General features: G+C 40.7%; 46 protein-coding genes and 1 riboswitch (2 of these 47 cut by a window edge). Of the genes, 19 read left to right on the top strand and 27 right to left on the bottom strand.

Annotated features, from left to right (window positions below; translation table 11 throughout):
• From AN391_RS08280 to AN391_RS08260, 5 genes are all read right to left on the bottom strand, one after another.
• A protein-coding gene (locus tag AN391_RS08280) for an NADH:ubiquinone reductase (Na(+)-transporting) subunit B (RefSeq protein ID WP_055014969.1) crosses the window boundary here: on the bottom strand, nucleotides 1-1,045 show its 5' portion. 158 nt of this gene lie to the left of the window's left edge; the window shows 1,045 of its 1,203 coding nt (coding positions 1-1,045); its start codon is at nucleotides 1,043-1,045; the stop codon falls past the left edge of the window.
• Nucleotides 1,046-1,048: 3 nt separating this feature from the next.
• Nucleotides 1,049-2,392, bottom strand: coding sequence for a Na(+)-translocating NADH-quinone reductase subunit A (locus tag AN391_RS08275; protein WP_055014968.1), 1,344 nt, complete (start codon nucleotides 2,390-2,392; stop codon nucleotides 1,049-1,051).
• A 355-nt stretch (nucleotides 2,393-2,747) separates the two neighbouring features.
• The gene (gene fabV / locus AN391_RS08270) at nucleotides 2,748-3,941 is read right to left on the bottom strand and encodes an enoyl-ACP reductase FabV (RefSeq protein ID WP_055014967.1); all 1,194 of its coding nucleotides are present in this window, start codon (nucleotides 3,939-3,941) and stop codon (nucleotides 2,748-2,750) included.
• Nucleotides 3,942-4,045: 104 nt separating this feature from the next.
• Entirely contained in the window at nucleotides 4,046-4,357 is a 312-nt protein-coding gene (locus AN391_RS08265) for a BolA family transcriptional regulator (protein WP_055014966.1), read from the bottom strand.
• Nucleotides 4,358-4,412: 55 nt separating this feature from the next.
• Nucleotides 4,413-5,024: an alpha-ketoglutarate-dependent dioxygenase AlkB gene (locus AN391_RS08260; RefSeq protein WP_055014965.1), complete on the bottom strand. Its 612-nt coding sequence runs from the start codon at nucleotides 5,022-5,024 to the stop codon at nucleotides 4,413-4,415.
• 42 nt (nucleotides 5,025-5,066) lie between these two features.
• Between AN391_RS08260 and AN391_RS08255 the strand changes: the two genes are divergently transcribed.
• Genes AN391_RS08255 through AN391_RS08240 form a run of 4 tightly spaced genes read left to right on the top strand, consistent with a single transcriptional unit; the run spans nucleotide 5,067 to nucleotide 8,817 of the window.
• Nucleotides 5,067-6,209: a methyltransferase gene (locus tag AN391_RS08255; protein ID WP_055014964.1), complete on the top strand. Its 1,143-nt coding sequence runs from the start codon at nucleotides 5,067-5,069 to the stop codon at nucleotides 6,207-6,209.
• Between the two features lies 1 nt (nucleotide 6,210).
• Nucleotides 6,211-6,771, top strand: coding sequence for a YajG family lipoprotein (locus tag AN391_RS08250; RefSeq protein ID WP_055014963.1), 561 nt, complete (start codon nucleotides 6,211-6,213; stop codon nucleotides 6,769-6,771).
• Between the two features lie 2 nt (nucleotides 6,772-6,773).
• The gene (locus AN391_RS08245; protein WP_055014962.1) at nucleotides 6,774-7,391 is read left to right on the top strand and encodes a peptidylprolyl isomerase; all 618 of its coding nucleotides are present in this window, start codon (nucleotides 6,774-6,776) and stop codon (nucleotides 7,389-7,391) included.
• Between the two features lie 46 nt (nucleotides 7,392-7,437).
• Complete coding sequence (locus AN391_RS08240; RefSeq protein ID WP_055014961.1) at nucleotides 7,438-8,817, top strand: AmpG family muropeptide MFS transporter; 1,380 nt, start codon at nucleotides 7,438-7,440, stop codon at nucleotides 8,815-8,817.
• 71 nt (nucleotides 8,818-8,888) lie between these two features.
• Here the strand turns inward: AN391_RS08240 and AN391_RS08235 are convergent, their stop codons facing one another.
• Complete coding sequence (locus AN391_RS08235; RefSeq protein WP_004587151.1) at nucleotides 8,889-9,128, bottom strand: helix-turn-helix domain-containing protein; 240 nt, start codon at nucleotides 9,126-9,128, stop codon at nucleotides 8,889-8,891.
• A gap of 500 nt (nucleotides 9,129-9,628) precedes the next feature.
• On the opposite strand from AN391_RS08235, the gene AN391_RS08230 reads away from it, so the two are divergent.
• On the top strand, nucleotides 9,629-9,817 hold the full coding sequence (locus tag AN391_RS08230; protein WP_055014960.1) for a hypothetical protein: 189 nt from the start codon (nucleotides 9,629-9,631) through the stop codon (nucleotides 9,815-9,817).
• A 48-nt stretch (nucleotides 9,818-9,865) separates the two neighbouring features.
• On the opposite strand, the gene erpA is transcribed toward AN391_RS08230, so the two are convergent.
• Nucleotides 9,866-10,204, bottom strand: coding sequence for an iron-sulfur cluster insertion protein ErpA (gene erpA / locus AN391_RS08225; protein WP_002958911.1), 339 nt, complete (start codon nucleotides 10,202-10,204; stop codon nucleotides 9,866-9,868).
• A 245-nt stretch (nucleotides 10,205-10,449) separates the two neighbouring features.
• Between erpA and AN391_RS08220 the strand changes: the two genes are divergently transcribed.
• The 5 genes from AN391_RS08220 to AN391_RS08200 all read left to right on the top strand — a co-directional run bounded on the left by AN391_RS08220 (nucleotide 10,450) and on the right by AN391_RS08200 (nucleotide 17,024).
• Nucleotides 10,450-12,132: a chloride channel protein gene (locus tag AN391_RS08220; protein WP_055014959.1), complete on the top strand. Its 1,683-nt coding sequence runs from the start codon at nucleotides 10,450-10,452 to the stop codon at nucleotides 12,130-12,132.
• Nucleotides 12,133-12,139: 7 nt separating this feature from the next.
• On the top strand, nucleotides 12,140-12,574 hold the full coding sequence (locus AN391_RS08215; protein ID WP_024034304.1) for a CopD family protein: 435 nt from the start codon (nucleotides 12,140-12,142) through the stop codon (nucleotides 12,572-12,574).
• A 116-nt stretch (nucleotides 12,575-12,690) separates the two neighbouring features.
• Nucleotides 12,691-13,707 carry an aspartate carbamoyltransferase gene (locus tag AN391_RS08210; protein ID WP_055014958.1) on the top strand — a complete coding sequence of 339 codons (1,017 nt, stop codon included), beginning with the start codon at nucleotides 12,691-12,693 and terminating at the stop codon, nucleotides 13,705-13,707.
• Between the two features lie 35 nt (nucleotides 13,708-13,742).
• Nucleotides 13,743-15,023 carry a glutamate-1-semialdehyde 2,1-aminomutase gene (gene hemL, locus AN391_RS08205; protein WP_055014957.1) on the top strand — a complete coding sequence of 427 codons (1,281 nt, stop codon included), beginning with the start codon at nucleotides 13,743-13,745 and terminating at the stop codon, nucleotides 15,021-15,023.
• Nucleotides 15,024-15,182: 159 nt separating this feature from the next.
• Nucleotides 15,183-17,024, top strand: a complete 1,842-nt coding sequence (locus AN391_RS08200; protein ID WP_055014956.1) for a methyl-accepting chemotaxis protein — start codon at nucleotides 15,183-15,185, stop codon at nucleotides 17,022-17,024.
• 75 nt (nucleotides 17,025-17,099) lie between these two features.
• Here the strand turns inward: AN391_RS08200 and AN391_RS08195 are convergent, their stop codons facing one another.
• The 5 genes from AN391_RS08195 to AN391_RS08175 form a co-directional block, all read right to left on the bottom strand.
• Nucleotides 17,100-20,120 carry a TonB-dependent receptor gene (locus AN391_RS08195; RefSeq protein WP_055014955.1) on the bottom strand — a complete coding sequence of 1,007 codons (3,021 nt, stop codon included), beginning with the start codon at nucleotides 20,118-20,120 and terminating at the stop codon, nucleotides 17,100-17,102.
• Nucleotides 20,121-20,574: 454 nt separating this feature from the next.
• A complete protein-coding gene (gene mrcB / locus AN391_RS08190) occupies nucleotides 20,575-22,917 on the bottom strand; it encodes a penicillin-binding protein 1B (protein ID WP_055014954.1) in 2,343 nt (780 codons plus the stop codon).
• Nucleotides 22,918-23,066: 149 nt separating this feature from the next.
• Nucleotides 23,067-24,296, bottom strand: a complete 1,230-nt coding sequence (locus AN391_RS08185) for an ammonium transporter (RefSeq protein WP_055014953.1) — start codon at nucleotides 24,294-24,296, stop codon at nucleotides 23,067-23,069.
• 12 nt (nucleotides 24,297-24,308) lie between these two features.
• Nucleotides 24,309-24,647, bottom strand: a complete 339-nt coding sequence (locus AN391_RS08180; protein ID WP_004587162.1) for a P-II family nitrogen regulator — start codon at nucleotides 24,645-24,647, stop codon at nucleotides 24,309-24,311.
• 220 nt (nucleotides 24,648-24,867) lie between these two features.
• The gene (locus AN391_RS08175; protein WP_055014952.1) at nucleotides 24,868-26,088 is read right to left on the bottom strand and encodes a response regulator; all 1,221 of its coding nucleotides are present in this window, start codon (nucleotides 26,086-26,088) and stop codon (nucleotides 24,868-24,870) included.
• A 378-nt stretch (nucleotides 26,089-26,466) separates the two neighbouring features.
• On the opposite strand from AN391_RS08175, the gene AN391_RS08170 reads away from it, so the two are divergent.
• Nucleotides 26,467-27,936: a S10 family peptidase gene (locus AN391_RS08170; RefSeq protein ID WP_408003231.1), complete on the top strand. Its 1,470-nt coding sequence runs from the start codon at nucleotides 26,467-26,469 to the stop codon at nucleotides 27,934-27,936.
• A 32-nt stretch (nucleotides 27,937-27,968) separates the two neighbouring features.
• Here AN391_RS08170 and AN391_RS08165 read toward each other — a convergent pair whose 3' ends face one another.
• The 3 genes from AN391_RS08165 to AN391_RS08155 all read right to left on the bottom strand — a co-directional run bounded on the left by AN391_RS08165 (nucleotide 27,969) and on the right by AN391_RS08155 (nucleotide 32,698).
• On the bottom strand, nucleotides 27,969-30,215 hold the full coding sequence (locus tag AN391_RS08165) for an ATP-binding protein (RefSeq protein WP_055014950.1): 2,247 nt from the start codon (nucleotides 30,213-30,215) through the stop codon (nucleotides 27,969-27,971).
• Nucleotides 30,202-30,972 carry a phosphate/phosphite/phosphonate ABC transporter substrate-binding protein gene (locus tag AN391_RS08160; protein WP_268795563.1) on the bottom strand — a complete coding sequence of 257 codons (771 nt, stop codon included), beginning with the start codon at nucleotides 30,970-30,972 and terminating at the stop codon, nucleotides 30,202-30,204. The genes AN391_RS08165 and AN391_RS08160 overlap by 14 nt, the downstream gene beginning before the upstream one ends.
• Before the next feature lie 205 nt (nucleotides 30,973-31,177).
• Nucleotides 31,178-32,698 (bottom strand): CYTH domain-containing protein, encoded by a 1,521-nt coding sequence (locus AN391_RS08155; protein WP_055014948.1) that lies wholly within the window; start codon nucleotides 32,696-32,698, stop codon nucleotides 31,178-31,180.
• A gap of 215 nt (nucleotides 32,699-32,913) precedes the next feature.
• Here AN391_RS08155 and AN391_RS08150 point away from each other — a divergent pair, with 215 nt between their 5' ends.
• On the top strand, nucleotides 32,914-33,519 hold the full coding sequence (locus AN391_RS08150) for a TIGR04211 family SH3 domain-containing protein (protein WP_055014947.1): 606 nt from the start codon (nucleotides 32,914-32,916) through the stop codon (nucleotides 33,517-33,519).
• Between the two features lie 104 nt (nucleotides 33,520-33,623).
• Here AN391_RS08150 and AN391_RS08145 read toward each other — a convergent pair whose 3' ends face one another.
• Nucleotides 33,624-34,106 (bottom strand): winged helix-turn-helix transcriptional regulator, encoded by a 483-nt coding sequence (locus tag AN391_RS08145; protein ID WP_055014946.1) that lies wholly within the window; start codon nucleotides 34,104-34,106, stop codon nucleotides 33,624-33,626.
• 206 nt (nucleotides 34,107-34,312) lie between these two features.
• Between AN391_RS08145 and putA the strand changes: the two genes are divergently transcribed.
• Together putA and AN391_RS08135 are read left to right on the top strand one after the other, a co-directional pair.
• Nucleotides 34,313-38,116 carry a bifunctional proline dehydrogenase/L-glutamate gamma-semialdehyde dehydrogenase PutA gene (gene putA / locus AN391_RS08140; RefSeq protein ID WP_055014945.1) on the top strand — a complete coding sequence of 1,268 codons (3,804 nt, stop codon included), beginning with the start codon at nucleotides 34,313-34,315 and terminating at the stop codon, nucleotides 38,114-38,116.
• 118 nt (nucleotides 38,117-38,234) lie between these two features.
• The gene (locus tag AN391_RS08135) at nucleotides 38,235-39,434 is read left to right on the top strand and encodes an HD-GYP domain-containing protein (RefSeq protein WP_082429313.1); all 1,200 of its coding nucleotides are present in this window, start codon (nucleotides 38,235-38,237) and stop codon (nucleotides 39,432-39,434) included.
• A 36-nt stretch (nucleotides 39,435-39,470) separates the two neighbouring features.
• Here AN391_RS08135 and AN391_RS08130 read toward each other — a convergent pair whose 3' ends face one another.
• The 6 genes from AN391_RS08130 to AN391_RS08105 form a co-directional block, all read right to left on the bottom strand.
• A complete protein-coding gene (locus AN391_RS08130) occupies nucleotides 39,471-40,550 on the bottom strand; it encodes a general secretion pathway protein GspB (protein WP_055014944.1) in 1,080 nt (359 codons plus the stop codon).
• Between the two features lie 11 nt (nucleotides 40,551-40,561).
• Complete coding sequence (locus tag AN391_RS08125) at nucleotides 40,562-41,479, bottom strand: ExeA family protein (protein WP_055014943.1); 918 nt, start codon at nucleotides 41,477-41,479, stop codon at nucleotides 40,562-40,564.
• A gap of 532 nt (nucleotides 41,480-42,011) precedes the next feature.
• The gene (locus AN391_RS08120; protein WP_055014942.1) at nucleotides 42,012-42,530 is read right to left on the bottom strand and encodes a DUF1566 domain-containing protein; all 519 of its coding nucleotides are present in this window, start codon (nucleotides 42,528-42,530) and stop codon (nucleotides 42,012-42,014) included.
• A gap of 9 nt (nucleotides 42,531-42,539) precedes the next feature.
• The gene (locus AN391_RS08115) at nucleotides 42,540-44,195 is read right to left on the bottom strand and encodes a DUF1566 domain-containing protein (protein WP_055014941.1); all 1,656 of its coding nucleotides are present in this window, start codon (nucleotides 44,193-44,195) and stop codon (nucleotides 42,540-42,542) included.
• A gap of 276 nt (nucleotides 44,196-44,471) precedes the next feature.
• On the bottom strand, nucleotides 44,472-44,804 hold the full coding sequence (locus tag AN391_RS08110) for a hypothetical protein (protein ID WP_024034321.1): 333 nt from the start codon (nucleotides 44,802-44,804) through the stop codon (nucleotides 44,472-44,474).
• Between the two features lie 20 nt (nucleotides 44,805-44,824).
• Nucleotides 44,825-45,529: a DUF2982 domain-containing protein gene (locus AN391_RS08105; RefSeq protein ID WP_055014940.1), complete on the bottom strand. Its 705-nt coding sequence runs from the start codon at nucleotides 45,527-45,529 to the stop codon at nucleotides 44,825-44,827.
• A gap of 246 nt (nucleotides 45,530-45,775) precedes the next feature.
• On the opposite strand from AN391_RS08105, the gene AN391_RS08100 reads away from it, so the two are divergent.
• The 3 genes from AN391_RS08100 to msrA all read left to right on the top strand — a co-directional run bounded on the left by AN391_RS08100 (nucleotide 45,776) and on the right by msrA (nucleotide 50,565).
• Nucleotides 45,776-46,828: an efflux RND transporter periplasmic adaptor subunit gene (locus AN391_RS08100; RefSeq protein ID WP_055014939.1), complete on the top strand. Its 1,053-nt coding sequence runs from the start codon at nucleotides 45,776-45,778 to the stop codon at nucleotides 46,826-46,828.
• 3 nt (nucleotides 46,829-46,831) lie between these two features.
• Nucleotides 46,832-49,939, top strand: a complete 3,108-nt coding sequence (locus tag AN391_RS08095; RefSeq protein ID WP_055014938.1) for an efflux RND transporter permease subunit — start codon at nucleotides 46,832-46,834, stop codon at nucleotides 49,937-49,939.
• An 89-nt stretch (nucleotides 49,940-50,028) separates the two neighbouring features.
• Complete coding sequence (gene msrA, locus AN391_RS08090) at nucleotides 50,029-50,565, top strand: peptide-methionine (S)-S-oxide reductase MsrA (protein WP_055014937.1); 537 nt, start codon at nucleotides 50,029-50,031, stop codon at nucleotides 50,563-50,565.
• Between the two features lie 82 nt (nucleotides 50,566-50,647).
• Here the strand turns inward: msrA and AN391_RS08085 are convergent, their stop codons facing one another.
• The 3 genes from AN391_RS08085 to AN391_RS08075 all read right to left on the bottom strand — a co-directional run bounded on the left by AN391_RS08085 (nucleotide 50,648) and on the right by AN391_RS08075 (nucleotide 54,296).
• The gene (locus AN391_RS08085; protein ID WP_055014936.1) at nucleotides 50,648-52,477 is read right to left on the bottom strand and encodes a TonB-dependent receptor domain-containing protein; all 1,830 of its coding nucleotides are present in this window, start codon (nucleotides 52,475-52,477) and stop codon (nucleotides 50,648-50,650) included.
• Between the two features lie 36 nt (nucleotides 52,478-52,513).
• Nucleotides 52,514-52,677: riboswitch (cobalamin riboswitch) on the bottom strand.
• A gap of 86 nt (nucleotides 52,678-52,763) precedes the next feature.
• Nucleotides 52,764-53,546: a hypothetical protein gene (locus AN391_RS08080; RefSeq protein WP_055014935.1), complete on the bottom strand. Its 783-nt coding sequence runs from the start codon at nucleotides 53,544-53,546 to the stop codon at nucleotides 52,764-52,766.
• Nucleotides 53,547-53,813: 267 nt separating this feature from the next.
• Nucleotides 53,814-54,296 carry a YajQ family cyclic di-GMP-binding protein gene (locus AN391_RS08075; RefSeq protein ID WP_055014934.1) on the bottom strand — a complete coding sequence of 161 codons (483 nt, stop codon included), beginning with the start codon at nucleotides 54,294-54,296 and terminating at the stop codon, nucleotides 53,814-53,816.
• A 150-nt stretch (nucleotides 54,297-54,446) separates the two neighbouring features.
• Here AN391_RS08075 and AN391_RS08070 point away from each other — a divergent pair, with 150 nt between their 5' ends.
• The gene (locus AN391_RS08070; protein WP_055014933.1) at nucleotides 54,447-54,800 is read left to right on the top strand and encodes a VanZ family protein; all 354 of its coding nucleotides are present in this window, start codon (nucleotides 54,447-54,449) and stop codon (nucleotides 54,798-54,800) included.
• Nucleotides 54,793-55,695: a ketopantoate reductase family protein gene (locus tag AN391_RS08065; RefSeq protein ID WP_055014932.1), complete on the top strand. Its 903-nt coding sequence runs from the start codon at nucleotides 54,793-54,795 to the stop codon at nucleotides 55,693-55,695. Before AN391_RS08070 ends, AN391_RS08065 begins: the two co-directional genes overlap by 8 nt.
• A gap of 26 nt (nucleotides 55,696-55,721) precedes the next feature.
• Here the strand turns inward: AN391_RS08065 and thiI are convergent, their stop codons facing one another.
• Both thiI and AN391_RS08055 read right to left on the bottom strand, forming a co-directional pair.
• Nucleotides 55,722-57,179, bottom strand: a complete 1,458-nt coding sequence (gene thiI / locus AN391_RS08060) for a tRNA uracil 4-sulfurtransferase ThiI (RefSeq protein WP_055014931.1) — start codon at nucleotides 57,177-57,179, stop codon at nucleotides 55,722-55,724.
• A gap of 97 nt (nucleotides 57,180-57,276) precedes the next feature.
• A protein-coding gene (locus AN391_RS08055; protein ID WP_055014930.1) for a TetR/AcrR family transcriptional regulator crosses the window boundary here: on the bottom strand, nucleotides 57,277-57,671 show its 3' portion. It continues 259 nt past the right edge of the window; 395 of the gene's 654 nt are visible here — the last part of the coding sequence; its start codon lies off the right edge, out of view; it ends in the stop codon at nucleotides 57,277-57,279.

The raw sequence follows: 57,671 nt of genomic DNA, 5'->3' as shown, positions 1-57,671 counted from the left end.
CGCCGTATGCGAACTTACCTTTATCGGTAAATGCAGCTGATACAGGGTCAGTAGCCATAAAGAACATACCAAATGCAAAACCACCCAGTACTAAATGCCAATGCCAAGGCATTGCAAATACAGGGTTGCTCTCAGAGCCAATTGCATTTAATAAGAATGCAGTTGCCACCATACCTAGGAATACACCTAGTACAATGCGCCAAGAAGCGATGCGAACGTAAATTAAGAATAAGCCACCAATAAGCACAGCAAGGGTAGATGTTTCACCTACAGAACCTTGAATGAAACCGTAAAACGCATTCCACCATAGCTCCATGTTGCTGTAATCAAGAGTGCCTACAAACGCTTGACCTAGCATAGTTGCACCAGAGAACGAGTCTACTGCAGTCCATACTGTGTCACCTGAAATTTGTGCAGGGTATGCGAAGAATAAAAACGCACGGCCCGCTAATGCAGGATTTAAGAAGTTACGCCCTGTACCACCAAAGATTTCTTTAGCAATAACCACACCAAACGTAATACCTAACGCCACTTGCCACAAAGGAATTGTCGCAGGCAAAATAAGTGCAAATAATACAGAGGTTACGAAGAAACCTTCGTTAACTTCATGCTTACGCACAGAAGCAAATAGTACTTCCCAAAAACCACCTACTGCAAACGTAACGGCGTATATTGGTAAGAAGAAACATGCTCCGTAGAACATTTTAGCGCCCCAGCCCGACTCAGCAGTTAATTCACCACCAAATAACTGGAACACACCAACCTGCCAAGAGTTTGCTAGTTCAAAACCTTGTGCTAAAGCACCTGCGGCCTGATGACCGATGTTGAACATACCAAAAAACATAGCTGGGAACGTCGCCATCCACACTAAAATCATCATACGTTTTAGGTCGATATTATCGCGAACGTGAGTTGCGCCTTTATTTACATAACCTGGCGTATAAAAAATAGTCGCGGCTGCTTCATACAGGGCGTACCATTTTTCATGTTTACCACCTGGTTCAAAATGCGGCTCAATGTCTTCTAAAAATTTCTTTAAACCCATCTCTTAGCCTTCCTTCTCGATCGTTGTTAAGCAATCGCGTAGGATAGAACCATACTCGTATTTGCCCGGACAAACGAAGGTACATAACGCTAAATCTTCTTCATCAAGTTCAAGCGCGCCTAATGAAATTGCACTGTCTAAATCACGTGCGATTAAGTCACGTAATAATAGTGTTGGCAAAATATCTAACGGCATTACGCGCTCGTAGCTACCAATTGGAACCATGGCACGTTTTGAACCACCTGTAGACGTTGTCATTTTAAATAAACGACTCGGTGCAAGGTGAGAAAGGAATGTACGCGTTACAGAGAATTTATTACTACCTGGTGCAATCCAACCAAACAGCTCTTTTTCGCGACCTTCAAGTAAAACTGACACCTGAACGTGGTAGCGACCCAAGAATGCATGAGGACCTGAAGAAATAGCGCCAGATAAAACAGAACCAGAAATTACACGGTTATCACCGTCTTCTAATTCGCCTGCCACTAAATCATCTAATGAAGCACCTAGTTGTGTTTTCACTAAACGAGGATTTTTAACGCGAGGGCCTGCAAGTGAAATTACACGGTCAGTGTTGATTTCACCAGTAAGGAATAAGTGACCATAGGCGATAACGTCTTGGTAACCAATATGCCAAACTTGTTTATTCGCAGATACTGCGTCAAGGTGATGAATATGAGTACCAACTAAGCCTGCTGGATGCACGCCACCGAACTCATGTACTTCTACTTGAGCGATAGACGAGCTAGGAACTTGACTGCCAGCTTGCTTACATACAAATACTTTTCCATCGGTCAAACGCGAAACAACAGCAAGACCCGCTTCAAATGCAGCTGCATTTTCGGCAATAATTACTGCAGGGTCTGCAGCAAGAGGGTTTGTGTCGATAGCGGTTACAAAGATAGAGCTAGGATTTGCATCCAACGCAGCTACTTTGCTAAATGGGCGAGCACGAAGTGCTGTCCATTGACCTGACTGAACAAGTACTTCTTTGGCTTTTTCACGCGATAAGCTTGCAAGCTCATCTGCATTGAAAGAGTCAAAGGTGATTTGCTCACTGCCGTTTACTTCAATAACAACAGATTGCAGCACACGTTTAGCACCACGATTAATTTCTTTTACTGTACCAGAAGCTGGTGCAGTAAATAGGACGCCTGGGTTCTTTTTGTCTTCAAAAAGTACCTGGCCTTTTTTGACTTGGTCATCCACACGAACATGCATGGTTGGACGCATACCGATAAACTCTTCACCTAGCACAGCTACACGTTTGATGGCAGAACCATCATGAATAACTTGCTGAGGCGCGCCCTCTATGGGTAAATCCAGACCTTTTTTTATGTTGATCATACGCACTTGCATTAATTAACGGAAAGAAACTGAAAAATCGTATCAACCACGTCGCCATTTGAGTTATCCAAGATATATCAAGGTACAAAAGAACAACTTGCTAGGAATATCAAACAAGCAACGCAGTAAAACTCCTCACATATTGCTCCGATTTTAACATCATTATGGACGACTATGCGAGTGTATTTATGAAAATTATACGACAGAAACGCTTATTTAGTTTTGTTAAGTGTTTTAAATAAAAATCAAGGTAGACCAAAGTGGTAGCCGAAGCACCTAAGGGCCACAAAATATTTAAAACACTAAAAGCAAAAAAGCCGCAATAAGCGACTTTTTTATAATTACACAGTATGATTTAGTCAATCATGTTTGCAATTGGCTTCACTGCATCTACATCTTGCTCATAGTCAACAGCGTCAATGCCAAAACCGAATAAACGTAAAAATTCGTTATGATAGCCCACGTAATCAGTTAGCTCATCAATTGAGCTCGTATCTACTTTATCCCAAACAGCTTGCACACGCGCTTGTACATCGTCTTCTAGCTCTTTGTAGTTTTGGAATAAGTGACCGCCCTCGTCAAAGCGTGGGTTTTCACCGTATAAGTTTTCGCTAAATAAAGCATGAATCTGCTCAATAGTGCCCTCATAGGTGCCATCGGCTTTCATTACTTTAAATAAAGCAGAGATATATAGCGGCATAATAGGAATTGCAGAGCTTGCCTGAGTGACAACCGCATTTAAAGACGATACATAGGCTTGACCATTTAAATCCTTTGTTGATTCTTTAATTGCAGCCGTTGCACGGTCTAAATCTTCTTTTGCTTTACCTATTGTTGCGTGTCCGTAGATTGGCCACGTTAACTCTTTACCTATATATGTATACGCAGTGGTTTTAAAGTTATCGGCTAATACATCGGCTTCTTTTAATGCATCAATCCACATTTCCCAATCTTCACCGCCCATCACTTTAATGGTGTTGTCGATGTCATCTTGGCTTGCGGCTTCAACTGTTACTTCGTCAATTACACGCTTTGATGTATTTAAGTTTTTAGTGGTAACGGCATTGCCAATTGGCTTAAGTGTTGATGAATACACTTCACCTGTATTGGGATCAGTACGACGAGGTGATGCTAAGCTGTAAATAATACAGTCTACTTTGCCTAAATCTGCTTTGATTGTCTCAATTGCCTTTTGCTTAATTTCGTTAGAAAACGCATCGCCATTAATATTTTTTGACCAAAGCCCAGCTTCATCTGCAGCGTCTTGAAATGCTGCTGTATTGTACCAACCAGCAGAACCCGTTTTACGCTCTGTACCTTCTTTCTCAAAGAAAATACCCAATGTTTTAGCACCACCACCAAAAGCTGCCGTAATACGAGACGCTAAACCGTAGCCAGTAGATGCACCAATTACGAGTACATTTTTAGGCGCATCTTTTAATTTGCCTTGTTGTTTTACATAGTTAATTTGTTCTTGAACATGCTCTGCACAGCCTACAGGGTGTGCGTTAGTACAAATAAATCCACGAATTTTAGGCTTAATGACCATTGATCATCCTATATCTTTTGCAATAAAAATTAGCGCTAGTTTAAAGGCTAATACTAAAAACACTGATCTGATCAGTTAAACACCGATCAAATACCCTATTTATATTAATGAAGCTTTGAGCCACCTAAACAATCAGGTGAGTCTGGCGCTTCGCCGCCTTGCTCTGTGAATTCATCAGGCGTGTAAGTATGAATAGCTAATGCGTGTATATAATTTGCTAATTCATCTTTTAGTACTTCGTTAATTTGGCGGTGACGCTGCAGTAAACGTTTACCCGCAAACTCTTCGCTCACTACAATCACTTTAAAATGCGACTCAGTGCCAGCGCTGTGCATATGGCTTTCGTTAATTACGTTTAAATGCTTACAGGCAATCGCACTACTAAGCTTGTCTTGGATTTGTTGTTGCATTGACATTAAAACACCATATTTAGTCACTAATTTGTGCAGCTACTATAACAAGTTAATTTAACTAACTAAATTGCTTTTGTTTAATGTGCTCAATAAATCGGTACGTTAAGCTAATGCGTGGGTGCGCAAGGGTTGTTTGTTTAGGTATTGCGTGCTGGTAGTCGCGCTGACTATGCCCGCTCATCACTAAGCAACTGCCACTTTGTAATTTTAAGTCGGTGACTTTATTCGTGGCCTTTTGTTTTAACTTGAGTACGCGCTCAGCACCGAGCGATATACATACTATGGTAGGCTCTGGGCCGAGTTCTATTTCATCATCACTGTGCCAGCCCATAGTATCGTTACCATCACGATAGTAATTGACTAATAGCGAATTAAGCGGCTTGTTTAAATGTCGCTCTAAACGTTTGCGCATCGCTAAAAGTACATCATCCCACGGCTCTACTAATTGTTTACTGTGTGAGTAGCCATATTCAATATTTAAATCACTCATAAAGCATTGCAAGCGTGGTATGGGTCCAGTTCTGCCATACACAGTGACATTAGGCTGCTGCCAGTTAAGGTTTTTTTGTAAATAATAAAACAAATCGAGGCTTTTTTGCGCACTAAGCGCCTTACTTTGATAAGAAAAGCCGTTTGGTAACTGTTGGGGGTTGGCGTTTTGCCGTTGCATGTTAGAATTTACCTACATTAGATTTCTGATCAACAAACCATTATGACGACGCAAGCCCAGCTAGGCGATAAAACATTTACTCTTGAACGTTTCCCTTTGGATCAAAAAAACCGCAGTTTACAAGCATGGGATTCGGCCGATGAGTACCTTATCAATTATGTTAACGAACATCACCCTGATTGTCGCTCATTACTCATTTTAAACGACGCGTTTGGTGCCCTGGCCTGTTATTTTAGTGAATTAACGGTTTGTTCAGTTAACGATTCTTATATTAGCCACCAAGCTGCAGCCTATAATTTAAAAGAAAATAAACTATCAACAGCACAATTTACACAGTTAGATAGCTTATCTGCGCTGCCTGAAGAGGTTGATTTAGTACTAATAAAAGTGCCACGTAACGTAGGGTTCTTACAGTTTCAATTAAGTGAGTTAAGTGAAGTACTTGCCCCTGGCACACCGGTTATTGCCGCAGGTAAAACAAAGGAAATACATAATTCAACTATAAAAGCGTTTGAGCAATTTATTGGCGAGACCAAAACAAGCTTGGCCGTTAAAAAGTCGCGTTTGATATTAAGTACAGCAAAAGGCGGTTATAAAGCGGCTAACTTTCCGGTCAGTTGGCAACTTGAAGGCACTGACTTTAATATAACGAACCATGCCAATGTGTTTTCGCGCGATTCGTTAGATATAGGTGCACGGTTCTTTTTTAATTACTTGCCACAAACCTCAAAGGCAAAAAGCATTATCGACTTAGGCTGTGGTAATGGCGTAGTGGGGTTAATGACGCTATCACGCTGTCCAAATGCGTCGGTAACCTTTGTTGATGAGTCGTACATGGCGGTCGAATCTGCACGTTTAAATGTAGAACTTAACCAAGCAAATAGATTTGATGACTGCCAATTTATAGAAAATGATTGCTTAACCGGCTTTGAAAAAAACAGTGTTGATATGGTGTTGTGTAACCCGCCATTTCACCAAGCCCAAGCCGTTACCGATCACATTGCGTGGCAAATGTTTAAACAAGCTAAAGACACATTAAAAGAAGGTGGCGAGCTACGTATTATTGGTAATCGTCATTTAGATTATCACGATAAATTAAATCGTATGTTTGGTAACTGTAAGCTATTAGGTTCAAACAAAAAGTTTGTAGTGCTCAGCGCAACTAAAAATAGTGGGATGCTATAAAATGAAATTAACTAAATTTATTTTAGCCTGTTGCTCCATGCTGGTGTTTAGCGCATGCAGTAATCAGCCAAACCAAGTGATATTAAACCCAGTTTATAAAAACGGGCAAATTAGTGTTATATCAGCCAGTTTAAGTACCAGCGTCATTGATTTACGGGGCGATAGCGCAACCCTTAAGCTTGTTGAGTCAGATAAGACTAAAACCTTTGCAAGCCAAGATATTGTTACCTCTGTTAAAAGCGTATTAGATAGCGCGCTAAACCGTAACGGAGCAAGTATTTCTAACCTAGCAACAACCCGCTTTGAACTAGACATTCATGCCTTACAAGCACTAGTGACTGAAAAGCTCATGAGCCATACCAGCGAAGCGAACATTGAATTGGGTGTGCGCGTACTTCGCTCTACCAGTAATTTCACTAAGGTGTACCGCGGCAGCGCAAATTTAGAAGGGCCGCTGAGCCACGATCGCGCCAAAATTGAAGGTCAACTCAATAAGTTGACGGAACAAGTTATAACCCGCATTGTATCGGACCCAGAATTAATTGAATTTTTAGAAGGTTAACAATGAAACAATTTTTAATCTGCTTGAGCCTACTATTCAGTGTAAGCACCTTTGCCGCGCAAGAAGGCCGTTTTGTACAAAAAGACAATATTTTCCCGCGTGTAGAAATAGTCACGTCATTGGGCAGCATTGTGGTTGAACTAGACCGCTCAAAAGCCCCTATTACAGTAAATAACTTTTTAACCTACGTAATGGATAAAAGTTACCAAGGCAGTATATTCCACCGTGTAGAACGTGATGTTGAAAACGACCGTGACTTTGTAATACAAGGCGGTGGCTACGATAAAGACCTTGACGGCCTGCACGAAAACGATCCTATATTTAACGAAAGCGGCAACGGTTTAAAAAATGATATGTACAGCATTGCTATGGCGTATCAAGACCGTGAACCGCATTCAGGAACTCGCCAGTTCTTTTTTAATATGGATGATAACGATCATTTAAACCCAGGAAGAGATTGGGGCTTTGCCGTGTTTGGCAATGTAATGGATGGTTACGACACGCTAGATAAAATTATGGCTGTAGAAACCGGCTTTAATGAAAAAATTGGCTATGACTTTGTACCAAAAACGCCCGTTGTTATTTTAAATATTAAAGTACTTGAGCAAACCCCATTATAAATCACTGAGGTGTAACTAAGTTGCACCCAACGCCAATGAAGGCCCTATGAGCAAAACCCTCTCAATAAGCGAATATTTCTCGTATTTTAAAGATAAACGTTTAATCAATATTTTTATATTTGGTATGAGCAGTGGTTTTCCATGGGTGCTGATTGGCTCAGTTATGTCGGCTTGGCTAAAAGATGAAGGCCTAAGCCGCAGTATGATTGGCTTATTTGGTATTGTATTTGGCGCATACAGCATTAACTTTATGTGGTCGCCACTTATTGATAGAACCAAGCTGCCCTTATTGTACAAATGGTTTGGGCAACGTCGCAGCTGGATTATATTTTGTCAAAGCTTTATGTTTATTGGCACCCTGCTTTTAGCAGGCCTTGATTTAAAAGCAAACTTAGCAATTGCCGCCGGCTTGTGTTTACTCATCGCAGTCGCCTCTGCCACACAAGACATCGCAATTGATGCATTTAGAATAGATACGTTAAGCGAAAACGAATCTTACAAAGCCACTGCCGCTGCTGCTATGGCCACATCGGGTTGGTGGACAGGTTATGCATTACTTGGTGCTATTCCTTTTTACATGGCCGATATCCCCTCTTTAGATTGGCCACAAGTGTATTACTTTTTAGCCGCTGTTATGTTACTGCTAATGAGCGGCGTGTTGTTTGCTAAAGAGCCTAAATCAAACCGAGAAGCTGTTCACGCAGAGCTTGAGCGTGTATACCTTGAAAAACTAGCCAGCATTAAACAAACGCCCTTTACTAAAGTGATTGCTTGGCTTGGCGTTACAGTGGTTGACCCCTTTAAAACCTTTTTTGCGAAAAATGGCGTAAAAACAGCCCTTGCCTTATTAGCATTTATTTTCTTATTTAAAATTGGCGAAGCTTTTTTAGGGCGAATGTCGATTGTTTTTTATAAAGAAATAGGCTTTAGTAACAGTGACATAGCTACCTTTTCAAAAGTAGGCACAGCCGTACTTACCATTGCTTTTACCTTTGTGGGCAGCTTATTCAATCAAAAGTACGGCATTGTAAAAGGACTATTTATAAGTGGTGTGGCAATGGCGGGGTCTAACTTAGCATTTTCGGCTATTGCACTGGTTGGCCCTAATTTAGGATTATACGCTTTTGCTATTGTTATTGATGGCTTTACGCAAGCCTGGTCGTTAGTGGCTATGGTGGCGTTTATATCGATGTTATGCGACCGGGCATTTAGTGCAACACATTATGCTTTACTTGCCTCATTAGGGAATTTAGGGCGCACATTGCTTTCAAGTTACAGTGGTGTGGTTATTGATGATTGGCTAATGGGGAATTGGGCATTATTTTTTGTGCTAACGGCGCTAATGGTAATCCCTTCGCTGGTATTTTTATATTTGATTAGGCATAAGCTTTATCAGTTAGAGCAAAATTACCATCAAAATAGGTAATGCATCCCTGCATTAACGTGATTTGCTTAGGCCATTCAAGTGCCCCTTATAACACCCTAAGCAAAACAATATTAATCCGCTTTAATTAAGCCTAGCGCTTCATGCGGATCAACTTCAAGTGCATTACAGTAACGTACAAACTCAATAACATCTAAACGGCGTTCTTGATTTTCAATCTTACCGATAAATGAGTGAGGTGTTCCTAGCACTTGTGCTAGGCTACGCATTGTATGACCCTTTTCATGGCGTTTTGTTTTAAGCCATTTAGTTAGCTTTTCGTTTTCTTCAGAAGAAACAGTTTTGCCCATCATTTTACATCTCCTACTAGATGATATGACATACCCGTCAAAGCAGTAGTCACACAATGATTGGTGGCATATAAGCAGATACCCACTACATTTTTCAATAGCAAGCTATTGCTTAAAATAAGCAAAGGTATTGCTACTTATTCAACCTACCAATCTATTCAGTGCTAACCCGCAAAAATAGGATATAGGTTTGTTTTTATTAAGAGTGAAATTTTGCCCGTCTCACTCTTGGATACATTATATACTATTAACAGTTCGGTTAAATAATTAATTACATAGTTTGCATAAATTTACCCAACCACTAACCTTTACTTATGCTGAATATTTAAGTTAACGTACCAAAAATATTAAGTTTTTTACTAAAAAATTAATTGTAAGATAAAAGCGCTTTGTTACAAATTAACGTGCGAATAACCTTGCTGTATTGATGTTTAAACAACAGTATCAGTTAAAAAGTTCCCATAAATAACGTTTTTCCCTTATTGAGGGACTAAAGAGGAAGTATGTTTAGAGTCTTATTTTTGTTACCAGTTTTACTATGCTTTTTATGGTTTATGTTTTTACGTCATTACGGCGTACCTATTAAACAAGGTAAAAAAGGCTTTTTATACATTCTTGCTTTTTCTGCGTTTGTATTAGGCTTTTTTGTATTAATAATGCAATTTACCCACTACAGCCCGATTGAATTTTAGACATTAAAAAAGCCGCTAATGCGGCTTTAATAACTAAGCGTAAATTGCTTAAACGCTAAAACTTGCACCACACCCGCAGGTGGTCGTTGCATTAGGGTTAGATACAAAAAAGCGTGCGCCTTCTAACCCTTCAGTGTAATCCACCTCGCCATCAACTAAGTACTGAATACTCATTGGATCAATAACCAGCGTTACACCATTTTTAACTATTTCTAAATCACCAGGATTTGCTTTTTCATCAAAAGTAAAACCATATTGAAAACCAGAACAACCGCCGCCAGTTACATAAACACGCAGTTTTAAATCTGGATTTTCTTCTTCGTCGATTAACTGTTTAACACGAACAGCAGCTGCATCGCTGAACTTTATTGGTAATTCTTCAGACATTTTAAAACCCTCAATATCGTAATGGCGTGATTATCTAATACCCGAGTATTTTAATCAAGTATAGTCAAACATCTGTTAGGGTATCTTACTTATTAACCTTTACTTTGGCCGGTACCAAAACAAATAGCATTGAGAGAGACGCTGTAATATTTGTTAATATTAGTAACTAAAATTGCAAATCACAAGGACTTACCTGCGCTCTTTTGCTAAACTGCTCGCTGAAAAAATGTGGCGGAGAATACAGCATGTGGCTTGAGCAACTCAGGCGTCGATTAGCAAAACCAAAAACCTCTGTGCAATTATGCTTATTAGGCGTAAGTGCTGGTTTAATTGCTGCATTTTTTATCATTTTATTTCGCTTAACGATTCTGTTTTTTCAAAGCTTATTTTTAGACACTCCTGATAACTTTACCACCATCCCTACTCTTGAACGGGTTTTAATGCCATTAATTGCAGCGCTATTAATAGCAACCTTTGCCGCATTTACTGGTTTTAAGCACTATCGTTTAGGCATTCCTTTTGTTATTCATCGTATTAAACGCCATTATGGGCAAATGCCTTTGTACAATACTGTAAACCAATTTGTTGGTGGTGCACTGGCATTAATAAGTGGTTTTTCGGTTGGTCGCGAAGGGCCATCTGTTCATATGGGCGCTACTGGCGCAAGTATATTAGCCGACAAACTGCATTTACCGCACAACGCCATGCGCACATTAAGTGGCTGTGGTGTCGCCGCTGGTATTGCAGCCTCGTTTAATACCCCACTGGCTGCGGTTATTTTTGTTATGGAAGTGGTGCTACGTGAGTATAAAGTGCATATTTTTGTACCAATTATGCTTGCTGCGTTAACGGGCGCTTTAGCAACACAGTTTGTGTTTGGTGAAGGCTCGGAGCTGGCACTTATTAGCATTACGCCATTGAGTGGTTGGCATTACCCATATTTAATTTTATGTGGCATGGCCTTAGGGGCAATTGCCTATAGCTTTAATCAAAATTTAATGCTGATCATAAAAACATTTAAACCTTTAAGCATGTTTCCTCGTTTACTCATTGCAGGTTGTATTGCGAGTGTTATTGCCTATGCAGTGCCCCAAGCGATGGGCTCAGGTATGAGCGCAATTACGATTGCGGTTGAATCGCCAGAAAACGCGCAGCTACTTACCACTATTTTAATAGCTAAACTGCTGGCCACCCTGTTTGCAATTGGCTTAGGAATACCAGGCGGGTTAATAGGCCCTGTAATTGGGCTTGGGGTTTTAACCGGTACTTTAATGGCCTTTTTTGCCCAGTTTATAAGCCCAGGTGCTGACATTGCGGGCACATACGGCGTATTAGGCATGGCAGGGTTACTCGCAGCTACATTACATGCGCCGTTAGCTGCATTAACAACGGTGATGGAGCTTACCTCCTCGCCAGAGATTATTGTACCGGCCATGTTAGTGATAACAACCGCTTATGTAACGGCGCTGCAAGTATTTGGTAATCGGTCTATATTTTTGCAACAGCTCGATTTTCAAGGGCTCCCCTATCATGTATCGCCCGCAACGGAGGCGCTACAAAAAGTGGGCATAATGGATGATATGGATGAAAACTTTAAGCTGCTTTATTCTGATGATAAAGAGCAAATAAAAAACACCCTAGATGCCATGGACAGCCAAACCCCTTTAATCGTCTTTGACGAAGAAAACGGCTATCGTTTAGCAGAGTATGACCTTACTCTGATGTCGGGCGAAACCATAAATATAAACTACATTAGTTTACAGGGTATTAGCAGCCAATCGACCTTAGCCGATGCCTTTGATATTTTAAAAGATAAACGCAGCGGTGCCCTGTATGTTTACAACTTGCTAGATGACCAACAAATAATGGGGCTATTACGCTGGGATCAAATAAATAATATTTTAACTATTCGTAACAGCCTACTTTAGGATTCTTATGAGCGCTTTATTAATTTATAAAACACTGCACATTTTTTTTATGATTGCTTGGTTTGCCGGTATTTTTTATTTACCTCGGTTATTTGTATACCACGCGATGAGCGAAGAAAAAGCCTGTAACTCAATGCTTAAAGTGATGGAACGTCGGCTACTCTTTTTTGTTACCCCGTTTGCCATTTTAACGGCCGTTTTTGGTGTGCTCACCATTGTAGAATATGGTCGTGAGTGGTTTAGATACAGCATGTGGCTGCACTACAAACTGGTACTGGTCATCATTTTATATCTATACCACGGCTACTGTTTTAAATTACTAAGCGACTTTAAACACGACAGAAATACCAAAACAGACCGCTTTTATCGTATTTTTAATGAGCTCCCAGTGATTGCGCTGCTTATTATTGTTGCGCTTGCGGTGATAAAACCTAATTTATAAGCATCACAGCGCATGTTAAACTGCGCTGCAATTTACAATACTTGCTATAACACGCGCGATTGCGTGCCCCATTTTTATGGATTATCGCGCCCCTTTGATTGATTAGGAATAACCCCATGTTAAGTTTCCAAGGTGAACATATACTGTCGGTAAATCAACTCGACAGAGACTGCATTGAGCGTATTTTTGCAGTAGCAAAAAAAATGGAGCCTTATGCTAAAAAACAAAAGCAAACAACCGTGCTAGAAGGCGCTATTTTAGCTAATTTGTTTTTTGAACCAAGCACACGAACGCGTGTAAGCTTTGGTACTGCTTTTAATTTACTAGGCGGTGGCGTGCGCGAAACAACCGGTATGCAAAGCTCCGCTCTTGCTAAAGGTGAATCGCTTTACGATACAGCGCGCGTTATCTCGGCATATGCTGATGCCGTTGCTATGCGCCACCCTGATGCAGGCTCGGTAAGCGAATTTTCAGAAGGTTGTACCGTACCTGTTATAAATGGGGGGGACGGCCCTAACGAGCACCCTACTCAGGCATTGCTTGACTTACTAACCATTGAGCGTGAACTAAACCGATTTGAGCAAAGTATTGATGGCATGCATATCGCCCTAGTTGGCGATTTAAAATATGGCCGTACAGTCCATTCACTCTCTAAATTATTGTGCCATTACAAAAATGTGAAGTTTTCGATGGTGGCGCCCGATGGGCTGCAAATGCCAACCAGTATTTTAGATGCTGTCGAAAATGCAGGCCATAAAATACAGCTAGTTAACAAAATGGAAGGTAACTTAGCAGCTGATATTGTGTACCAAACACGCATTCAAGAAGAGCGCTTCCCTTCACAAGAAGAAGCCAACAAATACCGTGGCGGCTTTAGAATCAGCCAATCAATTTATAACGCGCACTGTAAGCCAAATTCAGTGCTTATGCATCCGCTTCCACGTGATAGCCGTTTAGAAGCTAACGAGCTTGATAACGACTTAAACAGTAACGACAACTTAGCAATATTTCGCCAAGTGCAAAATGGCGTATTGATTCGTATGGCACTGTTTGCTTTAACCCTCGGCGTAGAAAACAAAGTCGAGCAATATGAAGTAGACGTTCCTTGGTTTAGCCGCAAACGCGACAGCTAAACACTTTTACCAAGCGACAATTTATAGGATTTTTCATGACAATTAGCCAAGATTTATTTAATCGCGCACAAACTTCAATTCCTGGTGGCGTAAATTCACCTGTACGTGCATTTAACGGGGTGGGTGGTACGCCACTATTTATTACCAAAGCAGAAGGCGCATTTACTTTTGATGCTGATGGCAACCGTTATATTGATTACGTAGGCTCGTGGGGCCCAATGATCATGGGCCATAATCACCCAGCTATAAAGCAAGCAGTGCATGAAGCAGTAGAAAATGGCTTAAGTTATGGCGCCCCTACTGAGGCCGAAATTTTAATGGCCGAAAAAGTAAAAGCGCTTGTTCCTTCAATCGAAAAAGTACGCATGGTTAGCTCAGGAACAGAAGCCACTATGAGCGCTATTCGTTTAGCACGTGGCTATACAGGTCGTGATAAAATCCTAAAATTTGAAGGTTGTTACCACGGCCATGCCGACTCGTTATTGGTAAAAGCGGGCTCTGGGGCACTTACCATGGGTGTGCCAAATTCACCAGGTATTCCTGAGGATTTTGCAAAGCACACGCTTACCGTATCGTTTAATAACCTTGATGAAGTAAAAGCTGTTTTTGAAAAATACGCTGACGACATTGCTTGTGTTATTGTTGAGCCAGTAGCAGGTAACATGAACTGTATTCCTCCTGTTGAAGGCTTTTTAGAAGGCTTGCGTGCAGTATGTGATGAGTACAAATCGGTGCTTATTTTTGATGAAGTAATGACCGGCTTTCGTGTTGCATTAGGTGGCGCACAAGCGTATTACAACATCAAACCTGACTTAACCTGTTTAGGTAAAGTCATTGGCGGCGGCATGCCTGTTGGTGCCTTTGGCGGCAAAACCGAAATTATGGATTACATTGCGCCAGTAGGTCCGGTTTACCAAGCGGGTACGCTTTCTGGTAACCCTATTGCAATGGCTGCAGGTTTAAAATCACTTGAGCTATTAAGCGAGCCAGGTTTACACGATAAGTTAGAAGCCATTTCTAAAGCTATTTGTGAAGGTTTTGAGGCTGGCGCTAAAAAAGCGGGCATTCCTTTAACCACAAACTACGCTGGCGGTATGTATGGCTTTTTCTTTACTGAAGCAGAAAAAGTAACCACTTATAAGCAAGCAACTGAATGTGATTTAGAACGCTTTAAACGCTTTTTCCACTTAATGCTTGAAGAAGGCGTATACCTAGCACCTTCTGCATTTGAAGCAGGCTTTGTGTGCGCTGCGCACACTGAGCAAGAAGTACAAGCGACTATCGAAGCTGCAGAGCGCGCCTTTGCTAAGCTATAAGCATCCAAAAAACACAGGTTAATAACGTGCGTTATTAGCCCTAAAGTTAAAAAAAGCCCGTAAGGGCTTTTTTTATTTATGCGCATTGATAATTGAATGGTTTTTAGCCTTTATACGGTCTCACTTTTAAGACTCACTTTTACCCTACAAGAGAAACGTATGACAAGCTTAAGGCAATTAGCAGCACCGGCTACATCATTGATGGGCAACTTAAAATATAAAACTAAAATTGGTTTAGTTTTTGGTATTTTATTATTACCCCTTGCGCTTAGTTTGTTTTTTTTAGTCTCTTTATTAAGCGAGAGTATAAGCGTCTCTCAAATGCAAAAACAAGGATTACTGGGCTACAGAGAGATTCTTGCAAATCAAATGCAAGGTGAAACCTATAAAAACGTAAAAGTAGCAAAAGCACGTGGTTTTAATGTAAAAGATGAGCAAATGAATGACGTACTTGAACTGGTTTCAATACAGTCTAATTTAGCCTTAGATAATCAGCTTGCAAGTGCTTATGTTAATCGCGCATTAGTTACGCCTATACCTGCGCTTATCATACAGATAAATGCGACAGCGCAAAGCGCTAATACTGTTCTTACTAACCAGCGTTTTACACCAGAAACTTTTATTGCGCTTTCAAACTTGAGTAAGTCGCTACCTTTATACCAGCAGCAACTTGATAAAATAATTACAATTGCCACCACGGCTGATACATCTGTAAATAAAGCTCTAATGCCCTCTTTAACTAATTTACATAATGCCATAGCCGCTTTTAAAACAGCTATTGATAAGAGGCTACTTGAACCAGATGATATACAGCTTACACAAAACGAATTTGCGGGGCTTACCAGCCAAGTGCTTAATCGCATTAGCGAACTAATTGATAAAAGCATTCCTACCCTTGAATCGCTAATAAATGAAAAACTGAACACGCAGCGCTTGACAAGAAACACTGTATTAGCAGCATCATTAATTAGTTTATTGATTGCACTTTACTTAATGATTAGCTTTTATTTTGCAGTAGTTGATAGTATTACCCGCTTTGCTAATGCCGCTGAAAGAGCGGCAAACGGGGATTTAAATGCCTCTATTAATTCAATCACGAATGATGAAATGGGTATAATTGCTACTCGCTACAACGCTTTGCTGAGCGCAATTTCACATTTACTATTTAATGTAAAAACAAGCACATTAGAGCTATGTGGTGCTACTAAGTCACTCTCTCAGGCGAGTAGCCAAACAAGCCAAGATGTTGAAAAACAACAAATACGCGTAAACGCGATTCACAATGCACTTAGTAATATGGAACAAAGTGCGCTCAGTGTAGAAGTATCAGCTAATCAAGCGATGTTAACCGCGCAAGATGCAGCGCAGCATGTAAAGCAAGGCTCTTACAACACCATGGAACTGGCTCGGTACATGCAAGATTTACAAGTTGAGTTTACCGAAAGCCAGCAAGCCTTAAATAGATTAGCCCAAGACAGCCAAGAAATTAGCAAGGTAAGCAAAGGCATTAGCGAAATAGCCGATCAAACAAATTTATTGGCCCTTAATGCCGCTATTGAAGCCGCACGCGCCGGTGAGCATGGTCGTGGTTTTGCTGTTGTGGCTGATGAAGTAAGAACCCTCGCCCAGCGTACGCAAACACAAACCCAAGAAATTCACCAAATAATTAGCTCGCTCCAACAAGCCTCTAACGATACACAACAAAAAATGCGCTCAAGTGTTGAAAAGATGGAACAATCGGTAAAAGCCGCCACTCAAACAAATGACGTTTTACAAAGTGCAGAGTACAGTATGGGTGATATAAAACGCCAAGGCGAAGAGATAGCACTGAGTGTAAAAGAGCAATCTATCGCAACCACACAAGCACTAACTGATTCGCAAGAAGTAAGTAATTTAGCAGATCAAACTCTTCTCTCTGCGCAGTCTACTTTGCAAGATGCGCAGCAACTTAGTCGTTTATCCGATGACCTAACAAAATCAATGCAATTTTTTAAGTCATGAAATAATAAATAGTGCTTTTAAATTACAAAAAACCCTTCGATTAAGAAGGGTTTTTAGGTTAGTTATTAATAAGTGTTAAAAGCGAGCTTCTAAACCTATACGAACGTAACGTGGTGTTTGCCAAGAATATGCAGCATCATGGTACGCATTTACTTCACCTTCGTTTTGCTCATAGTGTTCATTCAGTGATGACTCTGTTTGCGAGTTGAAAATGTTAAATACATTAACCGATGCACGCATGTCGATATCAGATACTGTGAAATCATATGCAGCAGATAAATCTAAGTTAAATACCCAAGGTGTACGGCCATTAGTGCCTCGGCTATGTTTTTCATAGATTTTCTCATCTTGATCACAGTCGCCGTTGCCATTTGTATCCGGACATTCATTAGTGTAAATGTAGAAAGTATCACCCCAACCGCCATTTAAGTTTGGATCGGTAGATGGATATCCTTGACCAAATAAGCTCTTAGGGCGTCCGCTTTGTAAAGTAGCATTCCAACCTACTGTTAAGTCTTCCATCGGTTCCCAACTACCAAAGAATTTGAATGTATGGCGTCTGTCATTAGGTTGATAACCTTGTGATCCATCCATAACTGCTGGGAAGTCAAAGTCTTGGGTAATACCCGCATCAGCTTGACCAATATCTGATTTAACAGCACCTTCAAAGTTACCTACACTTCTAGCCCATGTATAACCAAACTGATAACGAATAGTGTCAGCTTTATAATCAAGGCTAAACTCTACAGCGGTGTATTCATTATTTGCTTTAGGTAGGCCTATTGTTTCTGCTGAATAGGTAGTTAAAGAACCACTATCTGGAACACCGTCGTTATTGAATGATGAATCCCCCCAATCGGTTCCATTCCAGTAGTAACCATCGCTGTACCAGCTAGACGAATCACCCGGATTTATCATTACGCAGTATGGGTAGGCATATCGCCCACAGTAGTCATCTAATGCAGTTGCAACTTCGCGGTATATACCTTTAACACCTACTGTATATTCATCATTTAACGCTTGCTGTATACCAATAATATATTCATCTTTAGAGAATGGATCAGCCTCTTGCGCCTGAAAAATATCTTTTTCAGGTATAACCGGCACACCACTCACTTGCTGTGAGTTTTGAATACCACCATTTCCAAGCGTGTCAGCTAAAGGCGTGAGCCCCGTAGGTGCGCCAGTTTGCGAATCTACACCTGTGTAGGTATAAGCGGTAGTTATATCACTAACTCCTGATGCGGCTCTAAAAATTGTATTATTGGCTACGGGTAAGTAATAACGCCCATATGTACCATATACTTTAGTATCGCCTGTACCCGTAGGATCCCATGTGAAACCAAGTCGAGGAGCAATATCTGTTTCAAAGCTAGTGAGTAACTTACCAGTCGTCCCCCAGCTATCAAACTCATCAATACGTAAGCCGACTTTAACAGAGAAATCCTCTGTTACTTGCCACTGATCTTCTATGTAATAAGCCGTTAACTCCGACTCAAAGCTACCGCCACCATCAAAGATACGGTCTTCAACATAGTCAAGCGCGGCACCTGTATTATTTGTTAGCGCGCCATTATCAGCTTGCCAGCTACCATTATCTGCAAGTGTTCTGTAGTCATAGCTATGGCCACCGATAGGACTACTTATGTTCTCAGACTTACGCTCTTGGTAATCAATACCAAATGTAATTTCATGGTCATTCCATACATATTCAACATCTAAGCGGTATTGGGTATTTTCATCATTATTAGCACCAAAGCTACCGCCTGCACCACAGCCAGTGATTGGATTAGCAGTACCTCGAGAGTCGGTAATAGATGGACAAACCAAGTTTTCTGATTGCGTTTCATATTCTGTTTTAATATTACCAGCCATTGCAGTAACAACTAGGTCTTCAGTTAAAACGCCTGTATAACTTAAGCTTTGTGCTTCACCACCACGCTTTAAAATGGCGCCATCGATACGATCGCCCACAGTACCGTTATTGTATTCGTATACAGAACGCTCAATATCACGACGATTAGAGTAAGCAAAATAGCTCAACCTATGGTTTTCATTAATATCCCAATCAAGCTTACCGCCCCAAAATAAATTATCGCCACCAGAAGCCGATTCATTTCGGTATTGATCGTTTGGCGAAAATTCATCTCCACCCCAAGTGTATGTAGACTCAGTATCTCTTGGGTTAATTAATCCATAGAAAAACAACGTGTCTTCAATTAGAGGACCACCAGCAGAAATAGTTACATCTGTTTTGCTATCAGTGTCTAAGCTTTCGTCTCTAAATATTTGACCTGCACCATTGTTACCACGAGAGATACTGCCTTCTTCTTGCAAAGAGTCTGGTTGAAATTGCACAACTGCCGCAAATTCCCACTCATTTGTACCACTTTTAGTAGTTGTGTTTATGGTACCACCGGTTGCGCGGCCAAATTTGGCAGAATAACCACCCGTTTTAACTTGGAATTGGTCATAAAACTCAAATGGCACTTCACCACAACCAAGGCCTTGGCGTGTATTAGTAACCTCTAAGCCATTAATATAACATGCATTTTCAGCTACTGATGAGCCACCAAACGACGCAGTATTACCAAAAGCACTGTCCCCTTTTACAGCGCCTGGTGCTAATAAAGCAACCGAGGTAAGGTCTCTGTTTATTGGCATACGATCTATTTCAGCATCTGTAATAACGAGACCAGAATCGGCAGTAGTTAAATCAATCGAAGAAATGCGAGCGCCTAATACTTGGATTACTTCAGGACCTGAATCACTAACCTGTGCTAAATCAAAGCTCGCTTTTGCATTAGCACCTAATGAAACGCGTACACTATCTTCAGCTACAACAGCACCGTTTTTTAAAATTTGTATTTGATAGCTACCTGAAGGCAATGAAGCAAATCTAAATGAACCGTCTTCAGAAATATTTAATGTTCTTTCTAACCCTGTTGCAGGATTTTTTACTGTTACGGTATACCCTGCTGTAGTAGAAATATTATCGATAGAACCTACAACATCTGATGCCACTGCTGGAAGCGTTACACCTAGTGAAGCGAGAACCGCTATTGCCGTAAGATTTTTTTTGAAAATATTTTTCATACTCTTATCCCTGTTAAGTTTATAATTATTTTTGCACCTTATACAAAATGCATACAGAGAGTAACAAAAGGGTACAAATTGTAAACACGTTAATTAAACAAAGATAAAACAAGAAATAAAAGCAATGAAAATCAACACCTTAATATTATTTTCACGCGCTAACTTGTAAATTATAAAACGTCAAATGTTAATTTAAAGAAACAAAACAAAAGCTTTAATAAATAATAATTCAGCTAATTAAACTATTAACATGTTAGTTACAGCACTTGCATTTCAACCTCGTAAAATGCTTTTTTAGGCAGGTTATACTCCCTCTTTATTTAATAATTTATAAAAAGGAAATAAAAGTAATTAAAATTTATTTAATTTCAAATTTTAATTACTAGGTAGATAGATATGCTAGATATAATAAAACCGCTGAGTTAGCGGTTTTATTATTAAGGTTTTTATTTTATTAGCGTATGCATTGTGGTCTTGGCTCAAACTCACTGGCTCTTAGTGGTAGCTGAATGACCTTGCCGCATCCAGGTGGGGCTTGTAAACCCGTTTTTTCATTGACGAAAGCCCATCTAATTGATGATGGGCGGGTATCGGCAATAGCTTCAGGGTTAAGTGGTTTTAAGTAGCGAATATAAGCCTCCAATGCGCCCACACTACCTGTTAAACCGGTGCTTCTATTATCGTCTCTACCAAGCCAGGCAACGGTCACTGTATTTTGATCAAACCCTGCAAACCAGCTATCACGTAAATCATTACTAGTGCCTGTTTTACCTGCAAGCTGGATTGAAGGAAAGTGCAAATTTAGGCGCTTAGCGGTGCCGTCTTTTGTTACTCGCTTCATGGCATATTTAGTCATATAAACAGCGTCTTTTGCAAAGCGCGGTTCTGACTTAACTTTATGCTTATACAATACCTTACCTACGGAGTCTGTTAGCGCAGATATAGCTGTAAGCTCTCTATACTCGCCGTCGGCTGCAATAGTGGTATAAAGCTGGGCAACCTCAAAGCTCGACATTTCTACGGCACCAAGTAGCAGCGAGGGATACTCATCTATATTACCTTTTGCTCCTAACCCTTTGAGCGTGTTTGCAACTTTATCAACACCGACATCTAAGCCTAGATTTACTGCAGGAATATTAATGCTGTTACTAAAGGCTTTATAAAGTGGTAATGCACCTCGGTATTGGTGATCAAAGTTCTCAGGTTGCCACACTTTACCCTGCTCATTTGTTACCTGTACAGGGGAGTCATCAAGTAATGTAGCTAAGTTATAATGCGGTAGCTGTAGGGCTGTTAAATACACAGCAGGTTTAACTAAGGAGCCTATATTACGTTTAGTATCGAGCACTCGGTTGAAACCTGAGTAACGAACATCGCGCCCTGATACTAAAGCAGACACACCGCCTTTTTCGATATTAACTGAGATCATGGCTGCTTCGAGTTTATCGGTATTAGGGCGTTTTTCTAGATACGGTAAACTTTTTTGAATGGACTCTTCCATTGCCGTTTGTTTTTGTAAATCAAAGTAAGTAAATACACGCACACCCGCATCTAGTGTTTTTTGATCAGGTAATAACTGCTTAAGCTCACGATTTACCAGTTCTAAAAAGCCAGGGTATGACTTTTGTAAACTTGCTTTCATTGGCGCTATATCAATTGGGCGTTTAAGTGATGCACGGTATTCTTTTGTCGTTAGTAGTTTGTTTTCAACCATTAAGCGCAGTACTAGATCACGACGCTCCATAGTGCGTCCTTTATAACGACGAGGATTGTAATACGAAGGCCCTTTAACCATCGCCACCAGTAGCGCTATTTGGTCATATTCCAGCTCATCAACAGGCTTTGAAAAATAAAACTCAGACGCCAAGCCCATGCCATGCACGCCTTGGTTATAAGACTGTCCTAAGTAAACTTCATTTAAATAAGCTTCTAAAATCTGATCTTTTGAATAACGGTAATCTAAAATAAGCGCAATAAATGCCTCATTTATTTTACGCACCAAAGAACGCTCACGTGTTAGGTATATATTTTTTGCAAGCTGCTGCGTTAAGGTACTGCCACCTTGTACGGTACGTCCTGCTTTAATATTTGAATAAAGTGCACGTAAAATAGAAAATACCGATACACCATGGTGATTATAAAAATCACGATCTTCTACCACTAGTAATGTGTCTTTTAGCATCGGCGGAAACTTATCAAGCGGTACAAACTCTCTGTCTTGCTTTGAATCGTTGCCAATACGGGCTATTTGTACAGGCTCTAAACGCGCACTATTTAAACGCCTGCCAAATTTATCTTTTATTGTGGCTACTTTTTTCCCTGCAAAACGTAGCTCTATAATATGAGCTTGCTCTAAGCCATCATAAAACTCAAAGTCGCGTCGGTAGATTTTAATGCTGTTTGGCGTTTTAACGTATTGGCCGGTGCGGCTTAAACGGTTGACCGATGAGTAATTTAAACGCTCAAGCTCCCATACAACCTCTTGGCTTGATAAAAACTGTCCTGGGTAAAATTCCATTGAGCGTGCATATACTTGTGCTGGCAGTTGCCATTTATTGCCTTCGAATATACGAGTTGTTTTTGAATCTAAATAAATAAGATACATAGCCATCGCAATAAAAACAGCCAAGCTCAACTTCCAAAAAATAGACCATGTTTTTCGCATAAATGAGCGTTTAACAACAGGGTTTGACCCTTTTTTTGTGGTTTTTGATTTGGCTTTGCGTGGCGAGCTAGCTGCTTTAGAAGCACGCTTAGGTGTGGTTTTACTACTGGGTGTTTTTTTATTGTCAGCCATTTAAGTGTAATTTATTCCAAGGTTTATTCACGAGTGTGAGCTTAGCATATTGGTTATAGCCTAACACCTGAAAAGTTAACCTCCCCTGAAACGAAAAAAAGCCCTACCTAGGTAGGGCTTTGTGAACACAATGATTAATCTATTTAATATTAGTTACTACGAACAGATACGAATTCTGGGTAAGCATCAACACCACAATCGTGTTGGTCCATACCGCTTAACTCTTCTTCTTCTGTTACGCGAATGCCCATAGTTTGCTTTAAAATAGTCCATACAATGAATGAAGCTACGAAAACAAAAGCTAAAATCGTTACTAAGCCAATAAGCTGAGTTACAAAGTTTGCATCGCCGTTAGATACAGGTACAAGCATAATACCTAGGGCACCACATACACCGTGTACTGAGATTGCACCTACCGGGTCATCAATCTTCGCTTTATCAAGAGCTACAATACTAAACACAACCAGAGAACCACCTAAAATGCCTAGTAAACATGCCATAAGAGGTGATGGTGAAAGTGGGTCTGCAGTAATAACAACCAAGCCTGCTAATGCGCCGTTTAGTACCATAGTTAAATCAGCTTTACCCCATAACACTTTACATACAAATAAGGCAGCAATTGCACCCATTGCCGCAGCGGCATTGGTGTTAAGTAAAATTTGACCTACCGCTGTTGCATTTTCTTTGTCTGAAAGAAGTAATTGCGAACCACCGTTAAAGCCAAACCAACCCATCCATAAAATAAACGTACCTAATGTAGCAAGGGGTAAGTTAGAGCCAGGAATTGGGTAAATTTCACCGTTTTTACCGTATTTACCTTTACGAGCGCCAAGTAAAATTACACCTGCTAACGCAGCTGCAGCACCCGCACCGTGAACAATAGCAGAGCCTGCAAAGTCAACAAAGCCCATTTCTGATAAGAAGCCACCGCCCCATGTCCAGTAACCTTCCATTGGGTAAATAAAGCCAGTTAAAATCACTGTAAATGCTAAGAAAGCAAATAACTTCATACGTTCAGCCACGGCACCCGATACAATCGACATAGCCGTTGCAACAAATACTACTTGGAAGAAAAAGTCAGACTCTAAAGAGTGGTCAGCATCGGCCGCTTGCGTGCCAATTAATGCACCAATTGAAGGAATTATGCCGCCTTCAGCGTTGTCTACATACATAATGTTGTAGCCAACTAATAAAAACATGGTACATGCGATAGAGTACAGCGCCACATTTTTAGTTAAAATTTCAGTGGTATTTTTAGAACGAACTAAACCCGCTTCTAACATGGCAAAACCTGCCGCCATCCACATTACTAATATACCCGACACCAGAAAATAAAAGGTGTCGAGAGAAAATTTGAGTTCTACAATTGTGTTTTCCATTAATCAGCCCCCTTAAATTGCTTCTTCATCAAGTTCGCCCGTACGAATACGTACGATTTGATCTAAGTCGTACACGAAAATCTTACCGTCACCAATTTTGCCCGTTGAGGCAATTTTAGTAATTGCTTCAACTACGCGTTGGCAGTTTTCGGTACGAGTCGCAATTTCAAGTTTGATTTTAGGAATAAAATCTACCTGATACTCTGCTCCACGATACAGCTCTGTGTGGCCTCGTTGACGTCCAAAACCTTTAACATCAACTACGGTCATCCCTTCAATACCTAAATCAGCGAGCGCTTCGCGCACATCATCTAATTTAAATGGTTTTATGATTGCACTAATCATTTTCATAGTGGCCCCCTCGGACGCTTTATTGTTATCCTGTTGGCTTATATAATCCAACCTTTGTGCCACTATTAAAATCTATTTTATATCAACCAGATAAGAGCAAACCAAAAGCTTAAAACAAAAAAAACGCACCATATAGGTGCGCTTTTTTAACAACTTAGCTACATTGGTGCACTACAAATAACTAACACGTGTAAGCTTGTTATTAGTGTTATTTTTATAGTTAAACAACACAATTCCTACCATTATTTTTAGCTTGGTAAAGTGCAGCGTCAGCGACACGCATAGCTTGTGTTAAATCAGTGTTTTGAAAATCAGCAACACCAATACTAATGGTGATAGAAAACGGTTTGTCATCGATTAAAAATTCATGCTTGGCGAGCTTTTTTCTAAAGCCTTCTAAGTACTCTCGCCCACGAGCGGTGTCTATATCATCTAGTATAATAGCAAACTCTTCGCCGCCTACTCTAGCGACCGTAAACTTAGAAAACGTCGTTTTAATTAATGTGGCTACCTGCTTTAGTGCCTGATCACCCGCTTCGTGGCCTAGCGTGTCATTAATGTTTTTAAAAAAATCTATATCAAGTAATGCAAGCGTATTTTGCTGCTGTTTTTTTAGTAGTTGCTCTGCATATTGGTAAAAATAGCGCCGGTTATACATTCCCGTTAAATAATCTCTGTAAGCACTTTCTTTAATATCCGCAATCAGTGACAACTGCTCCATAGTTTGCATAACACGACAATGAAACTCTTCATTCATAAAGGGCTTTGTTAAAAAGTCGTTAGCACCGTATTTAATAAAGCGAGCCGATAACCCATGTTTACCTGCCCCCGAAAGCCCAATGATGGCCAAATCATCGCGCCCTCTAAAATTGCGCACCGCTTTAACCAATTCAAAACCATCCATCAATGGCATCGCATAATCGGTCATAAGCAATTTTATATTAGGGTTACTTTTAATTATTTCGAGTGCTTGCTGACCATCTTGCGCATCGGTTACATCAAATAATTGTTTTTCTAGCATTTGCTTCATTAAGGAGCGGCTTAACACCGAATCATCGGCAACCAACGCCTTACAGCCTTGATTTCTCAAAAGCTGCGCCACTAGCTTAATCGCGTAATGGTATGAGTCACGGTTGTCTTTTATTACATAATCAATAACCCCGAGCTCTAGCATTTGTTGGCGCTTATATTCATCAATTTTTGAAGTAAGTACCACAGTAGGAATAGCATGCGAAAGTGTAAATTTAGCAACTTCGCCATTAGGGGCGTCAGGAAGGGTTAAATCAACTAATGCTAAGGAGTATTTATGTTTCTCAATATAGTCTTTGCATTCATTTAATGACCAGGCAAAATCAACAGCGACATCTAAATATTGAGCCGTTAAGTGGCGTAGTACCTGTTGTACTACTTTGCTGTCTTCGACCACTAATACTCTTTGCATAAACTTCTCTTTAATCTTGTTATTTTACTACTTAAACTTGCTCTAAATGGCAAATAATGAAAAACATCCAATAAAGTTCTGTTTATATAGCCAATAAGTAGGCTAGGTCCATTTGTGTTGCGGCCCGCTCTGTATTTTTATTCAAATCTAAAGCCGGCTAAATATACTTTATTTTTAAGCTAAGCTAAACACGCGAGGGGCAATTAACATTAAATAAACAAGTACTCAGCTAATGAGCTTAACCACTATTATCGGCTATTAGTCTCAATACTTTTGTTATTTATGTGTTTTTTATTTTAAATAGCCTCTAAACAAATATAAGGAACGACAATGAAGCTTTCCCAATTAACTCGTTATGCCTTAGCGCTTACCATTATAATGATAAGTAATGCTGCATTAGCAGATAATCAACGAAAAATAGACATTGATAGCCATGTAGTCACCAAACATAAAGCAAAAATCAATGGTGAACGCTTTAGCTACACCGTTAAAACAGGGACCCAACCTGTGTGGAATGACGGGGGGGATGCTATTGCCACGTTACAATACACCTATTACACACGAGATAAAGTCGATAACATCGCTGCTCGCCCTTTACTGATATCGTTTAATGGTGGGCCGGGTTCCGCATCGGTATGGATGCACTTAGCGTACACTGGCCCACGCGTATTAAAAATTGATGACGAAGGCTACCCCGTTCAACCTTATGGCGTAAAAGATAACCCCTATTCAGTATTAGATGTAGCAGATATTGTTTATGTTAACCCTGTAAATACAGGTTATTCACGTGTAATAGAAAACGCCAAAGGTGAGATGCTTTCAAAAGAGAAACAAAAAAAGCACTTTTTTGGTGTAAATGCCGATATCAAATACTTAGCTGAATGGCTAAATACCTTTGTAAACAGAAATGAGCGATGGCGCTCACCTAAGTTTTTAATAGGCGAAAGCTATGGCACGACTCGGGTATCAGGCCTTGCTCATGAGCTACAAAACAGTCAGTGGATGTACATTAATGGGGTGGTATTAGTATCGCCAACCGATATTGGTATAAAACGAGACGGCCCTATAAAAGCGGCAAACCGCTTACCTTATTTTGCTGCAACGGCGTGGTATCACAAAGCACTTAAAAAAGATTTACAAAAAAAAGAGCTCTATGAACTTTTACCCGAAGTTGAGCAGTTTACTATTAATGAGCTTATTCCAGCCCTCGTTAAAGGCGGCTTTATCGATGCTGATAAAAAGCGCCAAATAATAAAAAAAATGGCTGAATATGCAGGCCTTTCAGAACAGTTTGTAGCGCAAAACAACTTAGATATCCCCACTCAATTTTTTTGGAAAGAACTTTTACGTGAGCGCGGACAAACTGTTGGACGTTTAGATTCGCGCTATTTAGGTATTGATAAACGCGATGCTGGCGAATCACCGGATTACTGGGCTGAGCTCACCTCTTGGCTACATTCGTTTACGCCTGCAATAAATTACTACCTACGTGAGGAGCTTAATTACAAAACGGATGTTAAATACAATTTATTCGGCAATGTTCACCCGTGGGATCGCAGTAAAAATAATACCGGCGAAAACTTACGTTTAGCGATGGCGCAAAACCCGTATTTAAACGTGATGATTCAAGCTGGCTACTACGATGGCGCAACAAATTACTTTGATGCTAAATACACATTATGGCAGCTTGACCCAAGTGGAAAAATGAAAGACAGATTAAGCTTTAAAGGGTACCGCAGCGGCCATATGATGTACCTACGCCATGAAGATCTTAAGCTTTCTAATAACGATTTACGCGACTTCATTTTAAGTTCTTTACCCGCCAAAGGACAAGCCGCTAAATATTAGTTATAAGCTAATAACCTTTATTACATGAGGCATTAAGAAAGTGCCTCATGTTTATTACAATAAACTTTTAACTGTGTAACCACTTCATTAAACCCCGTCTGTAGGGCAAATAATAACGCTTCATCGACCTTATTTTGCGCCGCTAAACTTTCTATCTGTTGGCAAATATCACTTAACTTTAACGCTGCGACCGATTTAGCAGATGACTTTAAACCATGCGCTTGAAAAGACAAATCGGCGTAATTTAAGCTATGCGTATACGCTTCAATTAATTTAACTTGTTCATAAGCGGTCTGTAAAAACGCCTGAAAAACTAAACAATGCACCTGTGCATCATGTCCTAACATCGAAAACAATAAAGGCATATCTAATTGGCTATACATAGAGCTTGCTTGCTCTGTGGTTGGTAGCGGCTGTGTATGCGCAGCAACAATGCCTTGCGAGTGCTTCATTAGCAGCTCTTTTAAGCTTTCAAGCTCTATCGGTTTAGTTAAAAAGCCATTCATTCCTGCGCTATAACAATCCTGTATATTTTTTTCCATAATATTGGCCGTAACAGCAATAATTATTAGCTCATTGAACTGTGTGTTTTTGCGTATTTTTTTTGCCAGCTCAAGCCCGTTTAACAGCGGCATTTGAATATCGGTAAGTAGCATATCAAAGCACTTATCTTGCAACATTTGCCACGCCTGCTCACCATTATTTGCAAACGTTGAGTCAACGCCAAGCATAGTCAATTGCTGCTTTAAGACCTGCTGATTGGTAAGCTGATCCTCTGCCACCAGCACATTTAATACGGGGAGTTTACCTGTAGCGGAGGTGGCGGGAGAACGGCTGGAATGATTGAGTGGTTCGTCAACTTTTGTAGTCGTTAACGTGCTTTCTTTAAAGCTATTAAAACTAATGGTAAAACACGCGCCTTTATTAATTTTGCTATGTACTTGTAGCTGCCCCTGCATACGCTCTACAAGCTCTTTAGTAATCACCAAACCAATGCCCGTACCATGTGTTTTACTGCTCTCTGCCCCTAGCCTATCAAAGGGTTTGAAAAGCCTTAAAATATCATCCTCTGAAAAACCACAACCTGTATCTTCAATATCAATTTTACAGCGGCTAGAATCAACAGTTTTACAGCGTATATCTATTTTACCGCGCACTTTATTGTATTTTATTGCGTTGGAGAGCAAGTTTAGCAGCACCTGTTTAAATCGACGCTTATCAACATATAAATAAACGCCATTAAGGGATTCAATATGATGGGTGTTAATAGTCACAAGTTCTACTCTGGCAAGTTCGCTCACCATTTCAATACTGTGCTGTAGCATGTCTTTAACAGGAGCATATTCAAAATTAAACTGCATATTCCCCGATTCAATAGACGTTAAGTCCAACACGTCGTTTATTAATAAAAGTAAATGCTCCCCAGCTTGATAAATACTTTGCGCATTGTCTTTGTGTACGTTGGTTGCTTTACTGTCATATTGATATAGCTGCGCTAACCCTAAAATGGCGTTTAAAGGCGTCCTAAGTTCATGACTCATACTTGCCATAAAGTCAGATTTAGCCTTACTAGCCGACTCAGCTTGAATTCTTAATGCATTTACTTTTTGGTGATTATTCGCCACCTCACTGGCCATTTTGTTAAAAGCATTTATAACGCTGCCAATTTCATTTTGCTGCTGTACATGAATGTGACAATCAAAATTTCCCTTCGCCAGTTTAGAAAAAGCGTCCTCCAGTGCTCGTAAAGGGCTAGTAATTCTATAATCGACTAACCAAGCTAAGCCTATAAAAAACACCACAAGTATAAAAAACTGAATATAAATTAACGTGTAATGTAGCTTTGCCGCTTCACTTATTGCGTTTTCAAAATTAACGATGAGTGTAATTTCAGCCAAAGGCTTATCTAAAAAGATAATACGCTCACTTAAGGTAACATTTCCTTTTTGATCTAGCGGTTGCCACTCATCTAAAGGGTATAATTGATTGCCTGTAGCCGAGTCTACTACCCTAATAGCTTTCCAATTAGGGTTTGTATTAAGTTGTGCGTCTATTTGCTCATACAGCTGAGCGTATTGACGGGTCAATAAAGGCGTTTTGATTGAAGTCGATAATTGCTGTAAAGAGCGCTGAGTTGCGCTAGAAAGGCCATCGTTTACCCACTTAGCTTGTTCTGGCAAAGCGTAAAATATAAATAAGCAAACCAATAACAAGCCAAATGCCATAACGGCTATAAAGCTTTGACATCGTAAGCTACGCCACCAGTTAATTTTCAACATAAAACGAGCGTAAGCCCCATTGCGTTAATTGTTTATAATCGTCAATGCTTGCCTTACTTGGGTTAATTATTGGGATCCCCGCTAATAAGTGTTTTTGATTAGGGTTACTGCCTATTTCTATAATAGCTTGTTGAACTTGCGCTTGTACTTGAGGGCTTACATTAGGGTGAGCCACTATGGGGTGGCGATTAACCTTGCGCGTTTTGTAAATAACTTTTAGTTTTTTTTGTAGATTTTGAGGCTGCTGCATTAATGTGCCCATCACCCCACCGCCTGCAGGTGTTGCATTAAGGGCCACATTTAAATAAACAGATGAGTGGGTTTGTACATACACAGGTTTTATTGTTAAACCATACAACAAAGCAAGCTCAGCACGCATCAATAAAGAAGCGCCCAATGCATTAGGTGCAGGAAAAGCAATTTCAGCGCCTTCAAGCTGCTTAACGGATTCAATATTACTGTTTTTATTGACTACTAATACCCCTTGCAAATGCCGCGCAGCATCTTTCACTATAGGTAAATAACCTTGCTTGTCGAAGGCAATAACACTGTGCCATGGGTTCATATAAGCAAAATCGTAATCGCCTTGTGCAAAACCTTGCTCAAAAACCGGAATTGACTCCACTGTTACAAGCTTTAACTGCACGCCCGTTTTTTCGGTTACTTTATTAAGAAAAGGCTGCCATATTGCAGTCAATTTTTGAGGCTCATATTGCGGAACTACACCAAAAGTGAAGGTTTGAGCATAGACCCCCATACTATTGAATAAAAAAAGCAAAACAACACTACACTTCATATTAGTCTTACCGTTGTAGGTTTATGACTATAAGCATAGTTAACGAGTGCCTAACACACCATTTTTATTACGTAGAAATTAGGAGGTTATTTAATTAAGGGAGTTTAAAAAAGGTAACAAAAATAGTTAATGCAGGTGTTAATGCTGCAACACCTGCTACAAGGTATTATTGCCAATAAGGCTCTATATCAAAAGACGCTAAACGGCTTTGCTCCATAGCACTGACTAAGTAATCCGACTTCTGATCTAGCCACTGTTGAATTTTAGCCAATTGCTCATCTTCTTGCCCGCCGCAAAGCTGTTTTAAATATTCCAGCGTGCTGAGCTCATACATACCATGAGAAATATCTAACCACGGTAGCCGAAATTCTAAACGCGCTTCTTTGTCAAACAGTGCGCCTAAGCAATTACCGCTTAATAAACTGTTTTCTAATTGCGGGCGTAAACTTAAATAGTCTTTTACCGTAAGCGTTTGCTCCTTAGGGAGTAACTTATCTAAATTTTGCCAATCTTTATTAAATAAGCGTTTAGCAATTTTAGCCACAGGCAGCTCTGCTGCCTTAAGCTCGGTTTGGCCCCAAAATTTACGCCATTGCTTGTCTACTAACCAAGTAGTAAGCAACAGCAGTAACCGATTATAACGCGCACTTTGAAACAAAGCATTAATATCATCAATACTCGGTTGAAGCTCTTTTAAATCGTTAATAACTTGCGCTAATGCTGGCGCTGCATTTATCTTTTTATAAAATGCGTGGCGCTTAGATGTATACGTTTTTAACTGAATAGCATTTTCAACCCAGGCTAATTCACTTAACAACCACTTGAGCTCTGTTCTTAACTGTTCAGTACTCTCTTTACTTACAATATCGTCGAACAACCAAAAATTGTGTCTAATTAAACTAATGCCGTCAGTCACGCGTTTGAGGGTTTTTAAACTGGGCTTGTCAAAGTAACACTGCTCATGCTTTTGCACAAAGCGAATACCAAAGTTCATGGCTTCAATCAGCGCTTGCTCTTGGGTTGCTTGTTTTTTTAATTTTACAAACCCTATCGACTTACTCGGCTTAAGCGGTGTTTCATCGGCTAGACGATAGCCTCTAGCTGCTTTTGAATAAAGACCTAAGCGGATACAATTTTGACTAACAAGTTTATCTGCCAAAGCAAATAGCTCGTCTCTATTACCCTCAACAAGCTCTATTTCAAGCTCGCTAATAATATCAACCTTACCCGATGCAGCTATTTCGCCCTTATCGAGCACGACTTCGATTTTTGCACCGTTGGGGGTTTCTATTAACCATGTACGACGAATAAAGTTAGTACTAAAAATAGGATATAAATTATCGCTAATAGCATTAACTTGCATACCATGAGGCCAAATAGCATTATTAAAAGCTAATAAATCAGGGCGACTTGATTCAATCGGCAAGTTATATTCAGGGCGTTGGTGAAGTCCGCCCACAACTTCGCCAGCAAGTTTAATGGTTTGTTCGCATTTACCGTCGGCACAGCGCGTTCTAAAACCTATATCCAGGGCTCTTAGCTCTCTACTTGGAGTATCGTAATAGGCATTTTGCAAACTACGTGAAGGTTTATTAATAACCGTTTTAGCAAATTGTGTGATTAGCGAGGGGATCAGTGGAACAACGGCATCTGATACCAAAAACTTCAGTTCTATCTCAGTATCCATTAGGGTTGAGGATTACCTTTAAAATAAATAAGTGCTCAAAATAAACAAAGCCACCTCATTTTGCAAATTTTTTAACCTTTTTGACTGAGCTATGCCATTATCGGGTTACAATATCAACCTTGCTATTAACGCGTTTAATCCATACTATCTCACTACTTATGTGAAAATCTTACTCACAACCACAACGGACACGGATAGACTAACAAGGTAGATAAATGCTAAAACACTGTTTACTAGGGCTACTTTTAACAGCCACCTCGTTTATAAGCCAAGCTCAAGAAGCTCAAACAGCCAACTCATCAGATGCAAACACAGCTTATATAATCGACAATCTATATACCTTTATGCGCTCTGGTGCAGGTAAAAACTACCGCTTACTTGGCTCTGTAGATGCGGGCACTAAATTATCCGTGCTATCAAAAGAAGAAAACGGCTTTATAAAAATCAAAGACGATAAAGACCGTGAAGGTTGGGTTGAATCTAAATTTATATCGAAAACTCCGGGGCTTCACCAGCAGTATCAAACGCTCAGTAGTGAAATGAGCAGTGTTCAAAATAAATTGCGCCAAGCACAAGTTGAGCTCCCGCAGTTACAAAAGCACAATCAAAGCTTAACCAATCAAAACAAACTACTTAACCAACAAATTACTGAGCTGCAAACAACGCTTGAGCAAGAACGTGCGCAAAAACAAGCAGCCACAGCAAAAGAAAAACGTCAGCTATTAACTTATGGCGGCGCTATTGCCTTTATAGGTTTATTTTTAGGTATTATTCTTACCGTTGTACTTTCACGCCGTAAGCGCTACGAAGGGTGGGCATAATTAACCTACACTTTTATTAGCTTATTTTGAGCTAACCACTAAAAAAAGCACCCTTAGGTGCTTTTTTAATGTGTGTGTAGGCTATTGCAAAAAGCATATGGATTTTAAATATCCAAACGTAAACCAGGGTCTTGCTTGATTTTTTCTATGACCATATAAGTATGGTGAGTCCCTACCCCCGGAATGTCGACCAAATCTCCTAGCACTTGTCGGTACTCATCCATATCTGAGACCCTAATTTTTAGCAGGTAATCGTACCCGCCCGCTACCATATCGCACTCGACAACTTGCTCAATTTTAAGTATGTGCTCTTTAAACACTTTAAATACAGCCGTGTTAGATGCCACCAGCGATACTTGCACATGCGCCACTAAGCTCTGGTTCAGCTTTTGTTCGCTAAGCTTTGCAAAATACCCTTCTATATAGCCTTCTTGCTCTAACCGCTTAACACGGTCAAGGCATGGACTAGGACTTAAATTAACCTGTTTTGCTAGGTTAACATTAGAAATTCTGCCGTTCTTTTGAAGAACGTCTAATATTGCTAAATCGATACGATCAAGCAGGCGTAATCTATTTGGACTTGTCATACAGAATTTTATACGGATAAGTTGAAAATATGCCCTGTAAATTATCGTAAATCGCGAAATTTAACCAGCATATTCTGCTGAAATTTAATTAGAATGCACGCATTACATCACTGGTAATTTATTAGTAGCAAGTTTGCTTTAGCCTAGCGGCACAAGCGCATAATTTTGTTCTACTGTTTACATATTAACATTCCTGAGGGTTGCTTATGTTATTCAATGGCGATTTGACAACAACCTGTCCTACAAGACAGAAAATTCGTGATTTTTACCGCATTGACGAAAATGCCGTTATTGATCATATTTTACCACTTGCAGAAGTAGGTGTTAAAGCACGTAGCCGTGCGTGGGAAAGAGCTCGCCAGATTGTTTTAAACATTCGAAAAGACCAAGACGGTCAAAGCGGTGTAGACGCACTTTTAAATGAATTCTCACTCTCTAGTGAGGAAGGTGTAGTGTTAATGTGTTTGGCCGAAGCCCTACTTCGCGTACCAGACAAAGCCACGCAAGATACGTTAATTCGTGACAAGCTTGCTAAAGGTGATTGGAGTTCTCATTTAGGAAGCAGCGATTCTTTATTCGTTAATGCTTCTTCATGGGGATTATTAGTAACCGGTAAAATGGTTAACTACACAGATAAAACCAAAGAACAGCAATTTGGCATGCTTAAAAAGACCATAGGTCGTTTAGGCGAGCCTGTTATTCGCAAATCTGTAAACTTTGCCATGAAAATTATGGGTAAGCAGTTCGTTATGGGTCGCACCATTGATGAGGCCATTGAACGCGCTGCCGAAAAAGAGCAAAAAGGCTACGTTTACTCATATGACATGCTAGGCGAAGGCGCGCGCACAATGAAAGATGCCAAGCGTTACTTCGACAGCTATATGAACGCAATCCATGCCATTGGTAAAGCAGCAAATGGCCGTGGCCCAGTTAAAAGCCCAGGTATTTCCGTTAAACTTTCTGCTATTCATCCACGTTATGAGTTCACGCATAAAGAGCGCGTGATGGCCGAAATTGTGCCTAAACTTAAAGAGCTGGCGCTTGCAGCTAAACAATACGATATTGGCTTTACGGTTGATGCAGAAGAAGCTGACCGCTTAGATATTTCGTTAGATGTTATTGAAGCGGTATTTAGCGATGAAGATTTAGGTAACTGGCAAGGTTTTGGCTTGGCCGTACAAGCGTATCAAAAGCGCGCTATTTTTGTTATTGAATGGGTAACTGAGCTTGCTACTCGCGTAGGCCGTAAAATGATGGTGCGCCTAGTTAAAGGTGCCTACTGGGATACCGAAATCAAAACCACTCAGCAAGATGGTTTAGAGCACTACCCTGTATTTACACGTAAAGCAACGACCGATGTATCTTACAAAGCCTGTGCTATTAGAATGCTCGAAGCGCGTGATGTGCTTTACCCACAATTTGCAACACACAACGCTTACACTGCAGCCACTATTTTAGAAGTTGCTAAAGGCGATAACACCGGTTTTGAATTCCAACGTTTACACGGTATGGGCGAATCTTTATTTGACCAAATCGTAAATGAGGAAAAAATTCAATGTCGTGTGTATGCTCCAGTAGGCCAACACGAAGACTTACTTGCCTACCTAGTTCGTCGTTTACTTGAAAATGGCGCTAACTCGTCGTTTGTAAATGCCATTGTAGATACGACTAAGCCTGTTGAGTCGTTACTTCCAGACCCTGTAGAAACATTGCAAGGTTTACGCAATAAGTACAATACGCAAATTAAAATGCCAATTGACTTATACGGCGATGAACGCGCTAATTCAAAAGGCATGGACTTAACAGACATTAATGCCATTACCCCGTTCAAAGAAAATCTTGAAAGCTGGTTTAATGAGCACTTAATTGATCAAAGCCAAGTACCACAAGGCGCATTAGCGGTTAAAAACCCAGCAAATCATAACGAAATCATCGGCCACGTTAAACTGCAATCTAGCGATGAGATGAAAGATATTTTAGCCAATGCTGAAGCGGCATTTGAGTCATGGTCGCAAACATCTGTAAAAGAGCGTGCTAATTTACTACGTCGTGTAGCGGATATTTTAGAGCGCCACCACGATGAACTTGTGGCTATATGTATTAAAGAAGCCGGTAAAATTGCACAAGATGGTATCGATGAAGTACGTGAAGCTGTTGATTTTTGTCGCTACTACGCTGCCCGCGCAGAAGAACTAGCTAGCGATGAACGTTTTGAAGCCCGCGGTGTAATTTTATGTATCAGCCCATGGAACTTCCCGCTTGCTATTTTCTTAGGCCAAGTAGCTGCAGCAATCGTTACGGGTAATACAGTTATTGCAAAACCTGCAGAGCAAACAAGCTTAATTGCACTTCGTGCTATTGAATTAATGCTTTCGGTTGGCTTACCAGAGCATGTAGTGCAGCCAGTAATCGCCCGCGGTTCTGAAGTGGGTAAAACAATTGTACCTGATGAGCGTATACAAGCTGTTATGTTTACTGGTTCTACAGAAACCGGCACACTTATTTCACAAACTCTCGCTGCGCGTAACGATATTCAAGTACCGTTAATAGCAGAAACCGGCGGCCAAAACTGTATGATTGTTGATTCAACAGCGCTGCCAGAGCAAGTTGTGGATGATGTAATAAGCTCAGGTTTCCAAAGTGCTGGTCAACGCTGTTCAGCACTGCGTGTATTATTTATACAAGAAGATGTAGCTGATGGCATTATTGAAATGCTTAAAGGTGCGCTGGCAGAGCTGCATGTTGGGGACCCGTCAATGCTTTCTACCGATGTAGGCCCGGTAATTGATGAAAAAGCCCTTAAAACGCTAAATGAGCATGTTGAATACTTAAAAGGTAATGCAACACTTCATTACGAGTGTAAGATCCCTGACAACACGCAAAACGGTGCCTACTTTTTTGCGCCTCGTTTGTACGAAATCGAAGATTTATCAGTACTTAAGCGTGAAGTATTTGGTCCATGTGTACACATTATTCGCTTTAAAGCGAATGATATCGACAACGTAATTGACCAAATAAATAACACAGGTTACGGCCTAACAATGGGTGTTCACTCTCGTATAGAAGAGCGTTGTGAGTACCTAGCTAAAATGTCGCGTGCGGGTAACGTATACGTAAACCGTAATATGATTGGTGCCATTGTAGGTGTGCAACCGTTTGGTGGCCGTGGTTTATCTGGTACTGGCCCTAAAGCCGGTGGTCCTAACTACCTGCAGCGTTTAGTAAAAGAGAAAGCATCACCTGATAACGTGCAAATGACTAACCTAACGCCAGATGAGCTTGATTTACACCATTACAGCGGTGCAAATGAGCAAGTTAAAAAGCTAATGGCTAACTCAATGCGCGATGAGAAAATTTGGCGTGCAACGCCGCTAAACGACCGTGTATCAGCTGTTCGTCAGTTACTTGCTAAAGTCGCAACGGTCGAAATCATTGATGATTTAGCGGATGATTTAGCGTTAACGCTTTCAGAAGCGCGTGCACAATTAAACCGCCTCGAAAAACACATGCGTAAGTTCACTACATTGCCTGGGCCGACTGGTGAGTCAAACACCTTGCATCTTGAAGCGCGTGGTTGTGTGGTGTGTTATGCAGATAAAAGCACGTCATTTAACTTTTGGGCGCTGTCAATTATTACAGCACTAGCTGCTGGTAATACAGTAATTACGGTAGCATCGGAGCTGTTTTATGATGAGGCGGTAGCTTTTAAAGACAAGTTTATTGCCACAGGCGTTGCAGAGGGCGTGTTCCAGGTTGCAAAACCTAACCAGCTTCAAGCTATTTTGGCTCACCCTCACTTAGCGGGTGCGGTGGTTGCTGCACGTTCGTCTCGTTTAGGTTACTTCAGCCAACAACTTGCACAGCGTAAAGGCGCTATTTTGCCAGTAATTACTTCAGAGTATTACGATACGTTAATTAAACGCTTAATTACCGAAAAAACGATCAGTATTGATACCACTGCCTCTGGCGGTAATACCTCACTGATGACCCTAGTAGAAGATGACGAATAACCATCTAATACTAATTAACTAAAAATGAAAAAAAAGGCACTTAAAAGTGCCTTTTTTTTTACGTTGCAACGTATAATGATGCTAATTTAAACAAAGACCCCTTATAGAAGTAAGAAAATTGAACGTTATCTCTATTTCGCAATTACAGCCTGGCATGTTTGTACAAAGTGTTACAAAGCAAACTGGGCGCATTAAAATTAAAAACCAAGGCTGGGTTAAAACTCAGGCGGGTATTGATAAGCTCAAAAAAGCGGGCATTTTAGAAATAGAGATAGATCCAGATAAAACATTAACGTCATCCGAGCCCGACACCCAAGCCCCAACGCCAACGCCTAAGGCTGATATTAAAAAACGCGATCCATGGCTTAAAGTTCACAGTAGCGAACAAGAAATGGGCAAAGCTAAAAAGCTCTACGACGAAGCTAAAACACTTCAACAAAAGGCCTTTGGCGATATAAAAGCGGGCAGAGATATAGACATAGCGCCTTTTAAGGAGCTTGCCAGTGGTTTTATGGATTCAATTTTTAGAAACCAAGATGCCCTAGCCTGCTTAACACAAATGCGCCAAAAAGATGCATACTTACTTGAGCATTCTATTAATGTATCTATATTAATGGGGATTTTTGCAAAGCACTTAGGCATAGAGCGCGATATTATTGTAGAGCTTACTACAGGTGCTTTGTTACATGACATAGGAAAAATTAAAACCCCTGACGAAGTGCTCAATAAACCGGGCCGCTTAAGTGATGACGAATTTAAAATTATGCAAAACCATGCTTTGCATTCAAAACAAATTTTGGAAGAAGCAGGATTAACAGGTATTGCTGTAGATATTGCCGGCCTACATCATGAGCGTTTAGATGGAAAAGGCTACCCGTTTGCCAAAAAAGGCGATGAGATAAGCCAATACGTACGCATGGCATCTATTGTAGATGTATATGATGCACTGACAGCAGAACGTGTCTATAAAGCAGGCATGGAGCCCATTAAAGCGTTTAAAATTTTAAAAGATGGCTGCCCCGATAGCTTTGATGGTGAACTACTCACTAAATTTATTCAATGTATTGGCATTCACCCGGTAGGTACCTTAGTTAAGCTTTCAAGCCAAAAAGTAGGCCTAGTAACCGAAAGCAACCCAACGACTCCTTTAAAACCTGTGGTAAAAACATTCTATAGCGCAAAGCATAGCCGCTATACCGAAGTACAAGATATTGACTTAGCCAATAAAAAAACAGCTGACGTACTCGAATCGACAGTTAAACCAGCTGATTATAATATTGATTTAGAACGCTTTTATAAAAATTCGATTTTACCTTAAAAAACCGCGTTACGGCGGCTTTTTAATAGTTCAATATTACTGTGGCCAGTCTTGCAGAGCTTTTAAGCTAAATTCATAGCCATCAAAGTCTAGTACACTTTGCTCTGGGGTAATTTCGCGCACTTTTAGCGCACCTATATTATCGCCTTCGTGTAACTCACGGCCGTTAAGCTTTATCCAACGCTTATCCGCACTTGAAGAATATATGTGTGCTTGATATTTAATGCTCGGCAACATAGTTTGCAAACCATCGGGTAATAGCTCAATAGGTTCTACTCGCGAGGAGCTGCGTGAAGCCTGCGTTACTTCGTAGTCCTGCTCCTGCTGCGAGTCTTTGATTGCTTGTGCAAAAGCGTCTTTTAATTTGCTCGGTACAGCATCAAGCTCCGGACTACTTTGCGGCACTTGCGTACTTGGAGTATTTTCACCATTCAATGGTTTTCCGAGCACTTTGTACTTGCTCATATCTAAACCTGCTGAGCTGGTATTTTGTGCTTGCGGCTGCATAAATTGTGTGTTTTGGCCGGGTGCATTATAAGCAAGCGGATTATAGTTTTGCGTGTTAGGTAACTGTGCATTGTAAGTCGGCTGATTAAACGCATTTTGACTATAGCCATTAGCATTTATAGGGGTTTGCACATTGTAAGCTTGTTGCTTTGTCGGGTTATCATTAATAGGGATATACTGCCCTTGTGGGGTAAGCAACATTTTTTGTACACCTGTTGGTGTTTGCACATACACCCACTGCCCTTCTATAGTGGCTTTATTGCTATTTTTTTCAGCCTCTGTAGAAGGTGACTTTACAGGCTTTGCGGCTTCATTTTGCGCTGTAATTGGCTCATCTGTTGCAACTTGTTTTTGTTTTTTACTATCAGTACTAACAACATCAACCGGCTGGCTTGCTTTTAGTAGTGCACTGGTTTGAAACCACTTACCCGCCGTAAATCCACCCGCTATAGCAATAAACGCTGCAATTGCGCCGCCAAGTAGCCACACCATCTTTTTATAACGCGTGAGTGCGTGTTGCTGTTTTAACTGCGCTGCCTGCAAATCATATTGCTCGGCGCTCATATCTGCTTGTTGAGATTGCTTTAATGCATCTAATAAATAAGACATAAATTACCTAACTATATAATAAACGACATACCAACACCCACTGCAAATAAAGCAGCAAATGCTAAGTAATAATAAACATGGCCTGTGGATTTAAGTTCATTACTCTGCGTAGCCACAAAGTCCATAGGCAGTGATTCTTGCGCTGATTGTTTAACAATATCACTATCAACAATAAGCTGCTGCTTAGAAAAAGCCCCAACTAACGCCCGCTCACACACTAAATTCATTAAACGTGGAATGCCGCCAGTTAACTGATGCACAGCTTGCATAGCATCGAGCGAGAACACGCCTTTATCACACCCCGCAATATGTAAACGGTGCTTTATATAGGCAACCGTTTGCCCTTGGGTGAGCGGCAATAAATGATACCGTGCTGTAATTCGCTGTGCTAATTGCCTAAGCTCTGTGCGTTTTAATAATGCCTGAAGCTCTGGTTGCCCCACTAAAACAATTTGTAACAGCTTTTTATGATCAGTTTCTATGTTAGTTAGCAGTCGTAACTGCTCAAGTACATCGGGAGCAAGAAGCTGCGCTTCATCAATAATTAAAATTGTATGCCCGCCCGCTTTATTATTAGCCTCTAGGTGCTGCTTAATAATGTCGGTTAAACTTTTAAGGGTGGCATTTTGAACATCGTAAGTAATGTTTAGCTCATCGCAAATACTGGCCAAAAGCTCAAGCTCCGACAACGCCGGATTGTGGATCATCGCAACTTGGGTATTCTCTGGTAGTTGCTCTAGCATACTGCGGGTAATGGTGGTTTTGCCTGTTCCCACTTCGCCGGTGAGCAATACAAACCCGCCATCTTCGCCTAAACCATAGGTTAAGTGGGCAAGTGCCTCTTTATGGCGTTCGCTTAAAAATAGATAATGGGGGTTGGGCGAGATCGAAAATGGCTTTTCGCTCAAGCCAAAGTAGCTTAAATACACCGCAATGTTCCTTCGTTTTTAAAACTCGGCCTATAATGGCAAAAAAAATGACAAAGTAACAACGTTGTATGTGCTTTATTATTGAAATATCGTAAATTTATGTAAAACAAAAAGCGTCGCTAAATTTAGCGACGCCTTTATATTAACGCCACGTGTTGGCTATTTCATATACTTAGGGGCTGTTGACCTTTCGAGGTTGAATTTGCAGCAGCCTGTTTGGTATTTAGGCAAGGCAGAGCCTATGTAGTGTGGTTGTTCTCCATAAATAGGCGATAACGACGTATAAATGCTAAACAGGCGCTGCCCAAAGGGTTCTGCCTAAGGGCTATTTCCTCTTTGTTGCCTACATGGATGTAGGTAAGGGCGTGAGCAGGGCGCGGAAGCTTTACTCAGTTTTTACTTATTCTTACATGGATCTAAGTCATTAGAATAACGCAGGAGCAGTTATCGAGCCCACTAGGTTACAAACCTCGCGCCGCGATTAAATGGCCCTTAGATTGAACAAATTATAACCCTAAAAGGTCAACAGGCCCTAGTTTTCGTAACGCACTAAACGTAAATACACGTCACTGGTTTTAGCATGTAAACTATTGAGCCCACTATCAAACTGATAAACCCATGCTGAGCTCATCGTGCTAACGCCTGACGTATTAGTCCAATAGTTTTGCAATTTAGTGCCTAAAAACACCTCTTCGTTAATACTCGGCTCGGTACAGCTGTGTTCTAATATACTGGCAAGCTCTTTAATATTAGGCACCTGCCAATCATCATAATCAGCAGTGGTGTCGTTTTCTGCTCCTCTAAGCGCTTCTTGCCAATTCAGTGATGGTGTAGACCCAGCGCACGTTTCGGTGTCGCTATCGTAAACTTGCCCATAGCTACAGCGCTGCCACATCAGGCCCGTTTCGGTATCTAATACTGTGCCATCATCATTAAGGGTAAAGCGCGTAGTGGGTGTTGTAGTATCTGCCCCGTCGTAACACGTTTGCGCTGCGGCTAGTTGAAAGCTGGCGCTAAACACAGCCAGTGAAAATAATATGCGTGTTTTCATGGTTTTCTCCTATCGGCTTCTGACTAGGCGTACATACGCGTATTTTTCTTTCGGGTAAGCTAAGTCATTCCCATTACTCATATCTATAATGTACGCTTGCGATAAGCTGGTACCATCGGCTGCAGTTTGTGATGTCCAGTACGGTAAATTAACATCATCTATAGCGCCTGCTGCTGGCATATTAGGGAAAAACGCTTCATCAATTAATACGTTTTCGCCCTGCTTGCCGTAATCTATTAAGCTCAAGAGCTCAGTGTAAGTCGGTAAGCGCCAATTGGTACCGCCGCAAAAGTCTAAGTCGTTCACTTCATTTATATAGGTTTGCACACCACAGCTTGTATCATCTGGGCAGGTGGTATTTGCGGTACTGGTATCGGTAAAGGTTGTCGTGCCTAAATCCCAAAAGTAATGATTTTGGCCATCACGCAAGGTGGTATTAGGTAATGTACCTGACTCTACACTTTTAACCTCCCATACAAGCCCCGTTACGTTGTCGCGAATGCAAGTAAAGTCGTCACTATCATCAGCTACTTCATCAGCAAATTGATTTAGCTTAGTGTAGTCAAAGGCAAGGTTACCTTGGCCTGCTTTATCGAGTTGATTGGCAAAGCTGTCTCGGCCAAGCTCTGCATCTTGTCCTGGAAAATCACTACTTTGGCAATTGATACGTTGGGTATTGTTATAACACTCGCCTAGGCCACTGTCGTTGATTAACCCTAATGCTTTTGGAGATACATCAATAAATACGGTATCGATGTCAGTGCGCCCTTTAGAATCAGTAACAGTGACTTCAAAGCTCAATGTGGTATCTAAATCAACGTCGGAGGCAAAAAATGTCGTGGTACATTGGCTAGTATTTGCCAGTGTTTCGGCATTGCCTGTTAATTGTTGCCAGCTACATGAAAACGTATCTGTTAGGGTGTCACTTTCACTTGCATCTAAGGTTACTTCCTCAAATTCTTCAACGTTTTGGTCATCTCCGGCATTAGCCACAACCAGCTCGTCTGTTTTATTGAGTGTCATACTGTATTCAGTACTTGCCTCGCCGCCTTCGTCATCGGTAACGCTTAACTGCCACACTAAATTAGTATTTGACTCAAGCAGCGGGTGGCTAAAACTTACCGTTGAATTATCAAAGTCGGTTACATCTAAATCGGGGCCTGAAATTAATTCCCACTGATAACTATTAATTTGACCGTTTTCATCTGGATCGCTCGACTCTTCAGCGCTTAAAGTTACGGTATCATTATAGGTCGAAGGCAGTGTTTCAGGAGCTATTTGACTCACAACAGCAAGTGGTAACTGGTTGCTTGAAGTAATAAATATACTCACATTGTCACTCACTAAGCTGCCGTTATCTGTTTGATAGCTTACAGATAGTACAAGTTCACTATCGGCTTTAACATCGGGAGCTGTAATAGTTTGCTCTGCACCTTCAAGCGGAAAGCCGTCCACTGACGGGCCGCTAACGCGCTGCCAAGTAAAGGTACCGTCTGCCGGTGAGCCTTGCGCGGTAATGGTAAACTCTGTTTTTTCTACAACTTGAAGATCGTTTCCTGCATTGACCGTAGTTTCAACAGTAGAGTCATCACTACCGCCGCCTCCACCGCCACAGGCAGCCAATAAAAAACAAGATATAAGGGGAGCAAAAGCAAACGCTTTCATAAAACGCACCTATAATGTCAAATAATTACTATAGAGTAATTACTAGCAATAAAGATGCCATTAAGAGTTATACCAATTCGCTTAATTAGGTGATCTACTTTGAGGCAGGAAATATGTGTTAATAACTAGGTAATAAATGCGCTATTTAGTTGCTCTCGCCAATTGTTCCTGTATTGCGCGAGCTTCTGCATCCATGCAGCCGAAATGAAAATTTTTTAACGCAGGAAGCGGCACGTTTAGCCCCGCAAAATGGTTAAATATTATTGTACATTGGTATTACATATACGTATCTTGATGAATACGCACAAACAGCTTAGTGCCTATTTTAGAGTAATCTACTTTGTATTCACGTCCATCAAGCGCCTGAATAAACAATAGCTGTTTTTCTTCGCCAAAAATATCCGCGCTACTTACATTAACAATTTCAAGGTACCGCTCTTTGGCATCTCGCCGGTTTTTAGGTAGGTCCTCTTTAAACGGCTCTAAACCATTTTGAGTTACCTTTATACGTGGGTGCTGCTCTGCATTTACAATGACTAGATCAAGCTTTTTATCTTTATGGATGATGGTATTGCGACCACTTTTAATAAAAGATCTTTCTTGGCTCATTATTTTTCCTACTATCGCATTTAGTGTCCAACTTGCGATGCTATAAACCGTTCAGGTGCGCGTTTCCATTTATTTAAGTCGGCACTAAACGACCAAATGTCTGTCTCTAATACACTTGCGGGTAACAGTAAATTATACCCCGTTAACAACTCAAGGTGCTTCGCTCTGTTAGCAAACATAGCTATGAGTCCAGTATAGCTAAATCCTTTAGGTGAAGTGTATTGTGTCTCTTCTATTAACCATTCTGATGGGCAATTGCCATTTTTGCAATGTTTTTGAACAGCTTGCATAAATAAATTACGTTGCTCTATCAGTAGTTTTCCGGCGATGCGTGGATGTATAGCGCTTAAAAATTCGTCCATATCATTGAGTTTTAAACCCACTGCGTTTAATTCAAGGTATTCAAGGCCGTCAGCCACCTTAGGAATACCGCTGTGGTGCAGATTACTGACATTTAACTGCCACTGACCGTACTTATGCTGATACACAAGTAAGTACTCACTAAGTAGTAAACTATAATATGGCTCCTGTGTTTTTAAAAAACCAATAAAGATAGCCGCTATGCACATACTGACTAAAAATATTTCTATTAAGCTAATTTCACCCGGGCGCAATAAATTAAACAGCATAATAAATACTAAACCTATGCTGCCGACAGAGAGTACTTCAATGCCATTGCGTGAGCCTTGCGCTCTGTATTTTATTATTGAATTTTGCTTAGCCATATTGGTAAAAAGCCATATAGAATAAAAACATAACAATACCCCAGAGTATTATTTTTCTGATTGTTAAACAGGTTTTACACTGTGCTTGTGGCTTCATTGTTTTATCATAATTTTAGCGTTAAATGGGAACAAGTAATTAGTCTCATAAATTTTTACGCCTAACGCACAAATTTATGAGACACATAACCGCCTTTCCACGGTCTTATTTCGTACAATACTTACAATTTATTTTCAGGTATGAAAACGATGTACTCAAAACAGTCAGGTAAAGCCCTTTTTCCATTTCTAATTTCGCTTCTTGTTATTTTAAGTGTGTACCTATATTTACCATCTAGCCATGGTGAACAATCTAATTCAAGTAATAAGGCAACAAGAGTTAGCGCTCATACGGTATCGTCTCAAGAAAACACCGTTATGATTGAAGCCATAGGCAGTGCACGTGCAAATCAAGCTATTTATATTAAAAGCGCACAAAGCGATTATGTCACCCACATTTATTTTGAAGATGGTGACTTAGTTAGTAAAGGCCAACGCCTTGTGCAATTACAAAATAAACAAGAGCAGTACGCAGTAAAAGAGTTAAACATTAACTTAAAAGAGGAGAAACGCCAGTTAAGTCGCCTTACCGAGCTTTCTCGCACACAATCTACCGCTAAATCATTGTTAGAAGAGCAACTTTCTCGTGTAGATGCTACGCAAGCACAACTAGAAAGCGCTAAAACCAAACTTGACGAGCTACTAATCACTGCACCATTTTCTGGCTTATTAGGTAAACGAGAAGTATCTATCGGTGCTTATGTAAGCAGCGATACAGTTATTACAACGCTCGATGATATTAGTATTATAAAAGTTGACTTTAAAGTTCCTGAAAAATATTTATCTCAACTTAGCCTTGGCATGAAAGTACATACCCAAAATGACGCCTACCCAGGTAACACCTTTACCGGCAAAGTTACTCATATAAGTTCCCGTATTGATTCGGTTACCCGCAGTGTTGAAGTAACCGCAAGCTTTGCTAATAAATCAGGATTACTGCGACCTGGCATGCTTTTAAATACCGCCCTTGAACTCAGTAGTAATCAGGCGCTTATGGTGCCAGAGAAAGCCGTGATCCCACTGCAAGATAAACACTATGTGTACCAAGTAAAAGAGGGCATTGCCAATAAGGTAGAAGTGCATGTTGCTGGCAGAAATAACGGGTGGGTAGCAATTGATGAAGGCCTTAGCGATGGTGTGCAAGTAATTACCGAAGGTATTATAAAAATTCGCCCTGGTAGCAAAGTAAGTGTTGAGGGTTAATCGGTGAAAATTACAGATACGAGTGTCAAACGCCCTGTTTTTGCCATAGTAATTAACTTACTACTGCTTACATTTGGGTTGGTAGCCTTTTCGATGCTACCACTTAGAGAATACCCTGATATTGAAACCCCTATTGTCAGTATTAGTACTGACTATACCGGTGCGTCGGCAGAAATAGTCGAGACAAAAATAACGCAAATATTAGAAAACAGGATATCGGGCATTGAAGGTATTAAAAGTATTAACTCTTCAAGTAGAAACGGGCGCTCTAATATTGTTATCGAATTTGATATTAGCCGTGATATTGATGCAGCCTCAAACGATGTACGAGAGCGAGTTGCGCGTGCACTAGATAACCTACCAGAGCAAGTACGCCCGCCAGAGGTCTCTAAGTCAAACAGCGACGAGAGCCCTATTGCTTGGTTTGTACTCAACAGTGAAACTATGAACTCGTTGCAATTGAGCGATTATGCACAACGCTTTATTGTCGACCGATTAGCCGTAGTAGATGGTGTATCAAATGTCCGTATTGGCGGTGAGCGTCAATACGCCATGAAAATTTGGTTAAACCGCCAAGCCATGGCTGCACGTGGTATCACTTCAAGCGATATCGAAAATACCCTGCGCAGTGAAAACGTAGAACTACCAGCAGGTGAAATTGAATCTATCGACCGCGACTTTACCGTACGTACAGCGCGTAGTTATAAAGATCAACGTGATTTTCAAAACTTAGTTATTAAACGCGGTGAAGACGGCTATCTTGTACGCTTAGGTGAAGTGGCTGACGTACAGTTAGAAGCCGCCGACGATGAAAGCCTGTTCCGTGGTAACGGCCGTAACATGATTGGTCTAGGCATCGTAAAGCAAGCTAAAGCAAACACGTTAACGGTGGTAGATAACGCGCGCAGTGAGCTTGAAAAAATAAAACGTAACCTGCCAGAGGGCACCACTATTCAAGATAGCTACGACTCGTCTGTTTTTATTAAAGAGTCAATTAGCGAGGTTTACAGTACGCTTGCCATTTCTATGGGATTAGTGGTGTTAATCATTTTTATCTTTTTAGGTAATATTCGCGCTACACTTATCCCTGCCGTTACAGTGCCCGTTGCCCTTGTTGGCAGCTTTATGTTTTTGCTTGCCATGGGGTACTCAATCAACTTATTAACCCTGCTTGCATTAGTGCTAGCGATAGGCCTAGTTGTAGATGACGCCATTGTAATGCTTGAAAATATTCACCGTCGGATTGAGCTTGGCGAGCCTCCCCTATTAGCCGCCTTTAGAGGCGCCCGTGAAGTAGGTTTTGCAATTATTGCGACAACACTTGTGCTTATTTCGGTGTTTGTACCTTTAGTGTTTATGGATGGGCGAATTGGCGCCTTATTTACAGAGTTTGCGATGGCTGTAAGCGCCGCGGTGTTTTTCTCTAGTATTACGGCCCTTACGCTTTCGCCTGCGCTATGCTCTAAAGTTTTAAAAGCGTCAGAAAAAGAAAGTAAATTTAGCCAATGGATGGACCGCGTTTTTAGCAAAATTGAAAACAGTTACCGCCAATCGCTCACCTCAAACATGACCAAAAAATGGGGGCTTATGGTAAGCCTTGTGCTAGCTGGTTTTGTGAGCTATTCATTGTTTTTACAAGTCCCCTCAGAACTGACACCAAAAGAAGACCGAGGCACCTTTTTTATTATGATGAGCGGCCCTGAAGGCGCAAGTTATGAAAATAACGCTGCCAATATGGCAAAAATAGAAGAGCGCCTGCTGCCTTACTCTGAGGCTGGAGAGTTGAGCCGCGTGCTAGTGCGTGTTCCTGGTTGGGGCGGCAGTGGCGGTGTAGCCATTGTAGGTATGGCCGATTGGGATAAACGCAAGCGCTCTACCTGGGAAGTAATGGATGAAATAAGCGCTAAAATGACCGAGGTAACAGACGTACGTGCCTTTGCTATTATGCGCCGTGGTATTGGCGGTGGAGGCTCTTCTCGTCCTATTGAGTTTGTACTGCAAGGTAACGATTACGAGCAGCTTGCTGATTGGCGCGACCGCATTATAGAGCGCGCAGAAAAGAACCCTGGCTTGGTAAGAATCGATCATGACTACAAAGAAACCTTTCCACAGTTTTTGGTCAGCATAGATAAAAACAAAGCCGCTGATTTAGGTGTATCGGTATCAGATGTAGGCACAACCCTTGAAACCATGTTAGGTCAGCGCCGCGTAACCACCTTTATTGACCGCGGTGAAGAATACGATGTAATTTTAAAAGGCACGAAGCAAGACTTTACAAACCCTACAGATATTTCAAATATTTACCTTAAATCGCGCAGTGGTGAGCTTGTTCCGCTAGATAGCCTTATCAGCTTAAAAGAAGAAGCAACAGCATCACGCTTAAACCGTTATAACCGTATGCGTGCTATTACACTTAGCGCTAACCTTGCAGAGGGCTATACGCTTGAACAAGCACTTAACTTTTTAAACAAAGTAGCCGCAGAGGAAAACGACATCGATGGCGCAGTAGATTACAAAGGTGAATCGCAGTTATTTTACGAAGGCGAATCAGCTATGACCTATGTGTTTGTGCTTGCACTGACTGTGACCTTTTTAGTTTTAGCGGCGCAATTTGAAAGCTTTATCCACCCGTTTGTAATTATGCTTACGGTCCCCCTTGGCTTAATGGGCGCTATGTTTGGCCTATGGGCCACAGGTCTTACACTCAATATTTACAGTCAAATTGGTATTGTAATGCTGATAGGATTAAGCGCTAAAAATGGTATTTTAATAGTCGAATTTACCAACCAACTGCGCGATAAGGGCATTGAATTTAGCGAGGCTATTTTGCAAGCGGCCACTCAACGCCTGCGCCCAATAATAATGACCTCTCTGACCACAGTAATGAGCGCGGTGCCTTTAGTATTAGCATCGGGCCCAGGCGCAGAAAGTCGCATGGTAATTGGTGTGGTGGTATTTACAGGCGTTATAGTATCAACATTACTAACGCTGTATGTTGTCCCTACAGCGTACTATGCCCTAGCTCGCAACACACAATCGCCCGAGTTTTTGCAGCAAAAATTAAATAAGCAAGCCGACTCTCACCCGCTAAAAGACAGCGAAGAAACTTAACTGAGCTTAGACTGCGCCGTAACTTGCTGTTGCGGCGCAATCAATTTATGCTCGCTGTAATACTGCAACATACATAATTAGGACAACTTATGAGCACATCAACACAACTAGCAACATTTGGTGGAGGCTGTTTTTGGTGTATAGACGCCGCATTCAGGCGTGTAAAGGGTGTACTTAATGTCAGCTCAGGTTACACTGGCGGCAATACCGACAACCCCACATATAAATCGGTTTGCTCAGGTACAACAGGTCATGCTGAGGTTGTTCAACTGGAGTTTGACAGCGATGTAGTGAGCTTTGAAACCCTGCTTAGCATGTTTTTTACCTTACACGATGCCACACAATTAAATCGCCAAGGTAACGATATTGGCACACAGTATAGAAGTGTTGTTTATTACCACAACGATGCACAATTAAAGCAAACCAATGAGATGATAGCCCAGCTACAAAATCATATTAGCGAGCCAATAGTGACAGAGGTTAGCCCTGCTACAACGTATTACCCTGCAGAGCATTATCATCAAGATTACTACAACGAAAACCCACAGCAAGGTTACTGTAGTGTTTTAATAGCACCTAAATTACACAAGTTTGAAACTGTATTTAAAGCGTTTTTAGCTGACTAGCTAATTTGCGTTGTTAAATTGATTCTAAACACACATTAAAAAGCCCGATATAAATCGGGCTTTTGTATATTAAATAACGCGATTAAAACTGATAGCTTGCCCCTGCAAAAAAGCGACGTTCTGGGGTGTTATAGTAGTAGACTTCACCGCTTGTAAAGTCAGCTCTTGAGTCAACCACATTGTAATCTCTGTCAAATAAGTTCTCTACACGAAGCGACAACTCAATACTATCGTTTAGCTGATAGTTGCCCGCTATGTTCCAAAGTGTATACGATCCTAGGCGCGTTACAGCCCCCTCGCGATCACTGCGGTATTGCACATCAATGCGAGCATCAAAATCTCCAAACTGCTTTGCGATTTCCCAATTAACAGTGCGCTTGGCAACGTTACGTAGCTCGTCGCCGGTTTCTTTATTTTCAGCACTTAAGTACGCAAAATTAAAGCGGCTATCAAACCCAAAAATTTGTTGAGCAAGGCTAAACTCAACCCCTTCATAGCGAGCTTCGTTTATATTAGCTAATGCAAAGTTTGCATCGTAATCAATTTTATCTTCGATATCGTTTCTAAAAATTGCAACATCGACTTGTGCACTGTCAAAATTAACATTAACACCAAGTTCGCGGTTTGTTGATTTTTCAGGTTGCAGGTCCGGATTACTAAAATTTGGGTAGTATAAATCGTTAAACGTAGGTGCTTTAAAACCCGTGCTTTGACTAATTCTAAATGTTGAATTTTCAGATAAATGATAACCGGCCGCCGCAGTATAGGTTGTTTCATCGCCAAACTGTTCATCGTCGTCTTGGCGAAGAGTTAAATTGGCAAGCACAGTATCGGTGTCGTAGTAAGCCCCAACAAACACAGCTAATACATCACGGCTATCTTCATCAAAAGCTTGAGAACTGTGTGATACATCATCCTTATACCAATTAACGCCGCCGCTAATATTAAGCGTATTAGTTAAACGGTATTGGCCGTTGTAATCTACTTGCGAACGTTTAGTAATAAACGTACTGGTTGTTGGCCCACCTGTAGAAAAATCGACATACGTGCTGTCAGAATCATCCGTTGCAAAAGCAACCTCAAGAGCATGAGATTGGTTAGTGTAGTTTTTGCTCCACTTCGCCGACAGTTGATAGTTTTTAAAGTCCCCTCTTTCGACTGTGCTCGTGGCAGGGCTAAAGCTGCTATCATAATCTGCGTAACCTTCGCTGTACTGACCTAGTAGCTTAAAATTACCATAGTGAGCGTCAGCATAATTGACTTTAAAACCTAGATTCTTATTTTCGTAACCATCGTCATCTGGGGCAACACCTTGCAGCGCGTCAAAGCCATCTGTTTTTTCAAAACCGGCGTTAAAAGCGCTAGTCACAGCAGCCGATTTAACAGAGCCCGCAAGCTGGTAGTTTTGATAGGTATTAGAGCCAAATGTGGCATCAAGGGAGGTATTGCTCGCTTCGCGCGTTATTATATTAATAACACCAGCTAAGGCATCTGAGCCATAAACAGCGGCACGCGATCCTTTTATGATCTCGATTCGCTCAATACTATTTAGCGGCACGTTACTTAGTGCTTTTTGGCCAAGTGTGGCTGAGCCCGTGCGAACGCCATCAATTAAAATTAACGTATCGCCAGAACCCGTACCACGTAGAGACACGCCCGACGTTTGGCCAAAGCCCCCATTAGGATTAATTTGAAAACCCACTTGTGTGCTTAGTAAGGTTGGTAAATCGCGTACATTACTTTTGTCTATTTGTTCTCGACTGATAACATTAACGCTTGCTAAAACATTATTTATTGATTGTTCAAATTTATTAGCGGTTACAGTGATTTTTTCAATTGGATTTTCTGAAGCAGAGGCAGAAAAAGACAACGCAGCCGAGATAGCAACGCCAAGAGTTGTTTTATTTAGCATGATGTTCCTTATCTTTGCCCACCGCAAAGATTTAAGTAAGTAAGATTACTTCAAGGCCGGTCTCCGGACTCAGTAAACACATAAATGCGTTAATACTTTACCGTTGCGGGGGCAGTGTTGGGATCGCTTTTATCATAAAGGCTCACCAACTTCCCGATTATCTTGCTGTTAGTTTTAATACTTTAAACCCTGTATTTAGCAAACAGCAAGCACCTTGAAAATAGGCGGTTATTGTGAGCAGTTTGTTTACAAATGTCAACGGACGTCTATATAGCTAAAAGCTAAATTAATTGTTTTGTGTAAAGCTAGAGGTTATGCCATATGAGCTTAAAAGCGCGGTGATTTTTGGTTTTATTTCGGGCGCATTTAAAAGCTTATCCATTTGTTTTACCGAAATTTTACTGCGCGAAGGGTTAACTAAAAAGTGAGTATCGTATATAGCATCTGGTGTATTGCTCCTATAAAGTAGGTCCATATTAAAAATGTTATTCTTTTTAAAATATTGATAAGCAATATTGTTTATAACCCCTACATCTGCTCGCTTTAATAGCAGCATTTTTACAACGTTAAACTCATCAATTGTTAAACTAACTTGGTGTTCTTCACTTAAATATTGTGCATCAGTTTTAAAATCAGCAAAACGATAGGAATACCCCAATACCCCCGCTTTTGTTAAATCATGTAAGTCGTCGAAATAGCTTTGCTTTTGGGCGTTCTGTGCTAACGTATACAGCTCATTTTTAGCAATAACATAAAAACTCGTTTCCTGTAAGGCGCTTCTTGATCCCTCGGGCACCCATTGCTTAGCCATTAAAAACAACACATCAAACTCACCCCACTCCACCCACTTTTTGAGCCTTTTTACAGGCAAAGAGTTAAGCGTAAATTTATAGTCATTTTGAGAATCATTGAGTATTTTAATAAACTCTGGAGCTACTCCTTGCTCTTTTTCAGCATTAATAATAATTGGAAAGTAACCGTCCTCTACCAACACATCTACATTTATTGGCTTAGCATAACTAAACTTACTGCACACAATGATCATTATAAAAATAAAAAACTTAAGCATTTAAAGCCTTTAACAGTCACTATTAAGTAATATTGATATTAAGAATAGCCTAATATACGCAACTGCGTGCTAAGCAGGTTTAATAATGCATTTAAATAATGTTCAAAGAGTATGGAAGCACAGTAGAGTGATTTTACGCAGGTAAAAGGGGTTTAGGGTTGCGAGTAAATAAAGGCTGTAATTAGGGCGGGGTAAAATGTGTGGCTAATACATTTAATAACCACACATTTAAATTTTCACTTTAAAATACTAAAGGCACTTAGCTAATTAATCGCGAAAGTTTTTAAACTGGAAAGGCTGACCTAAATCTGCAGTGCGAACGACTTGCATAGCGGCTTGTAAATCGTCACGCTTTTTACCCGTCACACGTACTTCTTCACCTTGAATAGCAGCTTGTACTTTTACTTTTGAGTCTTTAATGGCTTTAACTACTTTTTTAGCCATGTCTTTTTCGATACCTTGTTTAAGTACAACATTACGAAACACATTTTTGCCAGCACGAGTAATATCTTGCAAATCTAAGCTTGCCACGTCCATACCTCGTTTAGAAATTTTAGCGGCTAAAATATCAAACAATTGCATTACCTGTTGATCAGCCTCTGCTTTTAACTTAATTGTTTTATCATTTAACTCAATTGATGCATCCACACCTCTAAAGTCAAAGCGCGTTTCAAGCTCTCGGTTGGCGTTATCAACTGCATTTTTAGCTTCGTTCATTTCTACTTCTGATACGATATCAAATGAAGGCATTGGGTTCTCCTAACTATTAAATCTAAATTTATGCGCAGATTATAACGCTAAAATTATAAATCTTTACATTTTTCTGCCAGTTGTTCAGGTGCGATACTAATTTAGTTTGATATACTGCAGCCTCTTTTTTAAGCGGTTTTAGGATTTATCGTGACAAGGCGTGTTTACCAAGCAGTTTTTTTGATTAGTATTGTGGTGTTTACCCTCTTATTTGCCAAAGAAATAAAAGGCGGCGTTACGAACTTATTTCCACATGTTGATAAAGTTGCCCACTTTGGGATATTTTTTATACTCGCCATCATTATGGATAAAGCCTTCAAATTACCGCTGTACACGCAAATACTCCTGCTTGCGGGCTACGGTGCAGCAATAGAAATAATGCAAGATGCGCTTCCCTACAGACAAGCCTCGTTAGGTGATTTTGTTGCTGATTTTGCCGGTGCGGCCACGTACTTTTTACTAAGAAGCATTTTTACTCCTCGAAAAAAGAACCCTTATGGCTAATATTCTTATTATTGGCGACGGCGCTATTGGTTTATTGCTCAGCCATTTTTTATCTAAAGCTCATAACGTCCATGTTTTAACACGTAAAGCTACTACAAATACGCGTTTTTATTGCAAAGCAAAACAGCCTTCGCAAAAAATTAATGCACGGTTCATTACACTCACACAAATGAGTGAACAGCCCGTGTTTGATATTGTTATTTTTGCTGTAAAGGCTTTTCAGGTGCAATCGGCGTTTACGCAAGTAAAACCCTTTTTATCGTCAAATAGTGTATTAATTTTGTCGCACAACGGTATGGGGAATGTTGAAATGCTCAATGAGCAACTTGATAAGCAACACGCGTTGTATTTTTTAACCACCAGTATGGCCGGTTTTAAAACAAACGACTTTATAGTACAGCACACCGGTGAAGGAAAAAGCATATTAGGTGCCTGTAACCCATGCGCGCACAGTTACCGCCAAGCAATGTGCGAGCAATTGCAAAACGTACCGCTGCTAAGCTACTGTACTAATATTGAGCAGCTACGGTTTGAAAAACTATTAGTAAACATTGCTATTAACCCATTAAGCGCACTGCATGATATTAAAAATGGTCAGTTACGTGCCCCTTATTTTAATAGCATTATTTTTAACTTATTAACTGAAGCATGCCAAGTAGCCCATGCTTTAAAGCTTGATATTAAACTGGCCGATGCGCTTAACAACGCTTACAACGTAATGATGCTAACCGCTGAAAACTACTCTTCAATGCATCAAGACGTAGCACACAACCGGCAAACCGAAATAGACGCCATTTGTGGCTACATTAGCCAACAAGGTAAGCGATTAAATATCAGTACTCCGCTAAACGATGCCCTACTCGCTAAAATTCAGGCAAAAAAAAGCGTGGTATAAGCCACGCTCTAAATTACGTTTAACCTTTACGGGCGGTAAACTTTTACACCCGTAAAGCCTGCCTCGTGAAGAATAAGCGCTTGCAGCTGGCTCATAACCCCTCTTTCACAATACAGGTAATAGTCTTTATCTTTTGGTAAGTCACCAAACTTAGTCGCTAAGCGGAAAAACGGTAAGTGCACTACATCTATGCCGTCAATCTCAAGTGGCGCTGCATCTTCTTCCTCTGGTGAGCGAATATCAACAACCACCGCACCCGCTGGTAAATCTACAACCGACTCAGCTTCTTTAAGTTCTTGCTTAGCCTCTACGTCAATGTCGCGCACATCCATAATACGCGCGTTTTCAACAACAGTATTGAGCACATCAAAGTCAAACTTTTCTTCTTCGGCTTTAATAACGTCAATTTTAGCTTTCACCGTTGGCTTTTTAGATATTACGCCGCAGTATTCAGGCATGGTTTCGGCCATTTCTGCGGTGCCGATTTTACGGGCAATATTAATAATTTCTTGCTTATCGTGCTGAATAAGCGGGCGCAAAATAAGGGTTTCTGTCACGCGGTCAATCACACTTAAATTAGCTAAAGTTTGGCTAGAAACCTGACCAATACTTTCACCGGTTACAAGTGCTTGAATATTTAATTTTTCAGCAACTTGGCTACCAGCACGCATCATCATACGTTTTAGTACAACACCCATTTGGCTGTTTTCAACGTTTTCTAAAATCTCCGCAACAACGGGTTCAAAATCAACCGTGATAAATTTAACTTTATGGGTAGAGCTAAACTTTTTCCATAAATAGTAGCTAGCTTGCTTAACACCAATCTCGTGCGCAGCTCCTCCTAAGTTAAAGAATAAAAAGTGCGTGCGAGCACCTTTACGGATCATCTGATAACTTGCTACCCCCGAGTCAAAACCACCCGACATTAGCGAAAGCACGTCTTCTTGCGTAGGTAGAGGAAAGCCCGCCATTCCAAGGTGAGTCTTCGTCACTATGTACGCTTTATCGTCTTTTACTTCTAAGCGAATAGTGACTTCTGGGCGGCTTAGTTTAACGCGCGCGCCTTCAACGTGCTGGTTTAAACCACCGCCAACGTAGCGCTCTAAATCGGTAGAAGTAAAGTCGTGTTCACCAATACGCTTAGCGCGTACACAAAACGTTTTACCAACAATGGTGTGCCCTACTAGGTCTATGGTTTTTTTATAGATATCGTCAAGCGTAGTGAAGTCAGTTTCGGTCACTTCAATAAATTGCACAATGCCAGGAATACGCTGCAGGCTGTCTATAAAGTTTAGGCGTGTTTGTGCATCATCAAGCTTAGTTACAACAGAAATATTATCCCAGTTGTTTCTTACTTGTACTTTTTCGTCAACACGGCGCAACATAATTTTAATGTTATTTTCTAACACTTTAGTAAAGCGTTTACGTACCGAACGGCTTTTAATGGCAATTTCAGGATGTAGTTTGACGATAAATTTAAGCATAGTTCACTCTTAGACTGCGGGAATTCGCGCTCCCAGGCATTGGGCGCGCGATTATAGCAAAAATTTTTGCGTCTAGGAACTAACCAACTAACACCAGTTAGGCAAGCGCTGGGGCTTGCTCTGCAAGTTGGGTGTATTTTTCACGTAACTGATTCATTTTAAGCATGCTTTTTTCGGTGCTGTAAGCCCTAAATAATGCTAATACTTTTAAAATGCCATGATAAATATCTTGCTCGGCTAAATTACCACTGAGCCTACGCGCTTTAATATATGGAGTCCAAAAACTAACGGTTAGTTTAAGCGTATGGGCAAGTTCAAGCGCATCTTGCTCTTGTATTGCAATCATTTCGTTATCACGCAGGCCTAAAATAACTTGGCGAACCTGCTCTAATAGCGTTGCCTGAAAATCTATGTAGGCCTTTTTTAAACTTTCATCTCTTGAGAGGATGTCGCCTAAGTTGTCGTAAAAAAAGTGATAGCGCCACATTAACT

This window comes from Pseudoalteromonas sp. P1-13-1a, assembly GCF_001401875.1.
Lineage (GTDB): Bacteria > Pseudomonadota > Gammaproteobacteria > Enterobacterales > Alteromonadaceae > Pseudoalteromonas.
Note: the sequence above shows the minus strand (reverse complement) of the source record. Positions and strands in the feature narration are given on the sequence as shown.

Coding starts and splice junctions, on each gene's coding strand:
- fabV (WP_055014967.1), bottom strand. CDS start 3,941: ATGGTCATTAAGCCTAAAATTCGTGGATTTATTTGTACTAACGCACAC.
- AN391_RS08265 (WP_055014966.1), bottom strand. CDS start 4,357: ATGTCAATGCAACAACAAATCCAAGACAAGCTTAGTAGTGCGATTGCC.
- AN391_RS08130 (WP_055014944.1), bottom strand. CDS start 40,550: ATGTCTTATTTATTAGATGCATTAAAGCAATCTCAACAAGCAGATATG.
- AN391_RS08200 (WP_055014956.1), top strand. CDS start 15,183: ATGACAAGCTTAAGGCAATTAGCAGCACCGGCTACATCATTGATGGGC.
- AN391_RS08120 (WP_055014942.1), bottom strand. CDS start 42,530: ATGAAAACACGCATATTATTTTCACTGGCTGTGTTTAGCGCCAGCTTT.
- AN391_RS08155 (WP_055014948.1), bottom strand. CDS start 32,698: ATGGATACTGAGATAGAACTGAAGTTTTTGGTATCAGATGCCGTTGTT.
- AN391_RS08230 (WP_055014960.1), top strand. CDS start 9,629: ATGTTTAGAGTCTTATTTTTGTTACCAGTTTTACTATGCTTTTTATGG.
- AN391_RS08150 (WP_055014947.1), top strand. CDS start 32,914: ATGCTAAAACACTGTTTACTAGGGCTACTTTTAACAGCCACCTCGTTT.
- AN391_RS08240 (WP_055014961.1), top strand. CDS start 7,438: ATGAGCAAAACCCTCTCAATAAGCGAATATTTCTCGTATTTTAAAGAT.
- AN391_RS08075 (WP_055014934.1), bottom strand. CDS start 54,296: ATGCCTTCATTTGATATCGTATCAGAAGTAGAAATGAACGAAGCTAAA.
- AN391_RS08110 (WP_024034321.1), bottom strand. CDS start 44,804: ATGAGCCAAGAAAGATCTTTTATTAAAAGTGGTCGCAATACCATCATC.
- AN391_RS08275 (WP_055014968.1), bottom strand. CDS start 2,392: ATGATCAACATAAAAAAAGGTCTGGATTTACCCATAGAGGGCGCGCCT.
- AN391_RS08185 (WP_055014953.1), bottom strand. CDS start 24,296: ATGGAAAACACAATTGTAGAACTCAAATTTTCTCTCGACACCTTTTAT.
- AN391_RS08080 (WP_055014935.1), bottom strand. CDS start 53,546: ATGCTTAAGTTTTTTATTTTTATAATGATCATTGTGTGCAGTAAGTTT.
- AN391_RS08165 (WP_055014950.1), bottom strand. CDS start 30,215: ATGTTGAAAATTAACTGGTGGCGTAGCTTACGATGTCAAAGCTTTATA.
- thiI (WP_055014931.1), bottom strand. CDS start 57,179: ATGCTTAAATTTATCGTCAAACTACATCCTGAAATTGCCATTAAAAGC.
- AN391_RS08085 (WP_055014936.1), bottom strand. CDS start 52,477: ATGCTAAATAAAACAACTCTTGGCGTTGCTATCTCGGCTGCGTTGTCT.
- AN391_RS08065 (WP_055014932.1), top strand. CDS start 54,793: ATGGCTAATATTCTTATTATTGGCGACGGCGCTATTGGTTTATTGCTC.
- AN391_RS08195 (WP_055014955.1), bottom strand. CDS start 20,120: ATGAAAAATATTTTCAAAAAAAATCTTACGGCAATAGCGGTTCTCGCT.
- AN391_RS08100 (WP_055014939.1), top strand. CDS start 45,776: ATGTACTCAAAACAGTCAGGTAAAGCCCTTTTTCCATTTCTAATTTCG.
- AN391_RS08255 (WP_055014964.1), top strand. CDS start 5,067: ATGACGACGCAAGCCCAGCTAGGCGATAAAACATTTACTCTTGAACGT.
- AN391_RS08210 (WP_055014958.1), top strand. CDS start 12,691: ATGTTAAGTTTCCAAGGTGAACATATACTGTCGGTAAATCAACTCGAC.
- hemL (WP_055014957.1), top strand. CDS start 13,743: ATGACAATTAGCCAAGATTTATTTAATCGCGCACAAACTTCAATTCCT.
- AN391_RS08105 (WP_055014940.1), bottom strand. CDS start 45,529: ATGGCTAAGCAAAATTCAATAATAAAATACAGAGCGCAAGGCTCACGC.
- AN391_RS08215 (WP_024034304.1), top strand. CDS start 12,140: ATGAGCGCTTTATTAATTTATAAAACACTGCACATTTTTTTTATGATT.
- putA (WP_055014945.1), top strand. CDS start 34,313: ATGTTATTCAATGGCGATTTGACAACAACCTGTCCTACAAGACAGAAA.
- mrcB (WP_055014954.1), bottom strand. CDS start 22,917: ATGGCTGACAATAAAAAAACACCCAGTAGTAAAACCACACCTAAGCGT.
- AN391_RS08245 (WP_055014962.1), top strand. CDS start 6,774: ATGAAACAATTTTTAATCTGCTTGAGCCTACTATTCAGTGTAAGCACC.
- AN391_RS08235 (WP_004587151.1), bottom strand. CDS start 9,128: ATGATGGGCAAAACTGTTTCTTCTGAAGAAAACGAAAAGCTAACTAAA.
- AN391_RS08250 (WP_055014963.1), top strand. CDS start 6,211: ATGAAATTAACTAAATTTATTTTAGCCTGTTGCTCCATGCTGGTGTTT.
- AN391_RS08180 (WP_004587162.1), bottom strand. CDS start 24,647: ATGAAAATGATTAGTGCAATCATAAAACCATTTAAATTAGATGATGTG.
- AN391_RS08160 (WP_268795563.1), bottom strand. CDS start 30,972: ATGGGGGTCTATGCTCAAACCTTCACTTTTGGTGTAGTTCCGCAATAT.
- msrA (WP_055014937.1), top strand. CDS start 50,029: ATGAGCACATCAACACAACTAGCAACATTTGGTGGAGGCTGTTTTTGG.
- erpA (WP_002958911.1), bottom strand. CDS start 10,204: ATGTCTGAAGAATTACCAATAAAGTTCAGCGATGCAGCTGCTGTTCGT.
- AN391_RS08145 (WP_055014946.1), bottom strand. CDS start 34,106: ATGACAAGTCCAAATAGATTACGCCTGCTTGATCGTATCGATTTAGCA.
- AN391_RS08260 (WP_055014965.1), bottom strand. CDS start 5,024: ATGCAACGGCAAAACGCCAACCCCCAACAGTTACCAAACGGCTTTTCT.
- AN391_RS08175 (WP_055014952.1), bottom strand. CDS start 26,088: ATGCAAAGAGTATTAGTGGTCGAAGACAGCAAAGTAGTACAACAGGTA.
- AN391_RS08220 (WP_055014959.1), top strand. CDS start 10,450: ATGTGGCTTGAGCAACTCAGGCGTCGATTAGCAAAACCAAAAACCTCT.
- AN391_RS08115 (WP_055014941.1), bottom strand. CDS start 44,195: ATGAAAGCGTTTGCTTTTGCTCCCCTTATATCTTGTTTTTTATTGGCT.
- AN391_RS08170 (WP_408003231.1), top strand. CDS start 26,467: ATGATAAGTAATGCTGCATTAGCAGATAATCAACGAAAAATAGACATT.